The sequence below is a fragment of the Saccharospirillum impatiens DSM 12546 genome (assembly GCF_000423605.1).
Lineage (GTDB): Bacteria > Pseudomonadota > Gammaproteobacteria > Pseudomonadales > Natronospirillaceae > Saccharospirillum > Saccharospirillum impatiens.
The window spans coordinates 30,322-86,977 of the sequence record NZ_KE384061.1 but is presented as its reverse complement, the minus strand read 5'-3'; the positions used below and the strand labels follow the sequence as shown (position 1 = coordinate 86,977).

Here is a 56,656-nt window from a genome sequence, read left to right as displayed (position 1 = left end):
GGTCAGGAATCTGAGTTGCGGTTCGTCCTACCAAAACATTAATTTTCAGGTTCGCAGCGGTGAAGTGCTGGGCTTCTATGGCCTGGTAGGTGCTGGTCGTACAGAAATCGCAGAAACCTTGTTCGGGCTGAGGCAACCCAGTGCCGGGACTATCCTGCTGGACGGTGAGCAGATGCACATCAACTCGCCTTCTGCGGCGATCAAAGCAGGTATCTCGCTGGTACCTGAAGATCGCAAAACGCAGGGTCTGGTGTTGGGGATGAATTGCCGCGACAACATGACGCTCCCCCAGGTCGATGACATGTCGGCGGGGCCGTTTGTATCGGACGGTGCTGAAGTGGCTGTGTTTGATCTGTACCGGGACCGGCTCGACATCCGCACACCAGGCTGGCGGCAAACCGTTGGCAATCTGTCTGGTGGCAATCAACAGAAAATTGTTATTGGCAAGTGGCTGTCCATGCACCCCAAGGTGCTGATCGTTGATGAGCCGACTCGTGGCATTGATGTCGGGTCGAAATCCGCGATTCATAAGTTGATCCGGGAGCTGGCGGCGAGTGGGTACGCTGTGATTGTTATCAGCTCAGAGATGCCCGAAGTACTGCACGTATCAGACCGAATTGTAGCCATGTTTTCTGGTGAGATTATTCGAACATTTACCTCCGAGGACGTAACCGAAGACAACCTGATTCAGGCGATTTCCGGTATTACACCCAAGTAATCAAACACTCTGTGGTGTACGGCCATGAGATGGCCAGGCACAGCACCCCATATGAGAGAGATACCATGAGCAAGAATATCATTGTAGAGCCGAGCATCATTGACACCGACGCACTTGACCCTCGCTGGGACTGGAACAGGCCCATACCGGCGCCGGGGCGGATGAATGTCGATTTTGAAGAGCGCGTCGATTTTCGTCGTCTGCATAAATATCGCGTCGAACGTGCCCGGCAGGCGCTTCATGAATCGGATCTGGGCGCTATGTTGTGTTTCGATAACAACAACATTCGTTACCTGACGAGCAGTGTGATCGGCGAGTGGTCAAGAGACAAAATCTGTCGTTATGCGCTGTTTACGGGCAATTCCGATCCCTATCTCTGGGACTTTGGCAGTGCCGCCGCCCATCATCGGTTAAACAACCCCTGGTTCGACAACGACCACTGGCGTGCAGGAATGCTTGGGTTGCGTGGCTCTGTCGCTGAAGAGGCCGGGTTGTTTGAAAATGCCGCTAAAGAAATTCGCGATATCCTGCAGTCGGAAGGTGTTGCCGACATGCCCATCGGTGTCGACATCTGTGAACCTCCCATGCTATTTGCACTGCAGAGGCAGGGGCTGGATGTTCGGGATGTGCAGCAGGTGATGTTGAACGCACGTCAGATCAAGAGTATGGATGAGATTATTCTGCTCAATCAGTCTGCTTCGATGGTTGACGGGTGCTACCAGTTGATCGCAGACAATCTGAAACCGGGGAAGAGGGAGAATGAGCTTGTGGCCATTGCCAACAAGTTCCTCTACGACAACGGATCAGACGACGTCGAGGCCATCAATGCCGTTTCAGGCGAGCGATGCAGCCCGCACCCGCATAACTTCACTGACCGGATGTATCGCCCGGGTGACCAGGCGTTTTTCGATATTATTCAGTCCTACATGGGTTACCGCACCTGTTACTACCGGACATTGAATGTTGGCAGTAAGACGCAGGCACAGGTGGATGCTTACCGCAAAGCGAGAGAGTGGATCGACGCGGCCATCAACCTGGTCCGCCCAGGAATGACGACCGATAAAATTGCGGCCGTTTGGCCTTCGGCACAGGAGTTTGGCTTTTTGAGTGAGATGGAAGCGTTTGGACTCCAGTTCGGGCATGGCCTTGGACTGGCATTGCATGAACGGCCGATCATCAGCCGACTGGTGTCTTTCGAAAATCCTTTCGAGTTACAGGAGGGCATGGTGTTCGCACTGGAGACGTATTGCCCGGCAGCCGATGGCAATGGTGCCGCCCGTATCGAAGAAGAAGTGGTCGTCACTGCAGACGGGTGTCGGGTATTGACACTGTTTCCGGCGCAAGACCTGTTCGTTGCGAACCCCTATTAAGAATGGAAAGCTGAGGATCAAAATATGCCAACCTATACCTATCGTGCGGCAGACTCTGGCGAGATCTTCGAGATCTTTCACAGTATGAATGACGCGGTGTTGTCTCAACACCCGGAAACCGGTGAAGCCATAGAGCGAGTCATTACGTCTGCTCCTGCTTTGCACATGAAAGGGCTCAAGAAACACGTTCAGGTGAATTACAAGAGTGCGGCTGCGACAGCCTGCGGGTGTGCTTCCAATGTCGCGCTTGCGCAGCAGATGTATACGAATAGCCGGGAGACGCCTCGTTATGGGTCTGTCAGCAGCAGGCGAACGGTGCATGGTGGCATTTCTACCAGTAAAGGTGGCGGTCACAGTCATGGCGGTGGCTGTGGGCATAACCACAGTGCCGGGGGGAGTTGCGGCCATAAGCATTAGCGGGAAACCCGAAGATTGCGGAGGTGCTGTGTTTGAGTCGGGTCAGTGACTGCTCTTTTTGGCTGCCATCAAGGCAGCCTTTTTTTGTCGCACGGTTTGTTGAAACTGGCACTGCGCCTGTTTTCGAAGCACAGATTCCTGAACCGTGGGTTTTCCATGCTGTCTGAAATCGATGGCCTATCAGCGGAGTAGAGCTTCAGCGTCTGGTGGTGTCTGCGCTGAAACGCTAGTGACCTGTTTGGTTAATCTCTATGATTCATCATGGAAAACCTGAGTGCAGCTCGACCCAATCGAACCGGCTGCTGACTTCCCTGTGACAGTCAGCAGCCTATTCCCGGAATATGGAGGTTCCGGCAAGTGGATGGCTGCTAAATCATTGGTTGTGTGAGATAAGTAACAACCACAGTGTTTGGATATCGTGTGTTTGAATAGGGCATTAGCCTTTTTCAACAACCTGTTAAGGAACCGAGGTATGCCGCAGATTCAGAAGTACCCGCCAGGCTGGCGTGTGTTGCATTGGGTAATGGCGCTGATGGTGTTCGCTTTGATACCCATCGGAATTGTGATGGCCGAACGCGCGCAAGCCAATATCTGGGGCGCTTTGACCAATGCGCTTTACAGTTGGCACAAGGCCATTGGCTTCAGTGTGCTGCTGCTGATGGTCGTGCGTATCGCGATGAAGCTCTGGCTTAAGGGCCCGCCGTATCCGGCAGAAATGCCTCGCAAACTGCAGTTGGCCGCCACCAGTTTGCATCACTTGCTGTACATGTTATTGGTGCTAACGCCCTTGTTTGGCTGGGCTGGTGTAACGGCGTTTCCTGCTCTGATTACGCTGGGCGGTTATCATTTGCCCGCCATGCCGTTCGTGCCGGTAAACGAAGCGCTCGCTGAACGCTTGTTCCAGGTTCACGGTGCTCTGGCCATTACTCTGGGTGTGCTGATTGCGGGCCATATTGGCGCGGCGTTGAAACATTTGCTTCAGAAGGACGGCCTGTTCAGGCGAATGGTGTAGTGGACTGCTAGCAGGGTGTTGAAACGGCATCCTGCCTTTTCCAAAACACGATATCCCGAAAATGTGATTTTTGCCTATCTCCCGAAATCAATGACTTAGCCGTCATCGATTTCGCCTTAACTTCCAAATGGTCGGACCACATGGTCCAGTAGCAGGCAGACTGACGTTCTGCGAATGTTAACGACCTGCTAGACACCGTTCTGACGAGAGAAGGTTGCTGCCCGGTATGTGTCCAGAAGCTTCAGGCGCCGTTTCATGATATTCGGCGGCGTCTGCTCTTCGGGTATGCCGAGCAATCCTCCGCGTGCCAACCACCGGCCAGCCACTTTACTGCCGCTCAAGGCGGACAGTGGAATGGCCAGAATCAGCCCGATTACGGTCGGCAGCATCCAGTACAGCAACGATGAACCCAGCCACAACAACAATGTAAGCACCAGCAAGCCCAGGGCTGTGTGCAGGCCGTGCCTGAGCAGAAAATGCTGCCAGGGTAGGCGAGTGCACTGGCGTTGCTGAGCCGACCAGCCCGAGTCCCGGCCGAGGGCGATTTCGCACAAGTGCCGGCTGTGAATCAGCATGAAAATCGGGGCATGCAAGACGGAGAACAGCAACTCCAGCATTGCACTCACAAAGAATGTCAGCCGCCCGGTCTCTCCAAGCCGCCTGCGGTTTAACAAGCCGGCTGCCAGCCCGAGTAATTTCGGCAGGAGCAGCAGAAACATGGTGAGCATGAATAGCCCGACCATGCGCTCTGAGTTAAACATCGGCACGATGAATTCTGCGACTGAACCGGGCTGCTGTTGCCATGCGAACCGGGTACTCAGTACCAGCCCGACCGTTACCATCGCCAGCCACAACAGCGAGGTCAGGTAGTTCATCACGCCCATGAGCATGTGTACCCGGTTTGGCCAGCGCAAGCCACGAGCCGGAACAACCGCCAGGTGTTGAACATTACCCTGGGCCCAGCGTCGGTCCCGAATGGCTGCATCCTGGAGCGAGGGCGGGCATTCTTCCCATGAGCCCGCCAGGTCTGGCAACATCCGAACCGACCAGCCCGCCCGGCAGATCAGGGCCGCCTCAACAAAGTCGTGCGAGCGGATTTCACCGCCGAACGGACGACGGCCAGGCAGCGTCGGCAAACCGGCTGAAGCTGCAAACGCACGAATACGGACGATGGCGTTATGCCCCCAGTAGTTGCCCCCGTCACCTTGCCAGGCACATAGGCCCCGGGCAAATACCGGCCCATAAGCCATAGCGGCAAACTGCTGCAGTCGGGCAAACAGCGTTTCGCCCCCGTACTGACGGGGAAGTGTCTGCAACAGGCCGGTTGCCGGATCGGCATCCATTTCCCGAACCAGGGTGGCCAGGGTGTTACCGGTGATCAGGCTATCGGCATCGAGAACGACCATGTAGTCATAGCCGTTTCCCCAGCGGCTGATGAAGTCGCGAATGTTGCCGGCCTTACGTTCTGTGTTCTGTTCGCGGCGCCGGTACCAGACGGGCATCGTCCCGGACAGGCGGTTTTGCAGGCACCGCACGGTGGCCGTTTCAGCGGCTAGGATGTCGGGCGAGTTGGTATCCGATAGGATGAAAATTTCAAAGTGTTCCTGCAGGCCCCGGTCACTCAGTTCTTCCGCCATGGCGGCCAGTGCGGCGCAGGCACTGGCGGGGTCTTCGTTGTAGATAGGCATGAGCAGCACGGTCTTGCCACGCAGTGCGGCATCCGGGTTGGCAAGGTATCGACTGCGGCCTGACAGGAGCCCCGCAATTGCGGCCGTTGCCGACAGCGAGATCCAGCCAAAGGTGAGTGTGAACAGGCCCAACAGCAACCACAACAGGGCGGTCAGCCCGGGCGCGCCGGGCGACGAGGCGTTGACGGCTTCGTTCAGCGGTATGATCAGGTACATCTCCCGGCTGGCTGCGATCGTCAGTGCCAGGGTGCCCCCGAAGGTCAGCCAGCGTGCCAGCCAGGTCGAAGTAGCCGGGCCGACTCGCCTCGTGTCGGGCCGTTGCGACAGAATCTGTGTGGGCATCGCCAATGGCGAGGCTGGAGGCGTCGGTGAATAGGGTGTGTTCATTGCGTCCACCGGTAAAGCCAGGTCTCACCCCAGGGCTGGCCATTAACTTCCAGCGCTACCCTCAATTCGGCCAGAGTGGTCTGACCCGGGTCCAGCTTCACGTAAGCCCGGTACTGGCGGGTCGCTTCGATCAGGGTGCCGCTCACACTGGTAATGTGACCGGCGCTGGTGACGGCGTTAATGCGAACGGCCTCCGCATCGGCACTCAGGCTGGCAATGCGTTCGCCGTCGCTGAAATCAATGACGAACAAGCGCTCATCGCTGCCGAGTGCCTTGCCGGCCGAGGTATTGATGACGCGCCCCGGTTTCGTTGCAAACGGCGAGTCGTCGCCCCAGTGCATGCGATACCGGAACCGGTATTCTTCGCCCACGCTTAGTCCGCTGGCTGGCTGCCAGTAGGCGACGATGTTGTCCTGGTATTCTCCGTTTGTCGGGATTTCCAGCAGTTCAATGTGACCCTCTCCCCAGTCGTCCAGGGGTTCTATCCACAATGAGGGCCGTTTGTCGTAACGGGCCTCGGCATCATTGAACTGGTGAAACTCGCTGCGCCGTTGCAGCAGCCCAAAACCGACGGGCATGGCACCACCGGCTTCGAATGAGGACACCTCTACACGGGCGGGGTTAGCCAGAGGGCGCCAGATTCGTTCGCCATTGGCCTGAAGAATCTGCAACCCGTCGGAATCATGTACAGCGTTGCGGAAGTCATCGTGACCGGCCCGGTTACTCGTGTTAAAGAAAAACATGGAGGTCAGTGGCGCAATGCCGACCCGTGCTCTGTCCCGACGCGGATAAAGCGCGGCATCAACCTCGATCAGGGTGGGTTCGCCGGGCACGACGGCGAACCGATAGGCACCGGTCACAGAGGGGCTATCGAGCAGCGCGTAAATGATGACCTGGTCTGACCCGGGCTCCGGTTGTTCAATCCAGAAATCGGAAAAGCGGGGGAATTCCTCATCTCCCTCACCAACGGTGTTGACGGCCAGGCCACGCGCCGAGAGCCCGTAAAACTGGTCTTTGCCGACTGCTCTGAAATAGCTGGCACCCAGAAAAACTAGAAATTCTTCATACCGATCGGGCCGGTTGATGGGGTGGTGGACGCGAAAGCCAGCATACCCTTCAGCGGCCAGTTGTTCGGTCGCTAACGGGCTGTCGTGGTAATTGAATAAGCCGGTCGAAAACGCCACGCGACGGGCCGTGCCGTCACGAACCAGGTGCAGGCCAGCGGGTGTCGTGTGCAGGAAACCCGGGTGGAATAATTGCAGTTGAAACGGGCTGGGCTGGTCGCTCCAGATGGCGGCGTCCGGGTCAAACACTATCCGCCGGTAGTCGTCGTAGCTCAGTGAGCGCAACGGATTGTCTTGTGCCATGTACTGCGGTGCAAAAGGCTCTGAGGCCATATCGCGGGCATGGGTTTGCAGCCAGCGGTGACTGAACGGTTGCGATCCCGACTCAAACTCCGGCTGGGCGATGAGCAACTGGCTGAACGGCAGGCAAGCTAACAGCAGCGCTGCCGAAAACCAGGCTCCGGGCCAGGGTCGTTTGTGACGCATGATTGCCTTCCTGTCCTTTTCTCGCACAATGGGAGTGTTAACGGTTAACACTACAGGTTACGGGCTCTCGACATCCGTGGATCAGCACTTGGCCCGACACTGGTCCTGGCTGGGCGTTGGACCGTATACTCCGGGCAACCCTAACCGAGGTCAGACCATTATGGTTGATATCTTTTGTCGCCGCTTTGTTCAGGACAATCATGCCAGCTTCCTGTGAATTCGTCGCTTCCATCAAAGGCATGGGCCAACTGCGTCGGGAACTGACGTGGATCGCTGTGTTGGGTGCCTGTGTGCTGCTCGGTTTTGCTGTGGCGTTATTCATACTCGAACGGCCCGTCAGGGCACTTGGCTGGTTGCTGGCCAGCATGGTCTGTTGGGGGTTTGTGCTTTGGCAGTGCCACCGGCGACTGCATCTTAACCGAAGATCGGCGACAGGCCAGGCGTATCCGACGCTTGGTGCAGGCAATCGTATCACCTTGCTGCGCGGGCTGCTGATTGCCGCAACGGCCGGCTTCTTAACGTTCTCATCAGCGGGTATTCACCCCTGGTTATTCTATGTGCCTGCGGCCTTATACACCCTTGCGGCATTGGGGGACGGGCTTGATGGATACATAGCGCGGCGCCAGAACCAGACCACCGAACTGGGTGCTGAGCTCGATACCGTGCTGGATGCCTTCGGGCTGGTGGTTGCCCCGTTACTGGCTGTCCTGTATGGCAAGCTGCACGTCAGCTATTTGCTGGTCAGCATGGCGTACTATGCGTTTCAGTGGGGGATTCACTGGCGACGGCGACATGGGCGGCGAGTGTTTCCGCTGCCGCCCAGTCAATGGCGACGAACCCTGGCGGGCTTGCAAATGGTGCTGGTTGCAATAGCGCTGTGGCCGCCAGTCCCGTTCGGTGTATCCAGCCTGGCCGGCGTTGTACTGATGATGCCACTGTTGATTGGGTTCATTCGAGACTGGCTGTACGTCAGTGGCCGGCTCAGCGCCGACCCGGAGCAGGCCCTGTGACTCGTTGGCGTTTTCTGACCCCCAAACAAGGTCTGGTCCTGTTGTTGTGGTTGCTGGCGCTGGCTTTGGTCGGCTGGACTCTCCGCCAACTGCCGCTGAACGACATCGTCAGCCAACTGGGCCTGCTTACCTGGCCGGACTGGTTACTCTGGACGCTGGTGAACATCACCATTTTTTACCTGGCCGTTAAGCGCTGGCAATTGCTGGGGCAGGCCTTGCAGGTACCGCTTTCCCTGGCGAATTTGTTTCGATTGCGCCAGGCCGGCAGCGCGGTGAGTTTCCTGACCCCGGGCCCGCATTTTGGGGGAGAACCGTTGCAACTGTATTGGTTGTGCCGCCATTTCGGCAAGCCGTTGCACAGCGCCGCAGCCATGCTGGGGTTGGACCGGTTCATGGAAACCGCGACCAACATTTCTGTCTTGCTGGCCGGGGTTTTGATGCTGTTGGGCACGGCCATTCTGCCGGTTCAGGAGTGGCTTCAGGTGACGGCCATACTGGCCAGCGTTCTGCTGGCGATGGTGCTTGCGGCTACGCTGATGCTGCGCCATCCGGACTGGCTGGCGAATCGGTTTCGGCCGTTGGTTCAACGTTGGCGGAATACCAGTAAGGTGGAGCCTGGAGAAACCGCCAATGAGAACGACCAGGGGAAAGGGCGGGCGCTGGTCAGCCTGATGCAACAGGCACTGGCCGTGCAACGGCCTCGTCTCTGGCTGGCGTTGTTGTTGTCGCTGGCCGGTTGGGGGGCTTTGCTGTTTGAACTGGCGCTGTTGCTGCATTTGCTGGGCGTGTCTGTGTCGCCGGCGGATCTTGTGCTGATCATGGTCGGCATGCGCTTGGCCATGTTGTTACCCGTGCCCGGTGGCATCGGCACCATCGAAGCGTCCCTGCTGTGGTCGTTTCGGTTTCTCGGGTTGCCGGTCAGCGCGGCGATTGGGTTGATCGCGCTGATCCGGCTGCGCGATGCGCTGGTGTTGCTGGTCGGTCTGGGTTGCCTGTGGAGTTTTCACCGGCCCCGGTTCCAGCCTGAACCCGCCTCAGCCAAATGACTGCTGGTACGCCGCCCAGCAGCTGTCGTTTTCCCAGAGTTTCACGGTCAGGCTGCCCGCACCGGGCGGTGTAATACCCGCCATCAACTTGTCATTCAGGATTCGGCTGAAGTGCTCGATGCTCGGGTTGAGACCGGCGAATTCCGGTGTGTCGTTCAGCATGCTGTCGCGAAAATAATCGACTTCCTGCTTCAGGGCCGCTTCAATCTCGACAATGTCCACCAGGTAACCGTGTTCATTGAGGGTGTCGCTTTCGATCCGGACTTCGAGGACGTATTGGTGGGCGTGGGGGTGATTTTCGTCACCCCAGTCCCCGCCGATGAGGTAGTGATTGGCAATAAAATCCTGTGTGACGGCTACGGTATACATAGGCTTCCTGTTCATGAGTGATTTAGGCGGATAAGAGGCCGGTTATGGATCCGGATAGTGGAAAACGGGCTGTACGATGCCCGGTTGCTGCTCGTGCAATTGTTGATACAACGCACCGGCCTCATGCAGTGGCACGGTATGGGTAATCAGCTGTGTCGGGTCAATACGGCGGATCATGTTCCAGGCAACATCGAACCGGCGTTGTTTGTCCCAGCGCCCGCTGAGCGATGGTGCCAGTGTGCTGACCTGGCTGGTGATCAGTTGCAGCCGGTTGCGATGCGCCGCTCCCCCCAGGTCCAGCGAGACTGGTTTGTTGCCATACCAACTGCCGATCACGATGCGACTGGCAAAGCCGCTTAACTCGATGGCCAGATTAAGTGCTTCGGGGTGACCGCTGATCTCGTAGATCAGGTCGGCGTCTGCCAGGGCTGGCTGGTGTACGGGGTTTGCCTCGGCCGGGCTGCAGACTGACTGCACACCGAAGTGTCGGGCCAGTGCCTGGCGCTCGGGTTGGCCTTCTATGGCACTCAGTGAGGCCAGAGGGTGCTGCGCGAGCACAGCGGATACCAGCAAACCGACGACGCCCTGGCCGAGTACCAGAACCCGCTCGCCCAGCATCGGACGACCGTCCTGTACCAGGCTGACGGCGGTTTCCATGTTGGGCAGAAACACGGCAGCCTGCGCTGATACATCATCCGGTACCGCGATCAATTGCTCCGGGCGGGCGATGAAATGGCTGGCGTGTGGCTGAAAGGAAAATACGCGCTGCCCAAGCCAGGCAGGGTCTACCCCATCACCGATTTGCTCCACCTCGCCGACACAGGCATAGCCATATTGCACGGGATAGTGGGAAGAGGTCTGCAGGGATTCCAGCGTGCTGTCCAGCGCCATGGACTGAGGCAGTTGTCCCCGGTAGAGCAGCAGTTCGGTGCCGGTGCTGACGGCAGAATACAGGCTGCGTACCCGAACGTCACCGGGGCCAGGCGTTGGCAGCGGTGCGCTTCTTATCTCAACCTGGAAGGGCGCGGTAAACCACAGTTGTGATGCGCAATCGGAATCGTGTTTGGCCGATGTCAATGGCGTGGTGGTCATGCGTTGGCTCCATGCTGATGGATCAGGGTCTGGCTTCGTCAGTGTAGCCAAGCCGGCCCCAAACGATCAGCTCGTTGCCTAATTGGCGACTGTGCAAGGGGGCAATGTGCGGAAAAATGGCGTTGTCGGGGTTACCCTGGCGACCAATGGCGTTGTAACCCCCGACAAACACCGGTGCCACGGTCAGCACGATGGCGTCGGCCAGACCGGCCCGCAGAAAGGCGGTGATGACCGAGGCGCCGCCTTCGACCATCAGGCTGCGAATGCCTCGCCCATGCAGAGCCTCCAGCGCTGAGGGCAAGTGGACATGGCCGTCTTCGTCGCCGGGTACAACCATCAAATCACAATCGTTGCGATCGGCCGCCGCTTCCGGGGTCGTCAGCACCCAGCAGCCGTGTTCGCTGCTTTGACACAGCTGACACGACGGCGGCATACGCAGTTGACTGTCCAGGACAATGGGTTGGGGGTCTTTACCGGTCCACTTACGGACCGTCAGGCGGGGGTCGTCGGCCAGAACCGTGCCGATACCGACCAGAATGCCATCGTGCAGGCTACGCAACTGATGGGTCAGTTGCATGCTGTCATCGCTGCTCAGCGCCATGGTCTCGCCAGGGGCGGTGGTGATGCTGCCATCCCAGCTCTGGGCGTAACTGAGCGTTACATGCGGACGAGCGCCATAGCGGCCCTCTGGCGCATCGAAAAAGTCAGCCCGTTCACTGTTCAGCCATTGTTCGATGTCCTGATTAAGTGTCATGGCGTCACTGATTGCTGGCAGGTTTGAGCGGTAAAAAATGATCCATCCGCCGGGCCTTGGTTAGCAGGTAGCCGGCATTGTCGTTGTTGGCGGCCACTTCGAGCGACACCCGCTCCGCGACATTGATCCCGGCGGCTTCCAGCGCGCTGATTTTAGCCGGATTATTGGTGACCAGGCGCACCGAGGCGACCTTCAGGTCTTCCAGCATCAGGCCGGCCAGGGTGTAGTCGCGCTCATCGGCTTCGTGTCCCAGCATTAAATTGGCATCCACGGTGTCAAATCCCTGATCTTGTAAGTTGTAGGCTCGCAGTTTGTCGAGCAAGCCGATTCCCCGGCCTTCCTGACGCATATAGAGTACAACGCCGACCCCGGCGTTCGCCACCATGGCCATAGACCGGTCCAGTTGTTCACCGCAATCGCAACGGCGCGATCCCATGACATCTCCGGTAAAACACTCGGAGTGAACCCGGACCAGAACCGAACCGGCATTGGCGATGTCACCCATGTAAAAGGCCAGATGCTCCTTGTCGTCGAGCGTATTCGTGTAGAAGCACAATTGGAAATCACCGTGGTCAGTGGGAATCCGGGTGCAGGTCATTCGGCTCACTTCAGGCATGGACATTACATACTCATAATGCTGTGATGACAAATTCATGGAATGTCCGGGCGGTTACCTTACTGTGTCCGGACGCTGTAACAGTAATTACGCCCCCCTGTCGGGAACGGATCAGACCCCTTTGCGCAACGACACCCTGTACTTTTTATACCCCGGTCAACTGGACACCCAAACCGGCGGCTATCACTACGATCGCCGGTTGATCCGGGAGCTGCAGCGACTGGGCCTGAACGTCGAAACCCGATCGCTGTCAGCACAGTTTCCCTTTCCCGACGCCCGGGCGCTTGAGGACGCACGAAAGGTCTTTGCTGCTCTGCCTGATGGCGCAGCGGTGATCGTCGATGGACTGGCGTTTGGCGTCTTGGATGAAGTCGCTTGTGCCGAAGCCCAACGGCTGCGGCTCATCGCCCTGTGTCACCACCCGTTGGCGCTGGAATCGGGGTTGGATCCGGTTCAGCAACAGCGTTTTCAGGTGTCGGAACAGCGAGCACTGCATGCGGCTCGGCGGGTACTGGTCACCAGCGAGCATACCCGCGAGACAGTGTTGACTCAGTTTGCTGTGCCCGCTGATCAGGTAATCGTGGCACGCCCGGGAACGGACCCGTCCGATTTCGCGCCCTGTGACGGCAATCCGCTGCGCCTGTTGACGGTGGCCACGCTCACCCGGCGCAAAGCTCATGATGTGTTGACCGATGCACTGGCGCCCCTGGCTGATTTGCCCTGGCAAGCACGTTTTGTCGGCGGCCGCGATTTTGATCCGGCCTGGAGCGAGCAATTGCAGGGCCAGGTGAACCGCCTGCACTTGCAGGACCGTATCACCCTGGTCGGCGCCGTGGACGAGTTGGCGCCGGAGTTTCAGAACGCCGACCTCTTTGTTTTGCCATCCCGCTACGAAGGTTACGGAATGGTGTTTGCCGAAGCGCTGGCAGCAGGCTTGCCGGTAGTCGCAGCACGTGCCGGTGCGGTTCCGGACGTAGTGCCCGAGTCAGCCGGCCTGTTCGTTCAACCCGATGACACAACAGCCCTGACGTCAGCATTGCACCGTCTGTTGACCCAAGCGTCGTTGCGGCGGCGACTTCAAGCGGGCGCCCGGCAAGCAGCTGCCCACTTACCGACCTGGGCTGACACCGCCCGGCGCGTATCATCTTTGATTGAGGACCTACAGCAACCATGAGCGGTTTCAGTATCGATTGGCTTGACCTGCGCGAAGACGCCGACCGGCGTGCCAGAGACAGCTCTCTGCGCGAACAGGCACTTCAGTGGTTAACCGGGGAAGGCAGGTCTGCGTCTGCGCCTCTTGTGGTCGACCTGGGGGCCGGGACGGGCTCGACCCTGCGTGCGCTTGGCGGTTCTGGTCAGCAGCGGCTGAACTGGCGCCTGGTTGATCATGATCAGACGTTGTTGGAGGAAGCCCGGCGTCGTCATGGCGCCACGCATGTCGTCGAAGCCTGTGTGGCCGACCTGTCGCCTGTAGAGGCGCTACCATTGGCGGGCGCCCGGCTGGTCACGGCTTCGGCACTGTTTGACCTGGTGTCTTCTGGCTTTGTTGAGTCGCTGGCTACCGTGCTGAAAGACCAGTGCCGGCAAAGCCCGGTTGGCCTATACGCGGCCCTGAATTACGACGGTGCCACGCTCTGGACGCCGCCACATCCGCTCGATGAGCCTGTACTTCAGGCTTTCAATCGGGATCAGCGCACAGACAAGGGTTTCGGCCCGGCACTGGGGCCACAGGCTGGCCCGGTTATGGAAGCGCAGTTCCGGCGGGCTGGCTTTGAGGTGTATACCGCGGTGAGCCCCTGGGTGTTGGGCGCCACCGATCAGGGCATGGTGTCGGCACTGATCGACGGCATTGCCAGCGCTGTGGCGGGCAGCTCCGGGCTCGATTCCGGTGCACTGCGAGACTGGGTCCGCTTTCGCCACGACCATGCCGCCACCGGCACCTGCACGGTCGGGCATACCGATTTGCTGGTGCTACCGGGCAGGGGTTAGACGCCTGGCATACACATCACCACTGCCTTCCCGGGTCGATTCCAGCACACGTGCCATTTCGCCCGGGGCGAGCCAGCGTTCAAAGCTCAGGCGATGCGTTTCGCCGGGTGCCAGGTTGTACTCGTAATGGCTCAGTGCCTCCAGTCGCTCAATACACCCCAGGGCGGTGCCAATGCTCGCCGGAATGTATTCAAACGACAGGGCGGCGATGGGTCGTGACAAGCCCTGCAGCACCGCCAGTTCAAAGCCCTCGACATCGATCTTGCAAAACCGCGGTTCGCCATGGGCTTCTATCAGAGCATCAAGCGTGGTGACCGGAACTGTGACGTCGCGGTCCCACTGAACCGACTGGAAAGAGGGGTCTTGTTGGACCTGTGATATCCAGTCCCGGGACAGAGTGGTCACCGTAGGGGTGCGCGTGCTGATGAACAGAGTGGCCTCGCCGGGCTCGGCACCCAGGGCTTCTTCCACCAGAGTGACTCCGGGGTCCTGGCCATAACGGTTGCGCAGGGTCTGCATCAGCAAAGGCTGAGGCTCCACCGCCACGACCTTTGCACCCAGTGTTCGCCAGGCGAGTACCCGGTTGCCGACATGGGCACCGATTTCGAAACACAGATCACCGGATCGGATAAATTGCCCATAACAGCGCCGCATGCGCGACTGGCGACCGGGGATGCCGTAATACATCAACAACGAACGCCATAACCCCAGTCGTTCACGCCAGCCAATGTGTGCCATCAGTTCTGCTCCTGTACGGGTGTGGAAAACGCCTCAATGAAACGGTCACGCATCCGATCCATTCGCCAGACTGGTGCGGCGGCATCCGGCAACAGGCCGGGCTGCCACTGCCAGTCGGCGATGGCATCCATGACGGCCGGATCACGCGCGATCAGATGCACAGGTACATCCCGGTTTTCGGTTTCTCCGGTAATCATCGGTGCGGCCTGGTGATCCCCCATTACCAGCACCACCAAATTGTCGTCACCGTATTCCTGCAGATAGGACACCAGTGTCGTCAGCATGTATTCGATCGACTGGCGGTAGTAATCGCGTATTGACTCAACGTCGCTCCAGACCTCCTCCGGGGTGGGACCAGCCTGCGCTTGCAGGTTGAAGATTCGCCCGTCGCCTACCTGGCCCCAGGGCACCGGCGCGGCGATCGGCGTCCAGGGGGCGTGTGAGGATATCAGCGCCAGTTCAGCCATCACCGGTTGCCGGTCTTGCGGCTCACGCTCGCGTGTGTGCAGTGCTGACCAGACGTATTGGTCGGGCATGGTGACCCAGTTAAAGGGCAGCCCTTCGTAGCCGAAATTATGGGCATTATAGATATGGTCGTAGCCGTAATAGGCGCCTTCCGGCCACGCCATACTGATGGCAGGCATGGCGGCGACGGTGCGCCAGCCGGCTTGCTGGAACAGGCGGTTCAGCGTTGGCCGTTCACTGACCATCAGTGTCTTGTAGCGGGTTTCGCTGTCAATCCAGGCACCGGACAATACCGAGGCGTGGGCCAGCCAGCTCAGCCCACCCACGGTGGGGGCCGTCAGAAAGGCGCTGCGCATCTGCATGCCCTCAGCCGCCAGCGTGGTTTCAGCCTGTGCCAGCGTCGCCGTCACCGAGTCAGCAAAGGGTTCGCGCTCCAGCAACACCCGCCCATAGGATTCTGCGAAGACAATGAACACATCCTTGCCTCTAAGGCGCGAGAACAGAGCGTCAGCAGACAGGTCCGGGGTGTCATTCTCACCGACTGTTTCGGCAAATTCCTGAATATCACGAATGCTGTACGCCGTGTCGCGACCGTGCAGCACAAGTTGGTCCCAGGCAAAGTGACCGGTCCGGGACCAGCCGGCGATGTTCAACACAGTCCAGGCGGTGATCAACAGCAACAGTGAAACGCCCGACAACCGGGGCGCCGCTCGTAAAACCTGTCGGATTCGACCGAGCATAACAAACGCCAGCCAACACACCAGAGCGATGGCCACGGCCAGCATCAGGCCGACAAAGACGGAACTCAGGCCGCCTAACACGCCGGTTAGCAGACGGCTGGCATCGACCAGCAAGTGGCCGTCGAACACCAGATTGAAGCGCCGCGCAAAGACCTCGTGGGTGACCAGGTCGGCACCTCGCAACAGCACCGCCAGGCCCAGAATCAATGCCAGCAGAATTCGCAGCCCTCCCCCGGCCCAACCGGGTATGAGCAGTAGCAGTCCGATAACCATCAGCTCAAGCGGGAAAAAGAAAAAGGCAGGTGCCGAAATCCAGGCGAGCCGGTTCGGTAAGGTCAGGGCAATGAACAGGCCGATGATGGCCACAAGGGTGATCAGGTGCCGGAGGGCCGGACGGTGCTGCATGAAACGGTCTCAAATCAGAATAAAGTAGAGTTAGGGTACGCAACGAAATGTGGCTCAGACTAGGGAGCCTCTGAATAACGCTCCCGGGGGAGTTATTCAGAGGCTCCCTAACCATTTAGCGTCATATTGCCGGTGAAAGTCCAATCAAAGCAAAGACTCGGGCTGGGGGAAGGGGTTGCGTCGACTGATGTTTGGTTGCTTTTGTCGAAAAAAATATGAGGTCACAGCCACGATCTCTTTTTATACCCACCCAACGAAATGGTGGATGGCCTGACAATTCTGACGTTCTCGGCCAAGCCATGATGCGACACAATCCGGAGACATTGTTGATACCTTGCGCCTGCCTGTTCAATAGGCATATGCCTCAGGTGTACCCCAGACTGACGGTAGCCATTAGAGCACCCCGGGCAGCGGGTCCCTGACAAACCGTTGCCAACCAGTTGTTTTCCTGCGGTAACCCTGAGCCGCTAAGATCGGTCACTCGTAAAGTATGACGCTGGTCATCGACATAAAACGTGACGTCGTTGACCAGTGCCTGAAGTGTTGTTGGCATCGCCAGAGAAACATAGATCTTCAGGTGGGTCTGCGCTTGTTGGTCCAGCTCCGTCATCAGGTGGCATTTGATGCGCCGAAGCAAGGCTTCCTCCGCCTGCTTGTCTCCCGATAGCTTTAGATTAGGGTTTGCATTGTTTGAGTTCAGACAGAAAACGCTGGCTGTTTGGTCGCGGGCGGTCCGGTTCGGTGCGCAGTGAAACGTCATAAGATGCTCCTTGTTCGTCTGTGATGTCGATGACGACAGCATGGCAAAGGCCGGTGAAAATTCTGTGAGTAGGCTTTTAGGCCAGGCAGTGGGAGCCGTGAACGCAGTAGGGGCGCTCACCTGTACTCGGTCGGTTTCATGTGCAACCATTTGGGCATGTCACTGTCGGAACTTGTCCCATGCCTGTACCCAACCCCGGTCATTCATTCGACCTGAACCAATTCCTGCCTTACCGCCTCAACCGCCTGGCCGACCAGCTTAGCGAACAGCTTGCACATCTCTACGAGTCGTCTTATTCGCTGAACATCGCTCAGTGGCGGGTGCTGGCCTGGCTGAACCAGCACGAGGTGCTGACCGCCAAGCAGATTCGGGAGGCAACCCGGATGGACAAGGCACGGGTTTCGCGGGCGGTACAGGTTTTGGTCGAGCGGGAGCTGATCAGCCGCAGTCCCAACCAAGAAGATCAGCGTGCGCACCACCTCCGGTTAACCGCGGCGGGGCGCGCGTTGCTGGATCAGTTGTTGCCCCAGGCCAGGGATTGGGAAGCCTCTGTGCTCAGTTCGTTGACGGACAAGGAGCGCGAATTGCTGTTGCAGGCGATGGCCAAGCTCGAACGGGCGCTTGGCCATGAAGGTATGGCTACGTCAGCGATGCGATAAAGGCATCATACGGGGCCAGTTCCAGCGTTGAGGTCAGTTGCGATCTTGATGTGCCGCTGCACACCAGCAGTTGGGCTGATTCGAGTGAGAGAGTTTCGGGCAGAGGCACGTTCAACGAGTGTGTTGACAGGTTCCCAACGACCAAAAGTGTTTCTTCATTTGTTTCCCGTACATAGGCGAATACCTGAGGGTGGTCGGCCAGTAACAGCGTAAAGTGGCCATCGATAAGGGTTCGATTGGTTTTGCGCAGTTGAATCAAGCCTTGGTAGTGATAGAAAACAGAATCCAGGTCTTTCAGGCTAGCTGCGACGTTGATGTCCGGATAGTTCGGGTTGACCTGCAACCAGGGTTTTCCGGCACTGAAACCCGCGTTATCGCCAGCGTCCCACTGCATTGGTGTGCGGGCATTGTCGCGGCTGTTTTTGTGAATGGCCTTCATCAGTTCGTCGGGCGATTCGCCTTGAGCCAGTCGTTCTGCGAACAGGTTACGCGTCTCGATATCCTGATAATCCCCAATGGCTTTAAAGGCGACGTTGGTCATGCCGATTTCCTCACCCTGGTATACATAGGGCGTGCCTTGCATGCCGTGCAACACGGTGGCGAGGGCCTTCGCCGAGGCGACTCGGTAGGGTCCGTCATCACCATACTTGGACACGGCCCGGGGCAAATCGTGGTTGTTCCAGAACAGTGAATTCCAGGCATTGTCGGCCAGTTCAGTTTGCCATTTGGCGAACACTTGCTTGAGGGCAACCAGATCAAACTCTCGGGGTTTCCATTTACCATGCACCGGGTCAAAGGTCAGTTCAATATGCTCAAACTGGAACACCATCGACAGTTCTTGCCGTTCGGGAGCTGAATACAGCTTTGCGGTTTGCGGGGTGACGCTCCAGGTTTCACCCACTGTGAGTGCATCCCGACCTTTGAGTGTGGCCTGGTGCATTGCCTTAAGGTGGGCATGTAAGGTGGGCCCGTTGGCGAGTACCTTGTTGTCGACATCTTTGCCGATCAGGTCGATAACGTCCATTCGAAAACCGGCGATGCCCCGGTCGAGCCACCGGTTCATCATTGAGTACACCGCTTCGGGTACAGCGGGGTTTTCCCAGTTCAAGTCCGGTTGTTTGGTCGAAAACTGGTGAAAGTAATAGTCGTTTGTTGCGGGGTTGAACGACCATGCCGGTCCGCCGAAGTAACTGCGGATGTCGCTTGGCAGGGAACCGTCTGGCTGTGCATCCCGCCAGATGTAAAAGTCGCGGTAGGGGCTGTCTTTGGATTGGCGTGCCGATTCAAACCAGGGGTGTTCATCCGAGCTGTGGTTCACCACCAGATCCATGATGATCTTGATGCCGCGCACTTCGGCTTCGGCAATCAACCGGTCCATATCGGCCAGAGTGCCAAATTGAGGCGCGATGTCGTCGTAGTCGGATATGTCGTAGCCATTATCGTCCATCGGTGACTGAAAGACCGGCGACAGCCAGATCACATCGATGCCAAGTAATGCCAGGTAGTCCAGTTTGCTGATGATGCCGTCGAGATCGCCCATGCCATCGCCATTGCTGTCCATGAAACTGCGCGGGTATATTTGATAAACGACGGAAGTTTTCCACCAGGGATGTGTCATGGTTGAGCCCTTTGTTGGCCATAGCGTCTTTGCATTGGCTGGCAAGGCTAGTAGCTCAGCCGGCGAAAGGGCAATGTTTTTCGAGCATGAGGGCTGAAATCAGGGGATGGAAAAGCGAGAAGTTGGAAGTGATGGCTGGTGCTCGAATCAGTTGTGGACGGATGAGCCGGCTCCGGTTTGCAGAGCCAGCTTGGGTGGCAACATCTCTCAATGATCGTGCTTGTGATGATCCCGTTCAATGGCGCCGCCGACGGTATTCGCTGGCTTTTGTAGGTCGGAAGGCTTGTTGCCGACTTTGGCTGCCTTGGGTTTTTTCTTTTCCTTGTGGCCTTTGTTCTTTTCTTTGCTCATGACATTGGCTCCTTTGTTCTTTTCTTTGCTCATGACATTGGCTCCTTTGGTGGTTCAGGGGGAGAGCCTTTTTGGGAGCGTTCTCCGGGTACAGTTATAGCTGAAAGGCAGCCCTTGTCAATCCACTTGTTCGGTTATCGTTTTTGTGCGGAAAATTAAAGCGTGATTTTTGATTCATGTTACCATCGGGTGCATTGAACACCAGCCCAGGATTCCGATCATGCACATCACCCGATACTCCGACTACGCTCTGCGCGTGCTCATTTATTTGTCTGCCGAGCCGGATCGTCTGACCACCATTCAGGCTATTGCAGACAGCTACGGCATTTCCAAGAGCCATCTTATGAAAGTGGTTAACCAGCTGAATCAGCTGGGTTATGTGTCGGCCGTGAGGGGCAAGAACGGCGGTTTGCGTCTGGGGCAGAATCCGGCGCACATCAATATCGGCGTGCTGTTTAGAGAGACCGAGTCGGATACGAATCTGGTGGAGTGTTTTTCATCGGACAATCAGTGTGCCATCGCACCGGTTTGTAACCTGAAGAATATCCTGAACGAAGCGCGCAATGCATTTTTGTCGACGCTGGATAACTACACGCTGGCAGACCTGATTCAACCGAGGAATCAGGTCGACCTGACGCGAATCCTGCGTATTGTGTGACACGCCGGTTTGCTGAGTATGCCGGACTAATGCGCTTCCAGCCCCATACTCTTCAACGAGTGCAGCCGTAAAACGTAAGACAGCTTGAACACGGCCGGGAAAATCAGCATCAGCATGTGGGATGCGATCTGCACACCCAGGCCCTGGTTAAAATCCCAGACATACGCATTTAGTGTCGCGACCATGAACCCCAGGAACGCCAGCAGCATGAGTGTGTGGGCCAGTTCCAGTCTTCGATGAGCATCCATAGTGCACTCCTTCTTGGTGGCGGAATCCCGGGAGAGGACTCTGTACTTATAAAGAGTCATGTAATATGACTCTTTATAAGATGCATTATGGATAGATCTTTATGAAAGTCAAGACAGTAGCGTTGTTATTAGGGCTGCCAGAACGGCAGCCCATCGGAGGATAGTTACGCGTCCGTGCGTGGTGACGTCAGAATGCGTGTATAGCAGGCCAGAAAGAGGCCGAAGGCCAGAATCCAGGCCAGGGCAGACAGGTTTACAGCCCAGCGATAATCGAGCCACTGGGCCGAGGCCGCCAGTCGCAACAGGGTGGCGAGAGTGATCAGCCAGTATACCCAGACAGCGCCGCGGGGCAGTTTCAGTGGCCGACCGGTATGGCCCAGAGCGACCCGGGTCATGACTCCGAGTATCAGGGTGGCCATGGCACCAAGCCCCAGGCTGTGTTGCCAGAAATGGGTAGCACTGAGCAGGGACCAGTCAGTCAGCCCCCGGAACACCAGCGATAGCGCCAGCCAGGCATAAGCCAGATGCAGTATCCACAGCAAGGGCTCACCCAGGGTGCGCCAGCCTTGCCATTGCACCAGTCTCAGTCCGTTGGTGAGGCCGGCAAGCAAAGCAACCAAACCCGTCGCCCTGCTGCCGACGGGCAGCAGACTCAGCGGGATCAGCAAGGCTATGCTGCCAATGGCCAGTCGGTCCAGCCAGACGGGTCGGCGCACGGAATTGGTTTTGCCACTCAACCGCAGCCAGTTGCCGGTGAAAGCGGGGATGATCCGGCCAGCAATGATCGCCATCATCAGGGTAATCAGACCGAGACCCAGCTGTTCGCCACTTTTCAGCAAGGCGATGGAGCCCGCGTTAAAGCCCAGATGCATCACAGCGTTTCCTGTGAGCAGTAGCGCCAGAACCCCCGCCAGCATCAGATTCCGGTAGTTTTTGTGGTCGATCAGAACGACGGCGACATAGATCGTCAATACAGCCAGAAACGACAGGTCAACCAGCGCGACCAGCCAGGCGGGCCAGAGGCTTGCGGTCAGAAACATCACTCGCCCGGCGACCCAGAGCATCAGCAAGGCCAACAAGCCAGCGCCGGACAGGGGGCGGGCACCGGTCCAGTTGGTCATGGCCGTGAGCAGGAAACCAGCGATGGCGGCCGGCACCCAGCCATACAGCATTTCATGGCTGTGCCAGTGCATGGGTGACCAGCCAATCGGCAGCGACCAGCCGCCAAACAAATAGGCCACCCAGAATAGAACCGCCAGGATGGCGTAGAGCGCGGTTGCCAGAAAGAAGGGCCGAAACGAATAACTGAGCCAGGCAGTACCGGATAACTGAGGCATGATGAACTCCTTAAAAGAGGCATGTATAATACATCTTTGTAAAGGTGCGTTACAATGCTGGTGTAGGGGTTGTCAGGTGGTAGTCATGTCTTACTTAATGATTCGTGATGTTCATGTCACGCTTGCGCTGTTAAGCGTCGGCTTATTTGTTCTGCGAGCCATCGCATCGGTACTGGAAGCAAACTGGCTACAACACCGGTGGGCTCGCGTCGCCCCTCATCTTGTCGATACGTTGTTGCTGACGATGGGGGTCTGGATGCTGTCGATCCTCCGGGTGTGGCCCCATGAAATGCCCTGGTTGATGGCCAAATTGTCAGCACTGGTGGTTTACATTCTGCTCGGTACCATGGCGATTAAGCGGGGTAAAACGCCCGCCAGCAGAGCGATATATGCGGTGCTGGCGCTGAGTGTATTTGGCTATATGGTTGCGGTCGCGATCACCAGGTCGGTGTTGCCAGGTCTTTGACGGGCAGGTCTGTGCCGAGACTCCCGGGATCAAGTACACTAGTATTCTCCAATGTTATTTCAGGCAGTAAAATCATGGATGTCATTGTCATCGGGGCCGGTGTGGTCGGCCTCGCCATCGCCCGTCGCTTTGCTCTGGCCGGCCAGTCCGTGCTGGTGCTGGAGCAGCACCCGACGCCCGGCCAGGAAACCAGTTCACGTAACTCCGAAGTGTTGCATGCCGGCATCTACTACCGCCCGGGCTCACTCAAAGCGCGCCTCTGTGTGCAGGGATATGAGCAACTGGTGGCCTATTGCCAGGACCGGCATGTCCCCTATGGTTTGCCGGGCAAACTGATTCTGGCCACCGATGAAGCGGGTGAAGCGAAGCTTGAGCAGTTGCAAGCGAATGCCGCCGCCAATGGTGTCTCGCTTGAGTCGCTTGCGCAGAAACAGGTCGCCGAGCGGGAGCCTGCCGTGTCCTGTCGCAGCGCGCTCTGGTCACCCAAAACCGGCATTATCGATTCTCATGCGTTGATGACCGCTTTTCAGGCCGATATTGAAGCACATGACGGGGATGTTGTTTGTCATCATCGGGTGGAAAAACTTGAGCGCAGTGGAGATCACTGGCAAGTGTCGGTTGTCGACAGCGAAGGCGAGCGCTCGGTCATTGATGCCGGGCGGGTGATTAACGCCGCCGGTTTGGGGGCACTGACCGTCGCCCGGTCGGTCACTCCGGCCATTGCCGATTTACCGGAAGCCGCTTACGCAAAGGGCTGTTATTTCGGTTACAGCGGCCGTTTACCGGTATCGCACCTGCTGTACCCGACGCCGGAAGCCGGCGGGCTCGGCATTCATCTGACACTGGATCTGAACGGCCAACCCCGATTCGGGCCCGACGTCACCTTCCTCGACACCGATGTGCCCGACTACGAAGTCGACCCGGCACAGGCTGGTCGATTTGCCAGTGCCGTGCAAACCTACCTGCCCGGCCTTGATGCCAGCAAGCTGGTACCTGCTTATGCGGGGGTGCGACCGAAGGTGAAGGTGGGCGATGTTATTAATGACGATTTTCTGTTGCAAGGCTATAACTGCGCAGAGCACCAGGGGCTGATCAATCTGTTTGGTATCGAGTCGCCAGGGCTGACGGCCAGTATGGCCATTGCCGATGCGGTGTTTGAACAGGGCCAGTAAGCGTTAACTTCCCCCAGGCATCCGACAGACGCCGGGTATAGGCCGTGCAACGCTCTGTGCCGGGCTGAATGCTGGAAATTCCTGTATTAACCGGTAGTCTTTCTCCTCTTTTTAAAACGCTAAGCGATCTCTACATGACCTTTGAGACCCTGCTGTCACTGTTGCCCTGGCTTATTCTGATCTTTCTGGCCTCGGGCATGGTGAAAGGAATATCGGGTTTCGGCATGCCCTTCATCGCGATACCGGCGTCGACCATTTTATTTAATGTACCCATTACCCAGGCCATGGGCTGGGTGCTGGCCTCGGGTTTCGCCACCAACCTGGTGCAGTTGTTTCAGGCGCGCCGGCACTGGCGGATTTTGCAGAGCATCTGGCTGATGGTGCTGGTACTGCTGGTGACCATGGCGTTCACCATGCAACTGTTGTCCCGATTAAATACGCATTGGCTGTCCATCGCACTGGGGGGTGTGATGGTGTTATCGATAGCCGCTCAATTGGCCAGGCCGCTGACCGTAACCGCCGAGAAGAAGACACGCTATTACCTGATCAGTGGTTTTTTCAGCGGACTCTTTGGCGGTCTGACCTCGTTTTTCGGGTTTCCGGCATTGCAGGTATTAATTGCTTCCGGCCTGAAAAAGCTGGAGTTTATTTTCGCGACCAGTTTCGTGTTGTTCAGCGGAACCCTGGTTCTGGCCATTGGCCTGGGTACTCAGGGGCTGGTAACCCCCTACGATGGCCTGATGTCAGTGCTGCTGTTTATTCCGGCGGTGCTCGGTATGCTGCTCGGTCAGCGGTTAAGAGAGCGGATGTCTCCGGCGGTTTTTGCGCGGGTGGTGCTGATGGTGTTGCTGGCCACAGGGGCCAGCATGTTTTTGCGGGGTTTGTACGGCCTGTTGTACGCCTGACCGGCGGCGGTCAGCTCACGCCAACGACCTGGGACTCCAGCTCAGTAACCAATACCGGGTCAAGCTTCAACTGACGGGCCAGTTCAGTCAGGTAGGCTTTTTCCATATAATTCTGCTCATCGACCACCAGTAAACTGGCCAGATACATTTCGGCCCCCATTTCCGGCGTTTTGGCTGAGCTGGCTATGTCGGTCGGGTCGAGCGGCTTGCGTAGCTCCCGGTCAAACCAGTCAGTCAGCTCGGCATCGCCACTCAGCTTTGCGATTTCACCATCGATCAGGGCGCGCTCCTTGTCGTCGACGTGGCCATCGGCCTTGGCTGCACCAATAACGGCTCGCAGAATTGCCTGGCTATGCTGTTCGGCCTGGGCATCGGGCAAGCGGTCCAGGGTTTCCGGGGTTCCCTGAGGCGCGCTGGACTGTTTTTGCTGGTAATTTTGATAGGCCTTGAACGCCACCGCACCCAGCGCCGCAACACCCCCGTACATGGCCAGTTTGCCGCCGGTTTTGCGCAGCTTCTTGTTGCCCAGCAACATGCCCAGGGCGCCACCGGCCAATAGCCCGCCGCCGGCACCGGACAGCAAACTGCCCGCATTGCCACCGAGCAGGCCCGACAACTGCGATGCCTTGTCGGTCGCGGCGGTCTTTGCCTGACCAACCGAGGGATTTTGCATCAGGTCGGAACCGGACTTCATTAACTGGTCAATTAAGCCACGCGTAATCATTTATAAACCTCTGAACAGGATGATTCGCTTAATCTAGCGGTTATTCAGATCGACATCATTGGGCTGACGGAACTTTTACCTGACAGGGTTCTGTTTCTAGCTCAAGCATCGGAGTTCAGTTTCATTGAGTTGCCAGTAATCCGTGCCAGGTGTCGGGTGTACCTATCCGGGGCCGGCGTAAACCCGTCCATGGGGCCTAGACCGCAACATCCATGTTGCGGACTTCCCCGGATAGGTACACCCGACACCCGGCACTCGGTTTGTCGCGAACTCCGATGCTTGAGCTACTAAGCAGTCGTCTGAATTCCTGTCTCTGTTATACTCGCTGCCAACAAGCTCGCCCGACTGATCAAGAAGGTATTCACTCAGTGTTTGATGAATTAGACATCGCCCCACCGCTTTCCGCTGCATTAACCAAGCACGGCATTCATGAAGCCACCGATGTGCAGGAAGCCGTTATTCCTCGCATTCTGGATGGTAAAGACCTGATGGTCAGTGCCCAGACCGGCAGCGGTAAAACGGTGGCGTTCGTGCTGCCGATGGTGTCGATGTTCAATCGTCGTTCGTCGCCCAATACCGGCATTCGGGCACTGATACTGGCACCGACGCGTGAGCTGGCCCGTCAGATTCAACAAGTGTGTCGCCAGCTCGGCAGTGCCACCAACGTAACCAGTCTGAGTATTACCGGCGGCGCCTCGTTTCAGGAACAGGCTGCGGAACTGCGCAAAACGCCGGACATTCTGATCGCCACACCGGGCCGGTTAAAAGAGCATCTGGAACGGCGCAGCCTTGAACTGTCTGATATCGAATTCCTGATTTTCGACGAAGCCGACCGCATGCTCGACATGGGCTTCCGGGATGATGTTATCGCCATTACCGAACATTGCTCGCCGACGCGTCAGACATTGCTTTTCTCCGCCACGCTGGAGCACGGCGGTGTGCTGGCCATGGCCAAAAAGCTGCTGCACGAGCCAGAAACCATTTCGCTGCATGCCTCGCGCTCGGTGCCGGAGAACATTCGCCAGCAATACATACTGGCGCACGACGACACCTTCAAGGAAAAGCTGATTCACGCCCTGCTGGACGAAGCCCCGAATCAGCAAGTCATTATTTTTACCAACACCATTGTGAAAGCGGAACGGCTGCACTCTTTATTGCTCAGCGGTACCCGCCGCTGTGGTCTGTTGCACGGCAACCTGACCCAGGAAGAGCGCAACGCAGTCGTCAGTGGGATGCGCAGCGGCAAGTACAAAGTGCTGGTCACAACCGACGTCGCCGCACGCGGGCTGGATTTGCCCAGTGTAGAACTGGTGGTGAACTTTGATCTGGCGCGCAAGGGTGACGAATACCTGCACCGGGTAGGCCGTACCGGACGTGCCGGTCAACCGGGCAGGGCAGTCAGCCTGGTCGGCCCGAACGAATGGGATCTGATGGCCCGCATTCATAAATACCTGGGCGCGGGTTTCGGTAAAACCACCCTGCCTGGCCTCACCAGCACCTACCAGGGGCCTGCCAAAGTTCGGGCATCCGGCAAGGCTTACGGTAAGAAGAAACCGAAAAAGGCGAAAGGCAAAGACAAAGCCAAGGTTAAAAAGCCCGCCAAGTCAGGCCCGCGCCCAAGCCGGCCCAGTGGGCCGGCCGAAGACCGCGATGGCGGTTATAAACCCATGAAACGCAAAAAGCCCGCGGCTGAGTAAGCGGCGGGCTTTTCGTGAGCCCCGCCGCTGGCGGGGCACATAAAGATGACGTCTTTTTTAGCGCCAGATCGGTTTGATGATCTCACGCACGACCTGATCGCGGGTCAGACCCAGGTCACGCAGGCGATAATCTGGCAAGCTGGCCAGATCCTGACGGGTCTTGTAGCGCATGACGGAGCGCTTGAATTGCGCCAGCAAGCGTTGAGCGAAAGGAGCTGGTGAACTGATTTCACAGCAGGCCAATGGGGTGTTGAGCGTATATTGAGTCATGATTCGCCTCCTGTTCAGGCAGTGGGATGATGAGTGCATTGTCCGGCAGTTTCAGATAAGCCACAATTGATATAAATTGCATTTCAAGTAAGCTGAGGTTATCTGAACTCCCGGGTGCCCTTCATGTCCGACTCGCCGATTGCCCGTTTGCCGCCGCTGAACACCTTGCGTTGCTTCGCACTGGCCGCAGAACACCTGAGTTTCAAGCTCGCTGCAGAAGACTTGTTTGTGACCCAGGCGGCGGTCAGCCATCAGATTCGAACGCTGGAAGAGCATCTTGGTGTGAAGGTGTTTGAACGGTTGAACCGGGAAGTGCGGTTGACGCCTGAAGGGCATGCGTTGCTGCCCTACGTTCAGGAAGCCTTCACCAGCTTGAACACGGGCGTCTCCCGGCTGCGCGCCGACCCCAACCCGGACCGGTTGAAAGTCTCCGTCATTCCCTCATTCGCTTCGGCCTGGCTTGCTCCCCGGCTGGGCAGCTTTCGCCAACGCCAGCCCGAGTATCGGGTCGTACTGAACCCAACCCACCATGTTGATACCTTTGATGGCGAAACCGATGTTGCGTTGCGCTTTGGCAGCGGTCGTTACCCGGGTCTGGTCTCAGAATGGCTGATGCACGACACTCTGATGGCCGTTTGCGTGCCGGATATGGTACCGCCCGAAGGCGCGACGCTGGATTGGTTGCGGACAGTCGATCTCGTGGAAGATCTGGACTACGAGCCAGAACCCTGGGGTCGCTGGGTTCGTCAGCAGGGGTATCCCTGGGAGGGCTTTAACGTGGCGATGACCATTGAAGATTCCCGAATGCTGATCGATATTACCCTGGCCGGCGGTTTTGTCGGCCTGGCGCGCAAGTCGCTGGTGCAAAGCCACATCATCAGTGGCCGGCTGATCAAAGTCTTCCCGTTCGAGCTGCCGATGGCCTACTCATACTACCTGGTCGCCCCGGAGCGCTACCTGAAGCGCCCCAAAGTCGCCGCCTTCCGCAAGTGGCTGATCCACGAAATGCAAACCACCTTCCTGCCAGAAATGTGGGACTTCCATGGGACATGAGGGTTGGTAGCCCCAGGGGTTCGTGCCAGATGCCGGGTAGGCCTCTCCGGGGTCGGCGTAAACCCGTCCATGGGGCCTAGGCTTCGGCATCCATGCCTCAGACTTCCCCGGAGAGGCCTACCCGGCATCTGGCACTTGGTTTGGCTGCCACTCTCAAAAGACAGAAATGGTTGTTTTTGAATTGACGCTAGCGCGAGTGCCAGTGACTGGGTAGACCTGTGTGGGGAAGTCCGCAACATGGATGTTGCGGCCTAGGCCCGAGACGTCGGACCGCCATGGACAGATTCACGCCGACCCCACACAGGTCTACCCAGTCACTGGAACGAACTCGTGGCAACCAACCAAAAACAACGGGCCTGTCAGGCCACGCAGTGGCCAATCCCCTGAAGCAACCGCAAAAACGACTGGACGGCGGCCACCTGAGCGGTTTCCTGCATGGTGTGGTAGCCGGTGGTGGGGATTTGCAGGGTGGTGCCGTGGACCAGGCCGTTGGAGGCGGCGGTAATGCGGCCCAATTCGGTGCTGCCGAGGGACTGGGGTTTCTGGCCACTGGCCTCCAGCTCTGCATTGCGCTGGGCGATGTAGTCATCCTTGAAGCTGTAGCGAATGCCCTCGCTCTGGCACAGGGCTTCCAGATTCTGAGTGGTGCTGACGTTGAACTCGGCGTTGGCGTCGCGATGACGCAAAACGACATCCTGCACGTCGGCGCTGGCTCGGTCCGGGTAGGGGCTTGTATCGACCACGACCAGTTGGTTGGTCGAACCACCGAAGCGGCGGAACCATTCCAGCAAGTAGCGCCAGCTGCGACCGGCCTCTTCCTGAGCCGTAAAGAAGGCCGTGCCCTGGTAGCCGAGCGAAAACAGATGGACCAGGCAGGCGGCGGTTAGCACGTTGTCCAGTTGGCCACTGATCAATCCGTCCTGATTCAGCAGCCGGTCCTGAAACGCCACCGGGGTGCCGGCGACCAGGTGGTCGAGCCCATCGACGTTGAAAATCAGGTTGTTTCGATGTTCGCAGATGAAACTGTCGACAATGGTGCCACCGCCCCGATAAGCGCCCGACCAGGGCTCATAAGCCATCAACGGCGTCTTCACAAAGCGGTCGACCACTTTGCGCATTAGCTCTTCCGAGACCGAATTGCCCAGCAGATCGGACCGGCTGCCTGCGACAAACGCAGCGTACTGAAATTCGTTCGGACCGGTGCAGACCAGCCCATGGCGATCGATGTGAGCTGAAAAATAGGTTGTATCGGGCTGGTTGCCCTGGGCGACCAGCAGACCCTCATACCAGGTTACCCTGGCGCCACGCTCTTCCAGTTCGCGCTGCAACACCCGGAAAAACGAATGTTCAGCCCCGACCACGCTGGGTTCCCGGATCAGCACTTTCAGCAGATCAATAAAGTCGTCAAAGTTCGCCATGATGGTTGAATCCTGATTGGCTACCACATCAAATCATCGGGGACGACAAAGTCGGCATAGGGGTCGTCTTCATCCGGCTGGCTGTCATCCGGTTCGGCTAAAAATATCACGGCTTCGGCAAAACGCTGCGCGATTTTTTCAGCCACGGCTTTCGCCACGACGATGTAACGCTCGTCGACCGAACAGATCGCTACCCGGCCTTTCGCCAGTTGGTCTTGAATCTCCTGGCTGACATACAGTTGTTTGATCTTATTGATGCGGGCATCGGTAAAGCTGAAGCGAATCTCGCCATCGACTCCGAGCGCGTTCTGTTCCAGCATTTGGGCCGCCTGGGCTTTCATCGCCTTCGCTTCTTCTGCTTCCTGCCGCTGACGATTCAGCTCCCGGTCGCGCTCTGCTTTTTCTTCGCGTTCGCGCTGCAGTCGTGCCTGTTTTTCCAGATCGGCATCGGTCGGGCCCTTGTGCTGGTGTTTGCTTTGTTTGCGCTTGTCCCGTTCGGCTTTTTTGGCCGCGTTTTTATCAACCAGGCCAGCTTTCATAAGCTGGTCTGCCAGTGATTTTGCCATAGTGAATGCCTGCTCATGTGGCTGATTCGAATGCAGGCATTCTAGCAGTCACAAGGGTGGCATGGTATGCCGTCGGCTTAAGCAGTTGTGAGTCGCCGAATCAGAGCCGCTTCATCGACTTCATCCAACTGTTCGGGTTTGAGAAAACCGACGGCATAGGTGCGGTAGGCGCCGGTCTCGATAAACACTTTCAGCAACCGGGGGTCGCAGTGACCATTCAACGCCATCGATACCATGATCGTGAGCGATTCTGACAGGGTTTTGGCCGGTTTATATGGCCGGTCGGCAGCGGTGAGGGCTTCAAACACATCAGCGATGGCCATAATGCGCTCAGAGACCGACATCTTGTGGCCGTCGAGCTTGCGCGGATAGCCCGTGCCGTCCATGCGTTCGTGGTGATTGGCGGCAATGTCCGGCACCCGGGCCAGGTGCCGGGGCCAGGGCAGCGTAGTCAGCATACGGTAGGTCTCGACAATGTGGTTGTTGATCTTGAAGCGTTCTTCATCGTTCAGGGTGCCGTGCCGGATTGACAGGTTGTAGCGCTCACCGTGGTTGGCAGCGTATTCCGGCAGCGTCATGTCAAAGCCCCAGCGATTGTTCGGGTGGCCCGCCTCGACGGGCGGCTGATAGCTGCCCCAGGGCTCCCGGTGTTCGCGTTTGTTCGCTAGCAGCAATTCCAGGCAGGGCAGTGGGGGTTCCGGTTCCCGGGCCAGTCGATCGGCCTCATCAAAGGAGATGCCAATGCGGTCGCTGAAATGGCGCCACCAGGTTTGATCTCCGATTTGGTTCATCCGGGCAATGTCATCATCACTCACCCGGGCCTCACTGCCCAGGTTCAGCCGGGCGATGAAGGCAAAGTCCTGTTGTAATTGTGCCTGCCGCCGGTCCCGTTTTTTGAGCCGTTGTTGCTGGTTGCCGCCTTTGTTCAAATCGGCCAGATACTCGATCTCGGCATCACGGTGTAGCACCTCAAAGCGCATGCGAATTTCGTGCAGCTTGTTGTACAGAGACTCCAGCTTGGTGGCCTTGTCAACAACGTGTTCGGGGGTCGTGATCTTGCCGCAGTCGTGCAGCCAGGCGGCAATGGTGAACTCGTAGCGCTCTTCGGCCGTCAGCGAAAAATCCGCAAAGGGCCCATCAGTCTGCGCCTCTACTTTGTTGAGTAAAATGCTGGCTACCTGGGGTACCCGGTCGCAATGGCCACCGGTGTAGGGTGACTTGGTATCAATGGCATCGGCCAGTAGCCGGATAATGCCATCGAACAGCGCTTTTTGTTCCTTGAACAACCGACGGGTTTCTATGGCGATGGCCACGGAGCCCGCCATACGCTCCATAAAATGTTCGAACTCGACATCCGTGATGGACGTGTGTTCAGGCCGATTTAACGCCAGCACGCCAATGGGGTGATTGCTTCGGTTCACCAGTCGGGTGGTGGTTAATCGCTGGTCTTTGCGCGACAGCGTTTCTCTCACCGTTGCCGCTGGGTTTTCGCCAAGCATCAGTGTGACCGGCACTCGAGAGGGTCCAACATGACCGGCCCGTATCAACCGTGTTTGCTCGGTGTTGTTCAGATAGACCACGGCGTCCGTTGCCCCCACGGCTGACGCCAGTTCGTGCAAGACCTCGCTGATCATGTTGTCCAGATCCGTCGAGCGGTTCAGTGTTTGGCTGATGCGGCTGAAATTGGTAATCATGCCTGCCATGCGCTCGGTATGCAGGCCAAGGTCATGCACTTCCCGAATGTTGGAGTGCACCGCTTCGATATCCGCCTCGAACTCGAAGCGACCAATGGCCTCAACCTGGTCGGCCAGTTTGCGCAGTGGCTTGCCAATACGGCGACCCAGCCACCAGCCAATCGGCAGCAACGCGATGACCAGTAACAACGACAACCCAACCTGTTGGCGCAACAAGGCTTTGGCATCGGCCAATAGCGATGCCTGGGGAACGGCCATCAGAACGCGCAGATTCTCATTGGCAAAGGCTGATAAAGGCGACCACAGCCCAAAGCCTGGTTGATTGTTGATAGAAACCGGGAATAAGGTGCGAGCAGGCTGTGAGCTGGTGGCGACGTCGGTAAGTGCCGGCAGGTTCAATTCGGACAGCTCTGCCAGGCGCAAACTGCCGTTTATGTCTGGCAGAATCATCTGATCGACGTGCTCGTAGCCAATCACTTTATTGCCTTCACTGACCAGTGCCAGTTGAGTGCCCGTAACCGGCGCCAGCGTTTTCACTTGCAACGACAGGTCTTCCACGGATGCATCAACGGCCAAAATGGCACCGGTCGCCGACTGACTGGCCAGGCTGATACCGATTTCACCTGTGGTGTAAAACACATAGGGGTCGGTCAGGATACGCTCGTCGCTGGCACTGGCGTCGATGAACCAGGGGCGGGTACGTGGATCGAAGGCGTACTGGGGTCGTATGACAATACTCTTGAGGCGGAGTTGTTTATCGAACCAGGCCCATCGGCCCAGGGTTTCCCCGTTTTGACGCTCTACGCTTTGCAGCAGAAAATGCGCATCATCGGGGGCGTCTAGTACATTGCGGGCACGTTCGTTGTTGATCGGCCGAAGTAACAGAAAGTCGCCATCCGGGTAACCCACGTAGACGGCGCTGATGACGTTATTGGAAGCCAGAACCTGAGCGAGAGCAGGCACTCGTTTCAGTCGGTCCTCAAACCGCACCGCAGAGACCAGGGGGTCAAACTGCAGTTGGGCAACAATGCTCTCGACCGGTTGAATTAACTGCTCTATCTGGCCATCCAGGAGATCGGAGGCATTCTCAGCAGCCGACGTTGTGGCTGACAGCAAGGTTGCCCGGGTACTTTGATAGCTCAAAGTCACCAGGATCAGGCTGAGCGCCAGAAGGCTCAGCGTAATAGCCATGCTGATCAGCCACTGCAATGGGATGTAAAACCGCTGTGACACAAACAGGACCTCGCCAGGCTGATTATCAGCCTTAACTGCAATCACGGGTTATCTGGTGCCTCAACAGACGGAGCCTGGTACCCAGAGGGTGCTGCGTAAGGTGACTCTGAGTAAGGTAACTCTGAGCCTGAACCGCCGGATGAGATGAACGCTATGTCTGTCAGCCTAGACGGTTTTCCGGCCAGTGTGAGAGGAATCTATAAATCTTTGAATTGGTTTTTGAGGGCCTCGAATGCACGGCGTTTGACATCGTCTTCAAGTCGCACCGGGTCGGCCTCGGGAATGAGTTGGCCGTTGTCGAGTTGGACGTCGGAAGCGGCAGGGGGCTGGTCGGCGGGGGCTTTTTCCGATTCAATGTGGTCCTGCAGCAGTATCAGTGCCTCGACCGAGCCTTGTATCGCTTCTTCCTCGCCCTGATGCTGACTGATGCGCTGTTCGAGACGCGCGACAACCTGTTGAACTTCCTCAAGACCGGGCTGTTTTTCTGAGAGCCACTGTTGGGCACTTTCTGCGGATGTAGACATGAGAACCTGCGACACCTTACTGAATGATCAAACGGGACGCCTGCAAGTGTACCGGAACTGGTGGCCAAACGCCGAGGCCTGGCTGCAGGATTGTGTCGGGAATTTGCCCTGGGAGCAGAGTCGGGTGACTGTCTTTGGCAAGGAACATCCAATTCCCAGGCTGGAAGCCTGGCTTGGCGAAGCAGGTGTTCGCTACGGCTATAGCGGCCAGACTCGGGTGATGAACGGTTGGCCCGCGCACTGGTTGGCGTTGCTGGAGGCGGTGAATAAGCAGGCGGACTGTGGGTTTAATTTCGCGCTGGCCAACTGGTATCGAAGCGGCGCCGACCGCATGGGCTGGCACGCCGATAACGAGACGGAACTGGGCGCCAACCCGACGGTAGCCACGCTCTCTTTCGGAGCACCACGCGATTTTCGCCTGCGTCGCAACGAGCAGCATAAAGAAACACTGACCGTGTCGCTGAAATCGGGTGATCTGGTGGTGATGAGTGGTGCACTGCAGCATCACTGGCAGCACAGCTTGCCGGCCCGGGCGAATGCAGGGGACAGGATCAGTCTGACGTTTAGAAGGATAGTGAGTGAGTTAACATGACGTTTGGGGGATGATAGGAATGTAACCATTGCTATCCGCTCCCGAGGCTGAACATTCCAGTCCTCTCGCCCCCTTTAGGGCTTTGTCGGCAGGTACCTTGAAGTTAGTAAGCCATGAACCCGAAACTTAATCGGTTAACGAGTCCGCATCGCGGTAGAGCTCAGTCATTTTGTCGACAATGGCATTGCGGATGCTGGTTTTCTCGAACTCGGAGCGACGGGTCAGGTTGGCGAGCTTGACCCGGTGCAGGTGCAGGCAGGGCATACTCGCGTTGAACTCACGCAAGTCGCCCTTGACCAGAATGGGCAGGAAAGGGTCTTCCGAATGGCGGGTCCGAATCATTTTCTTCAGCGCCTGCTTGAACGGAATGGGCACGGGTTTTACATCCCGGCTTTTGTATTTGACGATGACGTAAAAGCCGGTCTTGCCGATCAGCTCACCGGGCACGATGTGAAAGCCGGTGTCGCGCACTGCCTCGGGCACAATGCCGTGAAAGGTGTCGTGAAAGGCGTAAGGGTTGGGCAGTACCACCATCTTGCTGTTTTCGGAGCTTGGAAAGTGCAGGCTGTAGTTGGTGTAGAACTGCTCGACGGAAGGCGCATAGACACACAGGCGGCTTTCAAAGCAGCGCACAAAATCAACGGCCTGGTTGCGGCTCTGGATGGAATCCAGGCTCCATTCCAGGTCGCTGTTCTGAGGTTGCTGTGCCATGGTGGTCATTCGATTGCTCCTTCGCCGGTTAGGCGGTATCACCCATATTACGCTTACAGCTGTCTGTCGGCACGTTGGGATTAATGCCAGCGGAGCCTTGTCGTCAGATTCGGGGTTATACGGTTACTATAGGGTAAAAGATCCCTGTTCGACGGCGACCCCGCGGAATGGTCGAGAACTGTGACGCTGGTTCAAAATCGTACAGTGTTTTTCGAGCGAAAGCGTCAAAATAATCACACACAGCCGAGGTTGTTTTTTGTACAGGCTTATATTGACAGTCTTTTGGCGCGACTTAAAGGCCGTTTTTTGAAACAATGTGCGGCTTTGGGCAATACCAGTTGTTAATGGGTGGGGGAATGCCGAATGGCAAACGCTGTTGTTGAGCGCTTAATCGAATTATTGCAGTTGGAACCGATCGGTCAGCTGCGTTATCGCGGCTTGTCCCAGGATTTGGGGTACCCCAAGGTGTTTGGCGGTCAGGTTATTGGCCAGGCACTGTCGGCGGCTATTCAGACGCTCGATAGCCGCATGCCGCACTCACTGCATTCCTACTTTCTCAGACCGGGCGATACCAATCATCCGATCGAGTACGAAGTTGAAATTATCCGCGACGGCCGCTCTTTCAGCGTGCGCCGCGTTATCGCCAGTCAGTTTGGCAAGCCCATTCTGGCCATGACGGCCTCGTTTCAAGCGCCGGAATCCGGCCTGGAACATCAGGATTCGATGCCCAACGTGCCAGGCCCCGAGCTGTTGGAGTCGGAGGTGAAGCTGTATCGGGATCATGCCGATGAAATTCCGGGGCGGGTGCGGGATTTGTTCACCGCAGAACGGCCGATCGAATACCGCATTGTTGAGGCGCAAAACCCGTTTCGGCCGCGCCACGGCATCGCCAAGCGCCATATGTGGATTCGCGCCAACGGCAGCCTGCCGGATGACCCCCTGGTGCATCAGTCGATGCTGGCCTACACCACCGACTATGGCTTTCTGGAAACGGCGCTGATGCCTCACGGCATTTCGCTGATGAAACCGGGCCTGACCATCGCCAGCCTTGATCACGCCATCTGGTTTCACCGCCCGTTCCGGCTCGACGATTGGTTGCTCTACGTCGCCGACAGCCCCAGTGCCAGTGGCGCGCGTGGTTATGTGCGAGGGCAGATTTTCGATCGGGACGGCAACCTGGTCGCCAGTACCGCGCAGGAAGGTCTGATCCGGTATGCCGGTGACACCGATGACTGAGGCAACGACGATGACTTCGCGACCACGCATTACCCTGGGCATAACCGGTGCTTCGGGCACGCCCTATGCCGAACGCCTGCTGCAGGTGTTGCTGGCCGCCGATTATGAAGTGCATTTGCTGGTATCGAAGGCCGCCTTGATGGTGGCCGCGGTAGAGACCGGCACGCCCTGGCCAGCACAGCATGAAAAACTGGCGGCTTATTTACGGGAACGGCTGGGCACCGGCGGTGAGCTGATCATCGCCGGTCGGGAAGACTGGATGAGCCCGGTCGCCAGTGGCTCCGGAGCACCCGACACCATGATCGTCTGCCCCTGTTCAACCGGGACGTTGGCAGCCATTGCCACCGGTCAGTGCGATAATCTGATCGAGCGCGGAGCCGACGTGGTGCTCAAAGAGGGTGGCAAGCTGATACTGGTACCGCGCGAGACGCCCTACAGCGAGATTCACCTGACCAACATGCTGACGCTCAAACGAGCCGGTGCTCATATCCTGCCCGCCAGCCCGGGGTTCTATCACCAGCCCGAAACCGTGGCCGACATGGTCGATTTCATTGTGGCCCGGGTGCTCAAATGCGCCGGTATTCCACAAAGCCTGCTGCCACCCTGGGGTTATCGGGGTGCCGGGGCGGAAACTGGAGGCAGCTGATGCGGGTTTTATTGCTTTTTGCAAGTATCAAAAGACTTGCAAAATTACCGAACAATTCAGTATCAGAAATTGCTGGCAGGGACGTATTCTTACAATTCCTATATTATTTCGTGCTGTGTGACAGAACCATCATAGGTCAACTTGCTTACAGATGATCAATACACTACTGTATATAAAAACAGCATATTTGCAATGTGCATTAGAAGATTGGATATCTTACAGAGGCAATAAATGGTGAAAAAATACCAACTCATAGATCTATTTTGCGGTGCTGGTGGAATGTCGCTTGGTTTCACGGACAGTCGATTCTGTGGTGACTTCGATAGTATCCTTGCGATCGACAATAATAAGGATGCGGTAAATACTTACAATGCAAACTTTGGATATAGAGAGCATTGTTTGGATGCGAACATCGAGCAATGGCTAAATTCTAATACAGTACCTCAGGCTGACATTGTTATTGGCGGGCCTCCCTGCCAGGGATTCAGTTTATTAAACAAGAATAGAGTTGGTGATGCGCGCCGAGCATTGTGGGAACCTTATATGGATATTGTGGAGCAGTCCGGCGCAGATATCTTTGTTATGGAAAATGTGCCAGGACTACTAAAGAGCCCAGAGTTTGCAGATATCTGCAAACGAGCTGGCGGCATGGGGTTTGAAATGCTTGAGCCAGCCGTATTGAATATGGCTGATTATGGAGCCCCCCAAACAAGGAAAAGAACTATTGCAATCGGTGTAAAAGCCGGAGGCTTTGATTTTGGCATGCTACCAGAATTCCCGCCTCGCCGAACTCATGCTGCTCCCGGAACATCGAACGAGTTGCCACCGTGGCTCACAGTAGAAGAGTTTATAGCGGACTTGCCAGAACCAGTAGGTACGGATATTCGTTATGAGAAAAAGCCACCTTTAGATTTACACTTTGGCAGGACTCCTACACCGAAAAGTATTGAAAGATATAAAGCTGTCCCAGTTGGAGGTAACCGGTTTGACCTACAGCGTAATCGACCAGATATTACGCCAATGTGCTGGATAAATAAGAAGTCTGGTGGGACGGACTTATTCGGTCGATTATGGTGGGACAGACCATCCGTGACGATTCGTACAGAATTCTACAAGCCAGAAAAAGGCAGATACCTTCATCCATGTATGAATCGTCCTATTACCCACAGAGAGGCTGCCCGATTAATGTCTTTTCCCGATGACTTTAAGTTTACCGGTAGCAAGATAGAAGTGGCGAGGCAAATCGGGAATGCAGTCCCCCCTGTTTTTGCCGGGGCTATAGCTCGATATGTTTCAGAGTTAATGGAATGTAGAAAATTAACTGGAAAAAAAGTAGCGTAGCATGGCTAGACGTTCTAAGCGTAATGACCCAGAAATACTCCGTAAGAAGCTAGTAGACCTTTTAGTGGATTTCGAGAAAAAGCTTCTGGAGCAGAACTTGCGTGATCAAGTTCGAGCACTAATACCTGCAAATCACCAGTTAAGGGACTTGGGTAGCTCCTTAGTTAAAGATGAAAATGCCGATTCTGCGAGAGATCGGGTATTGTCTTATTTGAGAAAGTACCCAGGTGTCCTGGTTCAGGGTGATGAATTGATGATTGTTGCTGGCATTAGCGAATACGCGAGGCGAATCAGGGAGCTGAGGGTGGAGAACGGTTGGCCAGTATTTACAGGGCAGGCTTATAAAGAGGCCGTTGAAGACGAAGGTTCTGATATGCCCGCCACAGATATATTGAGCGTTGGTAAAACGGATACATATATTTTAACAGAAGACAAGCAAGATCGAGACGCTGCACATCGCTGGAATTTAGCCAATGAGATTAGGAAAAGTAATCTAGGCGTAAAAAGTAAGTTGCTGAAATATTTTAGAGAAAATTTGGGAAAGCGAATTACAGGCGAGGAGCTTAAGTATCTTGCTAAAGGTGCCTCGGAATGGCCTCGAAGAGTGCGCGAGTTGCGTACTGAGGATGGCTGGCCAATTGCAACACGAATGACCGGGATGCCCAGTCTCCCTGTTGGTGTTTACTTGCTCGAGGAAGATCGTCAGGCACCAGTCCATGATAGAAAAATACCAGATTCGGTTCGTGTGAAAGTACTTGAAAGAGATGATTTTTGTTGCCGCTTTTGTGGATGGGATCCTGAAAAATCAAGATTGGCAGATCGATATCGGTCAATACTTGAACTGCATCATATTGAGCATCATGCAAAGGGTGGTGCTAACACTCAAGAGAATCTCATTACATTATGTAATATTTGTCACGATGATACACATCGGGGAAATATCTCAAAGTCTTCTCTGTTACAAAAGCTGAAAGGTTCGTAAGTGAATGGAGTGGTAGGTATAGCCAACTCTATTGGCGCCCGTATTGTTGAATGCGCTATTAATTCTAAGGCAGTAACGCCGCTTTGGAAATCTCGATGCACTGAGCAAGGGTTAAATACAAGGTAATGCAGGTACTTCTGCTCAGTGCCTACCACAGCGCCAGCCACGCCTACTGGTGCAAGGGCCTTATGGACGCGTTTCCGGACATCGACTGGACGCTGAAAACGCAACCCGCGCGGCATTTTAGCTGGCGTGTGGAGGCTTCGGGCTTGCTCTGGGCACTGGCAGACGACCCGGATATGGAGCGCCACTATGACCTCATCATCGCCACCAGCCTGAGTGATCTGACCCGGTTGCGCGCCTTTCGCGCGCACCTGGCCGCCATTCCAACCTGGCTCTATTTTCACGAAAACCAGTTTGCCCACCCCCGTTCCGCCTCGCAGGCCACCGACCACCAGATTGGCTGGCAGTTTCTGAGCATTCAAAATGCCCTGTGTGCCGACTGGGTCAGCTTCAACACCGAGTTTAACCGGCGCACCTTTTTCGCGGGCGCCCGCAAACTACTGCGTCGTTTTCCGGAAAAGCTGCCGGGTGAACCCATGGTTCGAATCGAGCGGCACTCGGATGTTCTGCCGGTGCCTCTGACCGACGACTTCGCCGCCTTGTCAGGCCATGCCAAAGAGCCGGACTTGATTGTCTGGAATCACCGCTGGGAATGGGATAAACAGCCGGAGCGTTTTTTGGCGGCCCTGGTGCGATTGCGTGAAGCGGGTGTGGGTTTCCGCCTGGCCATGCTCGGATCGGGTGGCGGTCGCAATGGCGAATTTGATCAGCAACGCCAGGCGCTGGGTGATGCGGTGGTGCACTGGGGGGAGGCAAGCCGGGACGATTATGCCCAATGGGTCGCTCGCGCCGGGATCGGTGTCTCGACCGCTCTGCACGATTTTCAGGGGTTATCGATGCTGGAGCTGGCGCAGGCCGGTGCTCAGGTGGTGGTGCCTAACCGTCTGGCGTACCCCGAGTGCTTGCCGACGGCCCGGTTTTATGACGGGTCAGAGGGCGATGCCCGTCGGGACATCGACGATCTGGCTGAGGCACTGAAAGCCACGCTGGCAGAGGGTAAAGCGGCCAGCAAACCCTCAATACCCCTGTGGCAGGACATGGCCGGACGTTATACCGGGCGAATCGCCGCTATTGCTTCAGTGTCCGGCCACCATCGACCGGGAGAATCTGGCCGCTGATATAGGGGGCGGTCGCCAGGAACAAGGCCGCTTCGGCGATATCGGTGGGGCTGCCCATGCGCGCCAGGGGTATGCTTCGAGTCAGTTCCTGTTCGTACTCATCGCCTTCGTGCTCGGGTAACAGAATGGCGCCGGGGGCGATGGCGTTGGCACGAACCTGGGGAGCCAGATCCAGCGCGGCGCTTTTGGTCAGGCTGATCAGCCCGGCCTTGGCCGCACCGTAAGCCGGGTGGTTGGCCAGTGGTCGCAGCGCATGTATATCGACCAGGTTGATGATGGCCCCTTCCCGGCGTTTCAGTTCCGGTGCCAGTGCCTGAATCATCACCATGGGCAGCAGCAGGTTGCTGTGCATCAGGGTGTTAATGGCCTCATCGGTGATCTCACCCCAGGGGGTGGGGAAGAAACTCGACGCATTGTTGATCAGCACATCCACTTGCCCGAACGCTTCTATCGCAGCCAGGGCGGCGGATTGAACGTGATCGCGGGTATCCAGTGGCGATTGAACACAGGCGGCGCTGTTGGGCCGGGTGTGATTCAGCTGGCTAACGAGTTCATTGGCATCGCGTTCACTGCTGCGGTAGTGAATGACGACCCGAAAGCCGGCGGTGTGAAAAACCCGGGCCGTTTCTGCACCCACCCGGCGGGCGCCGCCGGTGATAAACACCACCGGCGCGTTACTGTTGATACCACTGATCGTACTGGTCAGTCGGACCATGTTGCCTTCTCCTGCGCTACGGCGCGTACCCGTTCCCGATTCAGCGCTTCGCCCAGCTCAGCGCCCTTATACCCCTGAGCGGCCAGGTCAACCGGTAAAACCGACTCACAAGCCGTCAGGCAACGTTTAAACAACGCTGACTGAGGGTACGGTTGCTGTTCCAGACCGGATCGGCCGCGGGCATCGCATTCACAGGCTTGCAAAAACTGATCAAAGTGGTCGCTGCGCCGCCAGGCGCCGAGTTTGTTCAGGGTTTTGACAATAGTGGCCGGGCGCAGTTCCCGAATTTTGTGGCAATGGGTGTGATACCGGGCTGTGTGCTCGGCCAGCGCCGCGGCTTTCTTCGGCCAGCGCCAGTCGCTGGCGTGCTGGCGAATCAGGTCGGCACCCAGGTCTTCGTGGCCCCGGTGCGAAGGCCAGTTGGTGGGTTCGGTTAGGGCTTTGCCCAGGTCGTGGCTGAGGGTGGCTACGCGAACTTCCAGTGGCGCTTCCATGCGAACGGCAATTTGCAGGGCTTTCAGGGTGTGAATGCCGGTATCGACTTCGGGGTGCCAGCGCATCGGCTGTGGGATGCCGAACAGGGCATCCAGGGCCGGGAATACAACCTTGAGTGCGCCACAGCCGCGCAATACCTGAAAAAAGACTTCCGGATTGGGTTCCATCAGCGCACGGCTCATTTCCTGCCAGATGCGTTCCGGTACCAGGTATTTCAGTTCGCCTGATTGCACCATGTCGCACATGAGGGCCTGGGTCTCATCGGCGATGCCGAATCCGAGGTGGTCGAACCGGGCGGCAAAGCGGGCGATGCGCAATACCCGCAGTGGGTCTTCGCGAAAAGCGGGCGATACATGGCGTAGTAATCGGTTATCGAGGTCGGCCTTGCCGTGATGCGGGTCAATGAGGGTGCCATCACTGGTTTGCGCCATGGCATTGATGGTCAGGTCGCGGCGCAACAGGTCTTCTTCTAGGGTGACGTCGGGTGAGAACTGGACTTCAAAGCCGGTATAGCCGTGGCCCGATTTGCGCTCGGTGCGCGCCAGGGCGTATTCCTCTTTGGTTTTGGGGTGTAAAAACACGGGAAAGTCAGCCCCAACGCGCTGATAGCCCGCTTGTTCCAGTTCTTCAGGCGCAGCACCAACCACCACCCAGTCGTGGTCTTTAACGGTCAGGCCGAGCAAGGTGTCGCGAACGGCACCGCCAACGAGGTAGGTATCCATGTAGGGCGTTCAGGCAAAGGTTGGGAATGAGGGTCTAGTGTAGTGGAAAGTGGGGCGGGGTTGCAGGGGGTGCTTTGAGTTCGCGACCGTCACCGGATGAACCTAGCCGGGGTCGGCGTGAATCCGTCCATGGAGCCTAGGCCGCAGCATCCATGCTGCGGACTCCCCCGGCTAGGTACATCCGGCAACGGTCGCTTAGTTTGTTGCCAGTATCACTGTTTTAGTGACTAGAATTCCATGCTGAACTGAGCAACAGCACCGGCGTCCTGAATCACTTCATCCCAGTCGTCGAATGACTTGGGCTTGAACCAACCGCTGAAATCCAGCCCGACGCCCCAGGGCGTAAAGCCGAACCCGGCTGATACAACATGGCTGTCTTCAACACTCAGGTTATTACGATAACCGCCACGCAGTTTGAACCAGTTATAAGCATTGAATTCCGCACCCAGGCCCAGGTAGCGAGTTGGAGCGCCGTATTTCAGAGGCTGGTTTTCGGTGATGTCCAGATCCGCCGCCAGGGTTGTCCAGCGTGTCATGTGGGCACCGCCAATGCGCATTTTCGGACCAATGCTGACATCTGCACCCGAGGTGGTTTCAAAGGTTTGGGGAATCAGGTCTTTTATGACCAGGCCCGCTCTGACTTGTCCGCGCAATACGTCGGGCCAGTTTTTGGCAACACCCACGTCGACGTTTGCCGTCACGACATTGGTTGAGTTTTCTTCAATCAGAGTCGCGGTGTCGCCAAACTCGTCTTCGGCCTCGTCAATGGTGAATCGCTTCTCAAAGATGTTCAGGCTCACCAGCTTGGGAGTTACACCCGCAGAGAAGGCTTCGCCCATGTATTCGAAATCCCGGGCGATGGTGACACCAAACTCGGTCACGGATGCGCCGATGATCTCCAGTTCGGATTCGAAGTTTTCCAGGGTAGGGGCGTTTACCTCGCCGTTGGTGTAGTAGGTACCGTTGTAATTAACGAGGGCATCTTGCTCGGTGTTTACGTCCTGTTGAGCGGTGTCCAGGTTGGTGTAGAGGGTATCCAGCTCCGTACCCCAGTCTTGTAGGTCGCTTTGATATCCTGCATCAGCTTGCCCATTCGTGTAGTCGTCAGGGTCAGGCAAGGTTCCAATGTGATTGGTAATCGCCTGGTTAGCGCCCGACAGGTCAACCATGGATCCACTGAGTTCGGTTGATTGATTGGTCAGCCCGGTTAAATCGCTCAACAACAAATCGATTTCATTGAAATCGTTGTCGTTCATAAAGATCTTGGCGCCAATAGTGGTGTTGTTCGAGATATTGAAACCGAAACTGTAGCCTTCGCGTGGCAGGCTCACGCTGATGAAATCTGCACCCAATCCCAGGCTGAATGCTTTTTCATCAAATGACTGAAAGTCGGTTTTGGTATTTTGTACGACTCGGTCGAGGTTGGTGGCCTCATCATTGGCGGTAGTTGTTTTCCCATCTAACGTGGTGGTGTTCGAAGTTAAGTTAGTCGACTGCGTATTGAGTTCATCGAGGCTAGCTTGGGAAACTTCCCCATCATTGTCGATATCGTCATTGACCGCCTGAATCGCAGCATCTAGATCAAAAACGTTTTGACTGATGCTGGTCAGCACTTCTTCCATTGAGTCAATGCCTGCACTGGCATCCCCAAAAACGGCCACACTGAATGCGTCGGCATCGATGGTTTCGAACTGATCGATGGTGCCACCTTCATCAGAGAATGCCTTGCCGGATGAGACCACGCCATCGGAATCATCGATGGAGAACCGAAATGAGGGCAGTGTCATGGCGAATTTTGACTCTCGTCCCAGTGCAGACAGTAGAGCCGGGTTAAACGAGTGAACACTAGACAGCGATGCAGACGCCACCCCGGTATTGCCCATAGCGTTCGACTTCGCATCATTCCCGGTAAAGGGGGTTGCCTGAGCTGCACTGGCAGCAATCACAGAGAGGGTAAGCAGTGTTTTCTTCATTCGGAGGCCCTGATTAGGTTGAATAGCATGGTGCGCTGAGCGTCGCCGCTGGTTTCCAGTCTGGCGTTTCTGGCCTGCACTCTAAGTTTGCCTGAGCCAGTAATGATTAAATAATGGGTCAGCGTCTATTAAATGTGAAGTAAATCACAATAAAAAGTGCTGTTTGAGCAGATTTCGACCGATTTTTTGGCGCAGAAGCCGATCTTTACGTCCTGTAACGGTAAGGAGCGCCTGAAATTTGGCGAGGTGTTGCTACTCCGTGAAACCCGCAGTTAGGACTAATGTCTTTGCGACCGGTGCCGATAGAACAGGAAACCTAATTCGATGTATCGGTAAGCGGAGTACCTTTTATGAAAACCTTCATTCAGTGGCGATCCTGCATTGCCGTATTGGGCGTTACGGTGTTGCTTAGTGGCTGCTCGATGTGGCCCTTCGGCAATGACGACGACGAAGTTGAAGCCATTGTGGCTGAGGTTCGGGCCATTAACGAAAAGCTGCCACCCATGGAGCCTATGGTGCTGCGCTCGACCGGCTACGGCGCCATCAACCCCAATTCACAGGGGTTGTCTGAGGTTCAAAAGCGGCTGATTGCCATGCGCGCCTCCAAACTCGACGCCTACCGCACGCTGGCGGAACGGGTCTACGGGACCCAGATTGTGGGCAGCTCGACCGTCGAGAACCTGGTGGTCGAGAACGACCGTTTCAAAGCCTTTGTCGACACTCACATCCTGGGCGCGAAAGTGGTGTACCAGGACATGATGGCCGATGGCAGCTACGAAACCATGGTCGAAATGGTCATCGATGAAGGGTTCCGCAACTGCCTGGCCAACCAGCCAGCCGGTCGGCAAAACAGCCGCTGTGCCTCCGATGTGGTCTACGACGTGGATTCCATGACGCGCTCGCAGTTGCGTCAGCAGGGCGTCGATACCTCCGGTTCGGGTCTGTACTTTATTGAATAGTTTATCGGGTAGCGTGACTGATCAGTTTCATTAAGCAGTGGTATCGAGTCGTTTTTATCGAATCATACATCGCGATGAACCGTGCCTGTGGGGGCGGATGAACCGTCGCGAAGGAGCGTAGAAATGCAAGGTTTCATCGGGTTTATGGTCATCTTGGCCCTGGTGTTTGGTGCCGCATCGGCCGAGTCTATACCGGCCAGTAATGTGATAATGGTCGATGCCGAAGGCCAGGCAGAGATCGAATACGATGACGTCAACAGTGCCCGCATTCGTGCTTTGCGCAAGGCCATTGAAAGCGCCTCAATGCAAGTCAGTGCCCAGGTGCACAGCACCCAGGTCATGGAAGACGGCAACCTCACCGTCGATTATCTGCGCGTGAACAGTGCAGCTCAGGTGCGTGATATTCAGATCATGGGTGAAGGCCGTGAAGGTGATGTGTACACGGTGGCAATTACTGCCCGGGTGTCGCCTGATCAGGTATGCGCCAATGTGATGGCCAACCATTACCGCAAATCGGTGGCGGTGACCGGCTTTGCGATGGAGCACCCGCAACAAGCCTCGATGGGGCACCTGGGCTCGGTTGACCGTGGCCTGCCCGCCTACCTGGTCAACGGCCTGAACGGTGTGGCCGGCATGCGCGCCCTGAATGCCAATGCCATGACGCTGTACCCCAATACCCGAACCGCACCGACTCAGCTTTCCCCCCGCATGACGCTGACCAGCGCCGTTGACGCGGCACAAAGCCTGGGCGTGCAGTTCGTCATTTCCGGTGTCATTCGCGACCTGGCTATGGAAAACCCCGATGCACCGCGCGAGCGCAGTTGGGATGGCCTGCTCGCCAGAGTCGGCCTGGAAAAAGCACCGCGTACCCGCCACTTCGTGTTTGATCTGTTCGTCCACGACGGTCATTCCGGTGCGCTGGTTTTCCAAAGCCGCTACAGCACTTACGGCGACTGGAATGAAGAGCGCACCGCTCGCGTCGGCTTCGCTACCGGCAAATTCTTCACCACCGATTATGGCCAGCACGTGCGAGTCTTACTCGACCAGGCCATGAGCGACATCCAGCAAACCATTCAATGTCAGCCCTTCATGGCCACCATTACCCAGGTCAATGGCAGCCGAATCTTCGTCGACACCGGCGCGTCCAGTGGCTTGCGCCCGGGTGACTTTCTGAGCGTCTACCGCACCAGCCAGAACTTCGATCGCCAGGGCGACAGCTTCTGGCAACTGAGCGACACCCGTCTTGTGGCCGAAGTAAAGCAGGTGCAACCGCATTTCGCGATTGCTGAGCTGTCGATTGGTACCGAGCGGTTGAACCTGCAGATGGATGATCTGGTGATGGCGTGGTGAGAACACATCCTCTCTCCACCATCGGAGGAGAGAGCTAGAGAGAGAGGGCAGCGCAGCCGTAGTTGGTAACTTGTGAACCCTCGTTTTACTCGCCACCACACTGCGTAGGAGGCCAGTCCCCTGGGCGACAGGAAGCATACCAACCGGCGAACCACGCCAGCCAAATTCTTAACCAAACCACCCCACTACCACCCTAGGCGGACACATGTGCGCCACCTGCCTTGCTATATTCTGAGCTAAGTTCAAACTGAAGAAACGGAGCATTCAGTAACAGCGAGGGACAATGGCCAACACCACCGAAATCCGCTACTGGTTTATAGAGCTGCACGCCTGGTGGGAAGGGCAGATCAACAGCACCATGCTGTGCCAGCAATTCGAACTCTCCCGCCAGGCCGCCAGCACCGCCCTGAAATCCTACCGGGAAACCATCAACCCCAACAGCCTCACCTACGACACCCACAGCAAAGTCTACCGCCCAAGCGATACCATGACGCCGACATTAATTTCAGGTGACGTGGCCGAGTATTTGCACTGGGTAAGTGAACACCGCATACCCGCCTCGTTAAGCCCGGGCTTCGAATCCTTGAAACCCCCCGAGCGCAGTGTATCCCCGCAGGTAATGCGGGCCATGATTAAAGCCCAGCGAGAACAACGCCGCCTGGAAGTCGACTACGTATCCCTAACCAACCCCAATAACGAAGGCCGGATCATCGTTCCGCACACCTTCGTCAACGCCGGTGTTCGCTGGCACCTTCGCGCCTGGTGCGAGAAAAGCCAACAGTATCGAGATTTCGTTCTCAGTCGATTTCGGGGTACCCCTGAACTGTTAGACACCTCATCCAACGGCAAAGACCAGGACATCGCCTGGAACACCCCACTTGAACTGGTGTTCGCACCCGACCCCCGATTAAACGATGCCCAGAAAGCGGTGCTCATGAACGATTATCAGATGAGCAATGGCACCCTGATCGTCGAAACCCGGGCCGCCCTAGCCCAGTACCTGATTCAGGAAATGCAGGTAAGTGTCAAAATACTGGACGGTACACCGGAGGCGCAGCAGTTGGTGTTGGTTAATAAGCAGGAGGTTAAGGGGTGGTTGTTTGGGGATTGAATTGAAAACGCAGGCGGGTGCGTTAAGTTTGTTTACGTGTGGTTATGACCAGTGTTGTTCGGGCCGTTTTCTAAAAGCAAGATAGGCCAGTGACATAACAACAACGAACCAACCTGCTATAAAACTTAAAAGGGCGAGTGATTTGAAATATAACCTGTACATCGGCAAGGCCCAACAACCTGAAGCGACGGTAAATGTCCACTTACTTCCGTTTCACTTGATGGATGTCGCTGCCGTTGGCTATCAGGTATTGAAGGCTAAACCTCAGTTGGCATGTGATCTTGCTGATTTGCTCGATTTAACCATTGAAGAAGTGGAGGCGTTACTGGTTTTCGGCTTGTTAATGCATGACCTTGGGAAAATGACCGCATCTTTTCAGAGTTTATTTGAGGAGGCTGGATACACGCTGGTTGAGCTGCCACCGGGTGCAAGCTATGACGGTAAGAACGGTCGACATGACCAAATGGGTTACGATGTTTGGAAGGATATAGGACTGCCTGATGACCTGGGAAGGCAACTTGAAGACAGGGTGGTAAGAAAGCACCTGAGATATTTCCTCAGTCTTTTTTGGGGGCATCACGGGAAGCCGATCAATGATGGATACAGCCGCCCGGATTCATCCAAATTCACAGTACACGACAGATTGGCTGTCTCCGAATGGCTCGCAGACAGTTTAGGCCTGCTAAACGTAAGCCCACCATGGAATAAACTTTCCTCGAAGGATTTGTTCACTCAACTAAAGCGGGGGAGTTGGCTAATCGCCGGTTTCTCGACCTACTGCGACTGGGTTGGGTCCGATAACTCCGTATTTGAGTATTGCGACCAGCCCTGTTCGCCAAACGATTACTGGATCAATACCGCTCTGCCGAGAGCGAAGCGGGCGCTAGCCAAAACTGAAGTGTTCGAGCCGGTGGGTGTTGTACCTTTTGGTTCCTTCAAGCAAATGTTTTCGTTTTCACCATCGCCATTGCAACAATTTGCCGCTGCACTCCCTATATCTGCCTCTCCGCAGTTGGTTATCTTTGAAGATATTACTGGATCAGGTAAGACTGAGGCGGCGCTGACCGTTGCTCATCGTCTGCTTGAAGCGGGAAATGGGGATGGTTTCTACTTCGGTTTGCCAACCATGGCCACTTCCAATGCTATGTTTGGGCGGGTTGCGGATGTCTATAACCGGATGTTGAAGCAAGAAGATAACCGCCCGGTAAGCCTTGTATTGGCACATGGTGCCAGGGATATGAACGATTTGTTCCAGGAAGCCAAGCTTGGCGAAGGTCGGCAGGAACGACCCTATCAGAAAAGCGAAGAAACGGCCTCTATGCATTGTGGTGGCTGGCTCGCCGATAGCCGAAAGAAGGCCCTGCTGGCGCCCGTGGGGGTGGGCACGATAGATCAGGTTTTACTGGCTGTATTACCCAAAAAACATCAGTCACTACGGGTGCTGGGCTTATATCGAAAGGTGTTGATACTGGATGAAGTGCATGCGGCAGACACCTACATGCTGGAGCTGCTGGACTCGCTGCTGAAACTTCATGCCCAACAGGGTGGTAGTGTTGTCATGCTAACGGCAACGCTGACAATGGCGCAACGAGCTCGCTTGACCAGGACGTGGCAAGAGGCACTCGATATGCCGGAGAGTGCCTGGCGAAAACCGTCGAGCAGCGCTTTCCCTCTGGCTACCGTGGTTTCAAATGAACACGGGCTGCAGGAGCAGCCCGTGGAGCACCGACCGCAAACGCGTAAGGATATCCCGGTTTCCTTTTTGCACACTGACGATGACTGCATAGATGTGATTTTGACGGCGGCAGAAAAAGGGCAGTGTGTAGTCTGGGTGAGAAACTCGGTAGATGAAGCCATCGCCGCCTACAGACGGCTAAAAGAGTGCCACCCAACGCCCGAGAAGTGTCTGCTGTTTCACAGCCGCTATGTATTGCAACATCGTAAAGACAAAGAAGCCTGGGTGATGCGCCATTTTGGCAAGGAATCCACACCGGAAGACCGGGCTGGGTACGTACTGGTAGCAACTCAGGTGTTTCAGGAAAGCCTGGATGCCGATGCTGATCTGATGATCAGTGATTTGTGCCTGATAGACGACTTAATTCAAAGGGCCGGGCGCTTGCACCGGCATGTTCGCGACGCCGAAGGTGCCCCTGTACCCGAGGCCAGTCAGGATCAGCGTGCGCGACCGACACTTTACGTTCACGCGCCAGCGTGGCAAGAAGATCCGGCTAAAGACTGGCTGATCGAGCACTCCCGTAATACTCAGTACGTCTACCAAACTCCGGGCAGAATTTGGCTGACAATGCGATACCTGCGGGATTCCGGCAGGCTGGAACTGCCGGAGCGCTCTCGGGAGATGATCGAATCGGTTTATGGACCGGAGGCGGAAATACCCAGCGGGCTGACTCTCGCCGAGCAAGAGTATATGGGAAAAGAGCGCGCCAGTAAGAGCCAGGGGAGGTTCAGTCGCCTGGATTTGGATAAAGGTTACAGCGCCAACAGTAGCCAGATTTGGACGGACGACAATATTGAGGTGGGTACCCGTCTGGGAGAGGAGGCCAGAGAAGTCGTTCTAGTGAAATTGGAAGACGGAGTCTATCGGCCACTGGTTTCAGATCGAAGTTTTGCTGTTGAGCTGAGCACAGCAAGAGTGAGTAGCCCGAAACTCCTGGCAAGCTTTGCTGAAATCAGCAATGAGCACCGTCAGGAGTTTGTCAGAACTTTTAAACGGGCCAAATTCTCCCTGATATGTTGTGTTGCGGATGTGCCTTATTCCGAAGAAATTGGGTTAGAAAGTGCCGCTACAGAATAGGGCAGTGAATTGAACTGGAGTAGTTGACGATATGAACCTATGCACCGAGCCATGGCTCACTTTTAAGACAGTCGACGATGAGCAGGTGGAGTTGCCTCTCAAAAACATTGGTCGTGAAGATCTGGTTGACATTGTTATGCCGCGTCAAGACTTCTACGGAGCTTCATGGCAATTTCTAATTGGAATTCTGCAAACTGCCTTTGCCCCAGAAGACGACAATGAGTGGCTGGAACACTATGAGTCACCGCCGACGCCAGCCGATCTTGAGTCAGCGCTGAATAAAATCTCCCACGCATTCGAATTGCTCGGCGAAGGTCCGAGGTTTATGCAGGATCTCAGTCCATTAAGTGACTCTTCAACGGTCTCTGTGTCGAGCTTATTAATCGATGCGCCGGGTGGTAATGCCCTTAAACTGAATACCGATCACTTTGTAAAGCGAGGTAATGTCAATCAGCTTTCCCTCCCTATGGCGGCTATGGCTCTGTTTACTTTGCAAATCAATGCACCAGCTGGTGGGCAGGGTAATAGAACAGGTCTTCGTGGCGGCGGTCCACTGACTACATTGGCGGTGTCGAGTGACCCGTCGTTAAGTCTGTTCCGAAAGCTTTGGCTCAATATTTTGACGCTTGAAGACAGCGATTTATCACCTCCTACTCACTTCAACGATGGCGCGGTATTTCCCTGGCTGGCACCCACCCGAGTCAGTGACAAAAAGGGTTCCGAAATATACCTGCATGACGAGGGCATGCACCCGCTGCACCAATACTGGGCTATGCCCCGCAGGATACGCCTGGAGGAAGCGGCGGCTGGCCAATGTGACTTGCTGGGCGTGGACTCTACCAGACTGGTCACCCAATACCGGACACAGAACTATGGGGCTAACTACTCTGGCGCTTGGAAACACCCGTTAACGCCTTACCGTTTTGACCCCAAAAAGCCAGAAAATGAGCCGTTCTCTATAAAGGGTCAGCCAGGCGGAATCGGGTACCGTCAATGGCATCAGTTTTTATTTCGAAACCAGAACGAGGGAGTTATACCAGCACAGGTGATCGAAAACCTCGGTGCCAAGGAGGTATGGCTAGAGGATCTTGGGCTAATTGACAACATCGGCATCTGGGTGTTCGGGTTTGATATGGACAATATGAAGGCCCGCTCCTGGTATGAATCAAGAATGCCCTTCTTACCACTCTCGCCTGAGAAAGCGCAGCGATATTCCATTGAGCTGACGTTGCATGTCGAAGTTGCTAAAACAGCTGGCGCGGCGTTACGACGCGCTTGTAAGGATGCCTGGTTTGGTAATGGCGATACCCGAGGGGATTTGAAATTTATCGACGACCGCTTCTGGAGTGAAACAGAGAGGGCTTTCTTTCGATTGGCATATGCTTTCAAAAACAGCATGCAGGCCGGGGACGACAAAATTTCTTCCCAGACGTGTCAGACATGGATTACAGAACTTCAAAATGCAGTCTTGACCATTTTTGATGATCTTGTATTGAGTGTGGACAGTCATGACCCGCACTTGCGGCGGAAGATTGAAGCCCGGCGGAATCTGAAATTCATCAAGTACAAGGGCGATTACCTGAAACGGTATCAACTGGACACGAAAAGGAAGGTTGCATCATGACCATAAGTGATAAGAAGGCCGGTAACGAGGGCGAAATAGCCTATCAATGCATATCCTGGTGGCGCCGAACGATCAGTAAGGAGCCGGTTGAAGACGGAGACACCCGCAAGCGGCCTACTGCCTACCGGGCAACGTTAAAGCGCTGTACATCCATTGATGACGTACTGGTAACGGAAGCTTTTCAACAATTATGGCTTTCCCTGCCTAGTGACATCAGAACGCCCCGGCGTATGGTTCTGGTTGCCATGCTTGCCTGGCTACTCGCTGCCGTCAAACAAGATGGACCCCAATCAATAGCAAAAGCGATGGCGAGTACGCGCGGGCCCGAATCGGATAGCCCCACAGTGTCTCAGATCAGGTTTCAACAACTGGTTCATGCCCGAACGCCAGAGGAGTTTGTTAGTCGGGTGAGGCGCATTCTGGCTCAGATCGGTGGAACGGTTAACGTTGCTTCCTTTGTGAAGGAAGTCGAAGGCTGGTATTGGCAGAGCCAATCCAAAGAAACGGACATTGACCCGACTCGTCGCCAGACCCTGAAATGGGCCATGGAATACTATGAATCCCAACCCCGTAAATTCAACTAAGAAGGGAAACCAACATGTCTAGATTTATACAAATTCACTCTTTGACGTCTTACCCCCCTGCCAACCTGAACCGGGATGACCTGGGTAGGCCAAAGACCGCTGTAATGGGGGGCGTGGAACGCCTGCGGGTTAGTTCGCAAAGCCTCAAGCGGCATTGGCGGACATCCGACTTGTTTCAGGAGGCACTGAGCGATCACTTGGGTACCCGGACACGGGACATTGGCGAGCATGTTTGCAAACGGCTGGTTGAAAAGGGCATTGCCGAGAAAAAAGCCCGGGAATGGAGTGCAGACATAGCCAAGGTGTTTGGCAGTGTGGAAAAAGACAAGGTGACAACCCAGCAGTTGGTATTTGTCAGCCCGGAGGAGTGGGATGCTATTAACGCCCTGGCGGACCAGCTCGCGCAGGAAAATCGGGGGCCTGAAAAAGAAGAATTCAAATTGTTGCGTAAAAATGCTGCCGCTGCGGATATAGCGTTATTTGGACGCATGCTTGCTGACGCCCCCAGCTTTAATGTGGAAGCTGCATGCCAGGTGGCACATGCGATCAGTGTGCATGGCGTCGTTGTCGAGGACGATTATTTTACAGCCGTGGATGACCTTAATGCAGAGCATGAAGACCGGGGCGCGGCTCACATTGGCGAAACCAGTTTTGCAGCAGCTCTGTTTTATGGGTATGTCTGTATTGATCGTGAATCACTGATTAAGAATCTGGACGGCAACACGGAACTCGCCAACAAAGCAATTGCAGCATTGGTTGAGGCAATTGCTCGTGTATCACCCAAGGGTAAGCAAAATAGCTTCGGTTCTTTTGCCTATGCATCCTACATGATGATAGAGCGCGGAAACCAACAACCCAGGAGCCTTTCCGCTGCCTTTTTGGCGCCCATAAAGGAAAAAGACTACCTCCATGCATCGGTCGATAAACTGGAGCAGCAGGCAGAGTTTTTCGACAAGGTTTATGGAAAGTGCGCCGATAGTCGTGTGAGCTTCAATGCTTCTACTGGCCATGGGTCACTCAACGACGTGATTGCACTTGCGGTTCAAGACTAGGAGGTTATATGGAATTTCTTGTCTTCAGGTTGTATGGGCCCCTGGCCAGTTGGGGGAATACTGCGGTTGGAGGTGTAAGACCGACATTGGCCATGCCTACTCGTTCAGCCATTCTTGGCATGTTGGGAGCCGCGCTGGGTATCCGGAGGGATGAGGCCGAACGTCTGGAGGCACTGGCTAGCAGCTTCGATGTCGCGGTCAAAGCTGAGTCGCAAGGCGTGCTCCTGCGGGATTACCACACCTCGCAGGTACCCACGACTGACAAAAAGGCTATATGGCACACACGCAAGGATGAACTGGGCAGTAACCGAGAGAGGATTAATACTATTCTTTCTACCCGGGACTACCGAGCCGATGGCCATTGGGTGATTGCCTTAAGATCGAGTTCAGAAGCCAGTGTCTCACTATCCGATTTAGAGAAGGCGCTTAAGACGCCTCGATATCCCTTGTCCCTGGGTCGTAAGTCATGCCCATTGGCAGCACCGCTTCACCCTCGCTTGGTCCAGGCACCTGGCCTACAAACGGCGCTAGACACCACTTTTGATGCCATCAGTGAGAGCCCTGGTGCTCAGAAAGCGTTACATCGTTCCGAAGTAATCTATCAATGGGAAGGTGAGGATTCTGAGCTAAAGCAAGAGGAGACCTTCGAACAGTGGGATGATCCCGGTTCCCGGCAGCGGTGGCAATTTAAGAAACGGACTGTTCACAGCAGCCAAGTACAGAGGAGTGCCTAATGTTTCTTTCCAGAATTAAGCCGGAACCGGGGTTTGTGGTTTCCCAATTGACGGAGCGAGCAAATGCTGGCGATGCTTATGCGCAGCACCAGTTGCTTTGGCAATTGTTTGCCACTCATAAAAACCGGGGTTTTTTATTCCGGTACGAGCAAAGCGCTCAAGGGCTATGTTACTACGTACTTTCTTCCAGCGAGCCTGAGCAGGATGTTGCCGGTATATCGCTGAGTTGCAAGCCCTTCATGCCTAAACTCTCAGCAGGCGACGTATTGGCCTATAATCTCAGAGCGAACCCTACTCGAATGCTGAAAGCAGAAAAAATGGGGAAGCGGGGGCCGCGAGTGGATGTGTTAATGCACGCCAAACACCTGGCCAGAGAGGCTGGTGAATCATCGGACAAGGTAGAAGCACTGCAATACCAGGCGGCTCGTGATTGGTTGTCCAGCGCGCACAGGCAAGAAGCAATGGGTGTTGAGTTTATATCTGAACCCGAAGTGACTGAATACCAGCAGCACCAAGTGCGCAAAGCATCCAATGGAAAAAGTAATAGAGGGCTTATCCAATTTTCGTCAGTTAACTTTCAAGGTTTATTAAGGGTCGTAGAGCCATCCCGCTTCATTGACAGTTTAAACCAGGGTATTGGCCGAGCAAAATCAATGGGCTGTGGCTTGATGATGATTCGCCGCGCCAACTAACCGGGGTGACGTTATGGCGTTCATTAAGCTAAAGCCTATTCCGATTAAAGAGCGGCTGGCCATGGTGTTCATTCGCTATGGACAGATAGAGGTACGAGATGGCGCTTTCGTCGTTATCGATGAGGTGAACGGCGAGCGCAAACATATTCCTGTTGGCAGTTGTACCGCCATTTTGTTAGAGCCAGGCACACGTATTTCGCACGAGGCGGTGAAGCTTGCTGCGACAACCGGAACACTACTGATCTGGGTAGGCGAGTCGGCGGTTCGTCTCTATGCTGTAGGCCAGCCTGGCGGCGCAAGATCGGACCGGTTGTTATACCAGGCCAAGTTGGCGTTGGATGACAACTTACGGTTGAAAGTAGTCCGTAAAATGTTTGAGTTCCGGTTCGAGGAAGTAGCGCCGGAGAGGCGATCAGTCGACCAACTCCGGGGGATAGAAGGTGCCCGCGTACGAGAGCAGTATAAATTGCTGGCCCAGAGGTACGGGATTGAATGGCATGGGAGACGCTATGACCCTAAGGAGTGGGATAGCTCGGATATAATCAATAAGTGTCTTTCCGCTGCGACGGCCTGCCTTTATGGCGTAACAGAGGCTGCTATTCTGGCCGCTGGCTATGCACCTGCCATCGGGTTTCTACACACGGGGAAACCTAAATCATTTGTTTACGACATAGCCGATTTGTTCAAATTTGAAACAGTCGTCCCTGCCGCATTTAAAGTGGCCGCCCAAACTCCTAAATTCCCAGATAGAGCGGTAAGAATCGCTTGCCGCGACGCGTTCAAAGAAACTCGGCTGCTCAAGCGTATTATCCCGGTAATAGAAGAAATACTGGCAGCTGGCGAAATAGTGCCACCATCCATGCCCGAAGATTCCCAGCCACCAGCAATACCTGAACCGGAAAGCCTTGGGGATTCCGGGCACAGGAGCGGCTAATGCCAATGCTGATGGTAGTAACAGAGGCCGTGCCTCCCAGGCTTAGAGGCCGGATGGCGGTTTGGTTGCTGGAAGTCCGAGCAGGAGTCTATGTGGGTGATGTTTCTCGAAAAGTTCGGGAAATGATTTGGCAGCAAATTGAAGCGCTTGCTGAAGATGGCAACGTTGTGATGGCTTGGCCAGCGAATAATGATTCTGGGTTTGATTTTCAGACTTATGGCAAAAATCGCCGAATGCCTATTGATGAGGACGGTTTAAGGCTCGTTAAGTTTGTTCCTGACTTGCCTTTATCCTGATAAGAAAATAGGCTCATTTCTTTAACATGCTAATCGACCGAAAAGTTGGTGGATTTTTTGGTGCTTTTAAAGTGCTTTAAAATCAACCAGTTACGGTAAGACCGTTCCCCGCAGGCGCGGGGATCAACCGATGAT

Annotated in this window: 55 protein-coding genes (1 of these 55 cut by a window edge); 32 read left to right on the top strand and 23 right to left on the bottom strand. The window is 56.0% G+C overall.

All coding sequences use genetic code 11. The annotated features are described in order from the left end of the window. The 4 genes from G565_RS0121420 to G565_RS0121400 form a co-directional block, all read left to right on the top strand. Positions 1–718, top strand: partial view of a sugar ABC transporter ATP-binding protein gene (locus tag G565_RS0121420; RefSeq protein ID WP_028672609.1) — the final stretch only. It extends 785 nt beyond the left edge of the window; only the last 718 of its 1,503 coding nucleotides appear in the window; its start codon lies off the left edge, out of view; its stop codon occupies positions 716–718. A 65-nt stretch (positions 719–783) separates the two neighbouring features. After that, positions 784–2,088: a M24 family metallopeptidase gene (locus G565_RS0121415; protein ID WP_028672608.1), complete on the top strand. Its 1,305-nt coding sequence runs from the start codon at positions 784–786 to the stop codon at positions 2,086–2,088. 24 nt (positions 2,089–2,112) lie between these two features. Further along, positions 2,113–2,505, top strand: coding sequence for an FmdB family zinc ribbon protein (locus G565_RS25465; RefSeq protein WP_037341001.1), 393 nt, complete (start codon positions 2,113–2,115; stop codon positions 2,503–2,505). 472 nt (positions 2,506–2,977) lie between these two features. Next, on the top strand, positions 2,978–3,517 hold the full coding sequence (locus tag G565_RS0121400; RefSeq protein ID WP_028672607.1) for a cytochrome b: 540 nt from the start codon (positions 2,978–2,980) through the stop codon (positions 3,515–3,517). 188 nt (positions 3,518–3,705) lie between these two features. Here G565_RS0121400 and mdoH read toward each other — a convergent pair whose 3' ends face one another. Then, positions 3,706–5,592, bottom strand: coding sequence for a glucans biosynthesis glucosyltransferase MdoH (mdoH, locus tag G565_RS25460; protein ID WP_051208396.1), 1,887 nt, complete (start codon positions 5,590–5,592; stop codon positions 3,706–3,708). Beyond that, the gene (locus tag G565_RS0121390) at positions 5,589–7,142 is read right to left on the bottom strand and encodes an OpgD/OpgG family glucan biosynthesis protein (RefSeq protein ID WP_051208394.1); all 1,554 of its coding nucleotides are present in this window, start codon (positions 7,140–7,142) and stop codon (positions 5,589–5,591) included. Before G565_RS0121390 ends, mdoH begins: the two co-directional genes overlap by 4 nt. A gap of 200 nt (positions 7,143–7,342) precedes the next feature. Between G565_RS0121390 and G565_RS27375 the strand changes: the two genes are divergently transcribed. Both G565_RS27375 and G565_RS25450 read left to right on the top strand, forming a co-directional pair. Continuing rightward, positions 7,343–8,152 (top strand): CDP-alcohol phosphatidyltransferase family protein, encoded by an 810-nt coding sequence (locus G565_RS27375; RefSeq protein WP_051208392.1) that lies wholly within the window; start codon positions 7,343–7,345, stop codon positions 8,150–8,152. Further along, complete coding sequence (locus G565_RS25450; RefSeq protein ID WP_051208390.1) at positions 8,149–9,198, top strand: lysylphosphatidylglycerol synthase transmembrane domain-containing protein; 1,050 nt, start codon at positions 8,149–8,151, stop codon at positions 9,196–9,198. Before G565_RS27375 ends, G565_RS25450 begins: the two co-directional genes overlap by 4 nt. On the opposite strand, the gene G565_RS0121375 is transcribed toward G565_RS25450, so the two are convergent. Genes G565_RS0121375 through ribA form a run of 4 tightly spaced genes read right to left on the bottom strand, consistent with a single transcriptional unit; the run spans position 9,187 to position 12,068 of the window. Then, complete coding sequence (locus tag G565_RS0121375; protein ID WP_028672605.1) at positions 9,187–9,567, bottom strand: 6-pyruvoyl trahydropterin synthase family protein; 381 nt, start codon at positions 9,565–9,567, stop codon at positions 9,187–9,189. The genes G565_RS25450 and G565_RS0121375 overlap by 12 nt on opposite strands. 42 nt (positions 9,568–9,609) lie before the next feature. Next, positions 9,610–10,659 carry a zinc-dependent alcohol dehydrogenase gene (locus tag G565_RS0121370; protein WP_037340998.1) on the bottom strand — a complete coding sequence of 350 codons (1,050 nt, stop codon included), beginning with the start codon at positions 10,657–10,659 and terminating at the stop codon, positions 9,610–9,612. A gap of 22 nt (positions 10,660–10,681) precedes the next feature. Further along, on the bottom strand, positions 10,682–11,413 hold the full coding sequence (locus G565_RS0121365; protein WP_028672603.1) for a RibD family protein: 732 nt from the start codon (positions 11,411–11,413) through the stop codon (positions 10,682–10,684). A 4-nt stretch (positions 11,414–11,417) separates the two neighbouring features. Next, a complete protein-coding gene (ribA, locus tag G565_RS25445) occupies positions 11,418–12,068 on the bottom strand; it encodes a GTP cyclohydrolase II (RefSeq protein WP_051208388.1) in 651 nt (216 codons plus the stop codon). Positions 12,069–12,093: 25 nt separating this feature from the next. On the opposite strand from ribA, the gene G565_RS0121355 reads away from it, so the two are divergent. Continuing rightward, on the top strand, positions 12,094–13,203 hold the full coding sequence (locus G565_RS0121355; protein WP_211227251.1) for a glycosyltransferase family 4 protein: 1,110 nt from the start codon (positions 12,094–12,096) through the stop codon (positions 13,201–13,203). Further along, positions 13,200–14,018 (top strand): class I SAM-dependent methyltransferase, encoded by an 819-nt coding sequence (locus G565_RS0121350; protein ID WP_028672601.1) that lies wholly within the window; start codon positions 13,200–13,202, stop codon positions 14,016–14,018. Before G565_RS0121355 ends, G565_RS0121350 begins: the two co-directional genes overlap by 4 nt. On the opposite strand, the gene G565_RS0121345 is transcribed toward G565_RS0121350, so the two are convergent. The 3 genes from G565_RS0121345 to G565_RS0121335 all read right to left on the bottom strand — a co-directional run bounded on the left by G565_RS0121345 (position 14,001) and on the right by G565_RS0121335 (position 17,126). Then, the gene (locus G565_RS0121345; RefSeq protein WP_028672600.1) at positions 14,001–14,756 is read right to left on the bottom strand and encodes an FkbM family methyltransferase; all 756 of its coding nucleotides are present in this window, start codon (positions 14,754–14,756) and stop codon (positions 14,001–14,003) included. The two genes, G565_RS0121350 and G565_RS0121345, sit on opposite strands and share 18 nt — an antisense overlap. Further along, entirely contained in the window at positions 14,756–16,366 is a 1,611-nt protein-coding gene (locus G565_RS0121340; protein ID WP_028672599.1) for an alkaline phosphatase family protein, read from the bottom strand. Before G565_RS0121340 ends, G565_RS0121345 begins: the two co-directional genes overlap by 1 nt. A gap of 364 nt (positions 16,367–16,730) precedes the next feature. Next, on the bottom strand, positions 16,731–17,126 hold the full coding sequence (locus tag G565_RS0121335; protein ID WP_028672598.1) for a hypothetical protein: 396 nt from the start codon (positions 17,124–17,126) through the stop codon (positions 16,731–16,733). 179 nt (positions 17,127–17,305) lie between these two features. Here G565_RS0121335 and G565_RS0121330 point away from each other — a divergent pair, with 179 nt between their 5' ends. Next, the gene (locus tag G565_RS0121330; protein WP_028672597.1) at positions 17,306–17,785 is read left to right on the top strand and encodes a MarR family winged helix-turn-helix transcriptional regulator; all 480 of its coding nucleotides are present in this window, start codon (positions 17,306–17,308) and stop codon (positions 17,783–17,785) included. Here G565_RS0121330 and G565_RS0121325 read toward each other — a convergent pair. Together G565_RS0121325 and G565_RS26985 are read right to left on the bottom strand one after the other, a co-directional pair. Then, entirely contained in the window at positions 17,766–19,403 is a 1,638-nt protein-coding gene (locus G565_RS0121325; protein WP_028672596.1) for a glycoside hydrolase family 13 protein, read from the bottom strand. The genes G565_RS0121330 and G565_RS0121325 overlap by 20 nt on opposite strands. Before the next feature lie 207 nt (positions 19,404–19,610). Then, the gene (locus tag G565_RS26985) at positions 19,611–19,787 is read right to left on the bottom strand and encodes a hypothetical protein (RefSeq protein ID WP_157600202.1); all 177 of its coding nucleotides are present in this window, start codon (positions 19,785–19,787) and stop codon (positions 19,611–19,613) included. Between the two features lie 187 nt (positions 19,788–19,974). On the opposite strand from G565_RS26985, the gene G565_RS0121310 reads away from it, so the two are divergent. Further along, on the top strand, positions 19,975–20,412 hold the full coding sequence (locus G565_RS0121310; RefSeq protein ID WP_028672595.1) for an Rrf2 family transcriptional regulator: 438 nt from the start codon (positions 19,975–19,977) through the stop codon (positions 20,410–20,412). Positions 20,413–20,438: 26 nt separating this feature from the next. Here G565_RS0121310 and G565_RS25440 read toward each other — a convergent pair whose 3' ends face one another. Together G565_RS25440 and G565_RS0121300 are read right to left on the bottom strand one after the other, a co-directional pair. Further along, complete coding sequence (locus tag G565_RS25440; protein WP_037340994.1) at positions 20,439–20,660, bottom strand: hypothetical protein; 222 nt, start codon at positions 20,658–20,660, stop codon at positions 20,439–20,441. A 164-nt stretch (positions 20,661–20,824) separates the two neighbouring features. Continuing rightward, entirely contained in the window at positions 20,825–21,997 is a 1,173-nt protein-coding gene (locus G565_RS0121300) for an NnrS family protein (protein ID WP_028672594.1), read from the bottom strand. 85 nt (positions 21,998–22,082) lie between these two features. On the opposite strand from G565_RS0121300, the gene G565_RS0121295 reads away from it, so the two are divergent. The 3 genes from G565_RS0121295 (at position 22,083) to G565_RS0121285 (ending at position 24,540) form a co-directional block, all read left to right on the top strand. Beyond that, the gene (locus G565_RS0121295; RefSeq protein WP_028672593.1) at positions 22,083–22,463 is read left to right on the top strand and encodes a SirB2 family protein; all 381 of its coding nucleotides are present in this window, start codon (positions 22,083–22,085) and stop codon (positions 22,461–22,463) included. 74 nt (positions 22,464–22,537) lie between these two features. Then, the gene (locus G565_RS0121290) at positions 22,538–23,635 is read left to right on the top strand and encodes an NAD(P)/FAD-dependent oxidoreductase (protein WP_037340990.1); all 1,098 of its coding nucleotides are present in this window, start codon (positions 22,538–22,540) and stop codon (positions 23,633–23,635) included. 134 nt (positions 23,636–23,769) lie between these two features. Then, the gene (locus G565_RS0121285) at positions 23,770–24,540 is read left to right on the top strand and encodes a sulfite exporter TauE/SafE family protein (protein WP_028672591.1); all 771 of its coding nucleotides are present in this window, start codon (positions 23,770–23,772) and stop codon (positions 24,538–24,540) included. Positions 24,541–24,550: 10 nt separating this feature from the next. Here the strand turns inward: G565_RS0121285 and G565_RS0121280 are convergent, their stop codons facing one another. Next, positions 24,551–25,264: a tellurite resistance TerB family protein gene (locus G565_RS0121280; protein WP_028672590.1), complete on the bottom strand. Its 714-nt coding sequence runs from the start codon at positions 25,262–25,264 to the stop codon at positions 24,551–24,553. Between the two features lie 368 nt (positions 25,265–25,632). Between G565_RS0121280 and G565_RS0121275 the strand changes: the two genes are divergently transcribed. Further along, positions 25,633–26,961 carry a DEAD/DEAH box helicase gene (locus G565_RS0121275; RefSeq protein ID WP_028672589.1) on the top strand — a complete coding sequence of 443 codons (1,329 nt, stop codon included), beginning with the start codon at positions 25,633–25,635 and terminating at the stop codon, positions 26,959–26,961. A gap of 57 nt (positions 26,962–27,018) precedes the next feature. Here G565_RS0121275 and G565_RS25435 read toward each other — a convergent pair whose 3' ends face one another. Next, the gene (locus tag G565_RS25435) at positions 27,019–27,231 is read right to left on the bottom strand and encodes a DUF1127 domain-containing protein (RefSeq protein ID WP_037340987.1); all 213 of its coding nucleotides are present in this window, start codon (positions 27,229–27,231) and stop codon (positions 27,019–27,021) included. Between the two features lie 123 nt (positions 27,232–27,354). On the opposite strand from G565_RS25435, the gene G565_RS25430 reads away from it, so the two are divergent. Continuing rightward, positions 27,355–28,284: a LysR substrate-binding domain-containing protein gene (locus G565_RS25430; RefSeq protein ID WP_051208386.1), complete on the top strand. Its 930-nt coding sequence runs from the start codon at positions 27,355–27,357 to the stop codon at positions 28,282–28,284. Between the two features lie 359 nt (positions 28,285–28,643). Here the strand turns inward: G565_RS25430 and G565_RS0121260 are convergent, their stop codons facing one another. From G565_RS0121260 to G565_RS0121245, 4 genes are all read right to left on the bottom strand, one after another. After that, on the bottom strand, positions 28,644–29,702 hold the full coding sequence (locus G565_RS0121260; RefSeq protein WP_028672588.1) for a peptidase M42: 1,059 nt from the start codon (positions 29,700–29,702) through the stop codon (positions 28,644–28,646). A gap of 20 nt (positions 29,703–29,722) precedes the next feature. Continuing rightward, complete coding sequence (locus G565_RS0121255; RefSeq protein ID WP_028672587.1) at positions 29,723–30,268, bottom strand: DUF2058 domain-containing protein; 546 nt, start codon at positions 30,266–30,268, stop codon at positions 29,723–29,725. 77 nt (positions 30,269–30,345) lie between these two features. Further along, positions 30,346–33,240: an HD domain-containing phosphohydrolase gene (locus G565_RS0121250; RefSeq protein WP_084649513.1), complete on the bottom strand. Its 2,895-nt coding sequence runs from the start codon at positions 33,238–33,240 to the stop codon at positions 30,346–30,348. 152 nt (positions 33,241–33,392) lie between these two features. Further along, complete coding sequence (locus tag G565_RS0121245) at positions 33,393–33,719, bottom strand: hypothetical protein (protein ID WP_028672585.1); 327 nt, start codon at positions 33,717–33,719, stop codon at positions 33,393–33,395. Here G565_RS0121245 and G565_RS25425 point away from each other — a divergent pair. Then, positions 33,718–34,311 carry an alpha-ketoglutarate-dependent dioxygenase AlkB family protein gene (locus tag G565_RS25425; protein ID WP_051208385.1) on the top strand — a complete coding sequence of 198 codons (594 nt, stop codon included), beginning with the start codon at positions 33,718–33,720 and terminating at the stop codon, positions 34,309–34,311. The two genes, G565_RS0121245 and G565_RS25425, sit on opposite strands and share 2 nt — an antisense overlap. Positions 34,312–34,437: 126 nt before the next feature. Here the strand turns inward: G565_RS25425 and G565_RS0121235 are convergent, their stop codons facing one another. Beyond that, positions 34,438–35,031, bottom strand: a complete 594-nt coding sequence (locus tag G565_RS0121235) for a hypothetical protein (RefSeq protein ID WP_028672584.1) — start codon at positions 35,029–35,031, stop codon at positions 34,438–34,440. 354 nt (positions 35,032–35,385) lie between these two features. Here G565_RS0121235 and G565_RS0121230 point away from each other — a divergent pair, with 354 nt between their 5' ends. The 5 genes from G565_RS0121230 (at position 35,386) to G565_RS25415 (ending at position 40,468) form a co-directional block, all read left to right on the top strand. Continuing rightward, positions 35,386–36,258 (top strand): acyl-CoA thioesterase, encoded by an 873-nt coding sequence (locus G565_RS0121230; protein WP_028672583.1) that lies wholly within the window; start codon positions 35,386–35,388, stop codon positions 36,256–36,258. 10 nt (positions 36,259–36,268) lie between these two features. After that, positions 36,269–36,904 (top strand): flavin prenyltransferase UbiX, encoded by a 636-nt coding sequence (locus tag G565_RS0121225; RefSeq protein WP_028672582.1) that lies wholly within the window; start codon positions 36,269–36,271, stop codon positions 36,902–36,904. Between the two features lie 231 nt (positions 36,905–37,135). After that, positions 37,136–38,245, top strand: coding sequence for a DNA cytosine methyltransferase (locus tag G565_RS0121220; RefSeq protein WP_028672581.1), 1,110 nt, complete (start codon positions 37,136–37,138; stop codon positions 38,243–38,245). Position 38,246: 1 nt separating this feature from the next. Continuing rightward, complete coding sequence (locus G565_RS25420) at positions 38,247–39,227, top strand: HNH endonuclease (protein WP_051208383.1); 981 nt, start codon at positions 38,247–38,249, stop codon at positions 39,225–39,227. Between the two features lie 125 nt (positions 39,228–39,352). Then, positions 39,353–40,468 (top strand): tRNA-queuosine alpha-mannosyltransferase domain-containing protein, encoded by a 1,116-nt coding sequence (locus G565_RS25415; RefSeq protein ID WP_051208381.1) that lies wholly within the window; start codon positions 39,353–39,355, stop codon positions 40,466–40,468. Here G565_RS25415 and G565_RS0121205 read toward each other — a convergent pair. The 3 genes from G565_RS0121205 to traF all read right to left on the bottom strand — a co-directional run bounded on the left by G565_RS0121205 (position 40,419) and on the right by traF (position 44,373). After that, on the bottom strand, positions 40,419–41,183 hold the full coding sequence (locus G565_RS0121205; protein ID WP_211227250.1) for a pteridine reductase: 765 nt from the start codon (positions 41,181–41,183) through the stop codon (positions 40,419–40,421). The genes G565_RS25415 and G565_RS0121205 overlap by 50 nt on opposite strands. Next, complete coding sequence (locus G565_RS0121200; protein WP_028672579.1) at positions 41,171–42,400, bottom strand: multifunctional CCA addition/repair protein; 1,230 nt, start codon at positions 42,398–42,400, stop codon at positions 41,171–41,173. Before G565_RS0121200 ends, G565_RS0121205 begins: the two co-directional genes overlap by 13 nt. Positions 42,401–42,627: 227 nt before the next feature. Beyond that, entirely contained in the window at positions 42,628–44,373 is a 1,746-nt protein-coding gene (traF, locus tag G565_RS0121195; protein WP_028672578.1) for a conjugal transfer protein TraF, read from the bottom strand. Between the two features lie 350 nt (positions 44,374–44,723). Here traF and G565_RS0121190 point away from each other — a divergent pair, with 350 nt between their 5' ends. The 11 genes from G565_RS0121190 (at position 44,724) to cas2e (ending at position 56,521) form a co-directional block, all read left to right on the top strand. After that, positions 44,724–45,332, top strand: a complete 609-nt coding sequence (locus G565_RS0121190; protein ID WP_028672577.1) for an LPP20 family lipoprotein — start codon at positions 44,724–44,726, stop codon at positions 45,330–45,332. 123 nt (positions 45,333–45,455) lie between these two features. After that, on the top strand, positions 45,456–46,682 hold the full coding sequence (locus G565_RS0121185) for a flagellar assembly protein T N-terminal domain-containing protein (protein ID WP_028672576.1): 1,227 nt from the start codon (positions 45,456–45,458) through the stop codon (positions 46,680–46,682). 283 nt (positions 46,683–46,965) lie between these two features. After that, entirely contained in the window at positions 46,966–47,793 is an 828-nt protein-coding gene (locus tag G565_RS0121180; protein ID WP_028672575.1) for a BrxR family helix-turn-helix transcriptional regulator, read from the top strand. 142 nt (positions 47,794–47,935) lie between these two features. Next, the gene (locus G565_RS25410; RefSeq protein ID WP_051208379.1) at positions 47,936–50,605 is read left to right on the top strand and encodes a CRISPR-associated helicase/endonuclease Cas3; all 2,670 of its coding nucleotides are present in this window, start codon (positions 47,936–47,938) and stop codon (positions 50,603–50,605) included. A gap of 31 nt (positions 50,606–50,636) precedes the next feature. Further along, positions 50,637–52,229 carry a type I-E CRISPR-associated protein Cse1/CasA gene (gene casA / locus G565_RS0121170; protein WP_028672574.1) on the top strand — a complete coding sequence of 531 codons (1,593 nt, stop codon included), beginning with the start codon at positions 50,637–50,639 and terminating at the stop codon, positions 52,227–52,229. Further along, positions 52,226–52,813: a type I-E CRISPR-associated protein Cse2/CasB gene (casB, locus tag G565_RS0121165; protein WP_028672573.1), complete on the top strand. Its 588-nt coding sequence runs from the start codon at positions 52,226–52,228 to the stop codon at positions 52,811–52,813. The genes casA and casB overlap by 4 nt, the downstream gene beginning before the upstream one ends. A gap of 14 nt (positions 52,814–52,827) precedes the next feature. After that, entirely contained in the window at positions 52,828–53,865 is a 1,038-nt protein-coding gene (cas7e, locus tag G565_RS0121160; RefSeq protein WP_028672572.1) for a type I-E CRISPR-associated protein Cas7/Cse4/CasC, read from the top strand. An 8-nt stretch (positions 53,866–53,873) separates the two neighbouring features. Then, the gene (gene cas5e / locus G565_RS0121155) at positions 53,874–54,599 is read left to right on the top strand and encodes a type I-E CRISPR-associated protein Cas5/CasD (protein WP_028672571.1); all 726 of its coding nucleotides are present in this window, start codon (positions 53,874–53,876) and stop codon (positions 54,597–54,599) included. Further along, positions 54,599–55,291, top strand: coding sequence for a type I-E CRISPR-associated protein Cas6/Cse3/CasE (gene cas6e / locus G565_RS0121150; protein ID WP_028672570.1), 693 nt, complete (start codon positions 54,599–54,601; stop codon positions 55,289–55,291). The genes cas5e and cas6e overlap by 1 nt, the downstream gene beginning before the upstream one ends. Before the next feature lie 13 nt (positions 55,292–55,304). After that, positions 55,305–56,225: a type I-E CRISPR-associated endonuclease Cas1e gene (gene cas1e, locus G565_RS0121145; protein ID WP_028672569.1), complete on the top strand. Its 921-nt coding sequence runs from the start codon at positions 55,305–55,307 to the stop codon at positions 56,223–56,225. Then, complete coding sequence (gene cas2e, locus G565_RS0121140; RefSeq protein WP_028672568.1) at positions 56,225–56,521, top strand: type I-E CRISPR-associated endoribonuclease Cas2e; 297 nt, start codon at positions 56,225–56,227, stop codon at positions 56,519–56,521. Before cas1e ends, cas2e begins: the two co-directional genes overlap by 1 nt. Positions 56,522–56,656 lie beyond the last annotated feature (135 nt).

Excerpts from the sequence above, each read along its gene's own strand:
- G565_RS0121415 (WP_028672608.1), top strand. The coding sequence starts at position 784 with ATGAGCAAGAATATCATTGTAGAGCCGAGCATCATTGACACCGACGCA.
- G565_RS25465 (WP_037341001.1), top strand. The coding sequence starts at position 2,113 with ATGCCAACCTATACCTATCGTGCGGCAGACTCTGGCGAGATCTTCGAG.
- G565_RS0121400 (WP_028672607.1), top strand. The coding sequence starts at position 2,978 with ATGCCGCAGATTCAGAAGTACCCGCCAGGCTGGCGTGTGTTGCATTGG.
- mdoH (WP_051208396.1), bottom strand. The coding sequence starts at position 5,592 with ATGAACACACCCTATTCACCGACGCCTCCAGCCTCGCCATTGGCGATG.
- G565_RS0121390 (WP_051208394.1), bottom strand. The coding sequence starts at position 7,142 with ATGCGTCACAAACGACCCTGGCCCGGAGCCTGGTTTTCGGCAGCGCTG.
- G565_RS27375 (WP_051208392.1), top strand. The coding sequence starts at position 7,343 with ATGCCAGCTTCCTGTGAATTCGTCGCTTCCATCAAAGGCATGGGCCAA.
- G565_RS0121375 (WP_028672605.1), bottom strand. The coding sequence starts at position 9,567 with ATGTATACCGTAGCCGTCACACAGGATTTTATTGCCAATCACTACCTC.
- G565_RS0121370 (WP_037340998.1), bottom strand. The coding sequence starts at position 10,659 with ATGACCACCACGCCATTGACATCGGCCAAACACGATTCCGATTGCGCA.
- G565_RS0121365 (WP_028672603.1), bottom strand. The coding sequence starts at position 11,413 with ATGACACTTAATCAGGACATCGAACAATGGCTGAACAGTGAACGGGCT.
- ribA (WP_051208388.1), bottom strand. The coding sequence starts at position 12,068 with ATGAATTTGTCATCACAGCATTATGAGTATGTAATGTCCATGCCTGAA.
- G565_RS0121350 (WP_028672601.1), top strand. The coding sequence starts at position 13,200 with ATGAGCGGTTTCAGTATCGATTGGCTTGACCTGCGCGAAGACGCCGAC.
- G565_RS0121345 (WP_028672600.1), bottom strand. The coding sequence starts at position 14,756 with ATGGCACACATTGGCTGGCGTGAACGACTGGGGTTATGGCGTTCGTTG.
- G565_RS0121340 (WP_028672599.1), bottom strand. The coding sequence starts at position 16,366 with ATGCAGCACCGTCCGGCCCTCCGGCACCTGATCACCCTTGTGGCCATC.
- G565_RS0121335 (WP_028672598.1), bottom strand. The coding sequence starts at position 17,126 with ATGACGTTTCACTGCGCACCGAACCGGACCGCCCGCGACCAAACAGCC.
- G565_RS0121330 (WP_028672597.1), top strand. The coding sequence starts at position 17,306 with ATGCCTGTACCCAACCCCGGTCATTCATTCGACCTGAACCAATTCCTG.
- G565_RS0121325 (WP_028672596.1), bottom strand. The coding sequence starts at position 19,403 with ATGACACATCCCTGGTGGAAAACTTCCGTCGTTTATCAAATATACCCG.
- G565_RS26985 (WP_157600202.1), bottom strand. The coding sequence starts at position 19,787 with ATGAGCAAAGAAAAGAACAAAGGAGCCAATGTCATGAGCAAAGAAAAG.
- G565_RS0121310 (WP_028672595.1), top strand. The coding sequence starts at position 19,975 with ATGCACATCACCCGATACTCCGACTACGCTCTGCGCGTGCTCATTTAT.
- G565_RS25440 (WP_037340994.1), bottom strand. The coding sequence starts at position 20,660 with ATGGATGCTCATCGAAGACTGGAACTGGCCCACACACTCATGCTGCTG.
- G565_RS0121300 (WP_028672594.1), bottom strand. The coding sequence starts at position 21,997 with ATGCCTCAGTTATCCGGTACTGCCTGGCTCAGTTATTCGTTTCGGCCC.
- G565_RS0121295 (WP_028672593.1), top strand. The coding sequence starts at position 22,083 with ATGTCTTACTTAATGATTCGTGATGTTCATGTCACGCTTGCGCTGTTA.
- G565_RS0121290 (WP_037340990.1), top strand. The coding sequence starts at position 22,538 with ATGGATGTCATTGTCATCGGGGCCGGTGTGGTCGGCCTCGCCATCGCC.
- G565_RS0121285 (WP_028672591.1), top strand. The coding sequence starts at position 23,770 with ATGACCTTTGAGACCCTGCTGTCACTGTTGCCCTGGCTTATTCTGATC.
- G565_RS0121280 (WP_028672590.1), bottom strand. The coding sequence starts at position 25,264 with ATGATTACGCGTGGCTTAATTGACCAGTTAATGAAGTCCGGTTCCGAC.
- G565_RS25435 (WP_037340987.1), bottom strand. The coding sequence starts at position 27,231 with ATGACTCAATATACGCTCAACACCCCATTGGCCTGCTGTGAAATCAGT.
- G565_RS25430 (WP_051208386.1), top strand. The coding sequence starts at position 27,355 with ATGTCCGACTCGCCGATTGCCCGTTTGCCGCCGCTGAACACCTTGCGT.
- G565_RS0121260 (WP_028672588.1), bottom strand. The coding sequence starts at position 29,702 with ATGGCGAACTTTGACGACTTTATTGATCTGCTGAAAGTGCTGATCCGG.
- G565_RS0121255 (WP_028672587.1), bottom strand. The coding sequence starts at position 30,268 with ATGGCAAAATCACTGGCAGACCAGCTTATGAAAGCTGGCCTGGTTGAT.
- G565_RS25425 (WP_051208385.1), top strand. The coding sequence starts at position 33,718 with ATGAGAACCTGCGACACCTTACTGAATGATCAAACGGGACGCCTGCAA.
- G565_RS0121245 (WP_028672585.1), bottom strand. The coding sequence starts at position 33,719 with ATGTCTACATCCGCAGAAAGTGCCCAACAGTGGCTCTCAGAAAAACAG.
- G565_RS0121235 (WP_028672584.1), bottom strand. The coding sequence starts at position 35,031 with ATGACCACCATGGCACAGCAACCTCAGAACAGCGACCTGGAATGGAGC.
- G565_RS0121230 (WP_028672583.1), top strand. The coding sequence starts at position 35,386 with ATGGCAAACGCTGTTGTTGAGCGCTTAATCGAATTATTGCAGTTGGAA.
- G565_RS0121225 (WP_028672582.1), top strand. The coding sequence starts at position 36,269 with ATGACTTCGCGACCACGCATTACCCTGGGCATAACCGGTGCTTCGGGC.
- G565_RS0121220 (WP_028672581.1), top strand. The coding sequence starts at position 37,136 with ATGGTGAAAAAATACCAACTCATAGATCTATTTTGCGGTGCTGGTGGA.
- G565_RS25420 (WP_051208383.1), top strand. The coding sequence starts at position 38,247 with ATGGCTAGACGTTCTAAGCGTAATGACCCAGAAATACTCCGTAAGAAG.
- G565_RS25415 (WP_051208381.1), top strand. The coding sequence starts at position 39,353 with ATGCAGGTACTTCTGCTCAGTGCCTACCACAGCGCCAGCCACGCCTAC.
- G565_RS0121205 (WP_211227250.1), bottom strand. The coding sequence starts at position 41,183 with ATGGTCCGACTGACCAGTACGATCAGTGGTATCAACAGTAACGCGCCG.
- G565_RS0121200 (WP_028672579.1), bottom strand. The coding sequence starts at position 42,400 with ATGGATACCTACCTCGTTGGCGGTGCCGTTCGCGACACCTTGCTCGGC.
- traF (WP_028672578.1), bottom strand. The coding sequence starts at position 44,373 with ATGAAGAAAACACTGCTTACCCTCTCTGTGATTGCTGCCAGTGCAGCT.
- G565_RS0121190 (WP_028672577.1), top strand. The coding sequence starts at position 44,724 with ATGAAAACCTTCATTCAGTGGCGATCCTGCATTGCCGTATTGGGCGTT.
- G565_RS0121185 (WP_028672576.1), top strand. The coding sequence starts at position 45,456 with ATGCAAGGTTTCATCGGGTTTATGGTCATCTTGGCCCTGGTGTTTGGT.
- G565_RS0121180 (WP_028672575.1), top strand. The coding sequence starts at position 46,966 with ATGGCCAACACCACCGAAATCCGCTACTGGTTTATAGAGCTGCACGCC.
- casA (WP_028672574.1), top strand. The coding sequence starts at position 50,637 with ATGAACCTATGCACCGAGCCATGGCTCACTTTTAAGACAGTCGACGAT.
- casB (WP_028672573.1), top strand. The coding sequence starts at position 52,226 with ATGACCATAAGTGATAAGAAGGCCGGTAACGAGGGCGAAATAGCCTAT.
- cas7e (WP_028672572.1), top strand. The coding sequence starts at position 52,828 with ATGTCTAGATTTATACAAATTCACTCTTTGACGTCTTACCCCCCTGCC.
- cas5e (WP_028672571.1), top strand. The coding sequence starts at position 53,874 with ATGGAATTTCTTGTCTTCAGGTTGTATGGGCCCCTGGCCAGTTGGGGG.
- cas6e (WP_028672570.1), top strand. The coding sequence starts at position 54,599 with ATGTTTCTTTCCAGAATTAAGCCGGAACCGGGGTTTGTGGTTTCCCAA.
- cas1e (WP_028672569.1), top strand. The coding sequence starts at position 55,305 with ATGGCGTTCATTAAGCTAAAGCCTATTCCGATTAAAGAGCGGCTGGCC.
- cas2e (WP_028672568.1), top strand. The coding sequence starts at position 56,225 with ATGCCAATGCTGATGGTAGTAACAGAGGCCGTGCCTCCCAGGCTTAGA.